General features: G+C 65.9%; 58 protein-coding genes and 1 riboswitch (1 of these 59 cut by a window edge). Of the genes, 26 read left to right on the top strand and 32 right to left on the bottom strand.

Translation table 11 applies throughout. The annotated features are described in order from the left end of the window. The 7 genes from ACF3ND_RS15950 to ACF3ND_RS15920 form a co-directional block, all read left to right on the top strand. A protein-coding gene (locus tag ACF3ND_RS15950; protein WP_394062181.1) for a branched-chain amino acid ABC transporter permease crosses the window boundary here: on the top strand, positions 1-345 show its final stretch. The gene continues 531 nt to the left of window position 1, outside the view; 345 of the gene's 876 nt are visible here — the last part of the coding sequence; its start codon lies beyond the left edge, outside the window; it ends in the stop codon at positions 343-345. Continuing rightward, positions 346-1,305: a branched-chain amino acid ABC transporter permease gene (locus tag ACF3ND_RS15945; RefSeq protein ID WP_394062179.1), complete on the top strand. Its 960-nt coding sequence runs from the start codon at positions 346-348 to the stop codon at positions 1,303-1,305. Then, positions 1,298-2,059: an ABC transporter ATP-binding protein gene (locus ACF3ND_RS15940; RefSeq protein ID WP_394062177.1), complete on the top strand. Its 762-nt coding sequence runs from the start codon at positions 1,298-1,300 to the stop codon at positions 2,057-2,059. Before ACF3ND_RS15945 ends, ACF3ND_RS15940 begins: the two co-directional genes overlap by 8 nt. A 20-nt stretch (positions 2,060-2,079) precedes the next feature. Next, positions 2,080-2,784, top strand: coding sequence for an ABC transporter ATP-binding protein (locus ACF3ND_RS15935; RefSeq protein ID WP_394065854.1), 705 nt, complete (start codon positions 2,080-2,082; stop codon positions 2,782-2,784). Positions 2,785-2,890: 106 nt separating this feature from the next. Further along, positions 2,891-4,105 carry an FAD-dependent monooxygenase gene (locus ACF3ND_RS15930; RefSeq protein WP_394062175.1) on the top strand — a complete coding sequence of 405 codons (1,215 nt, stop codon included), beginning with the start codon at positions 2,891-2,893 and terminating at the stop codon, positions 4,103-4,105. A 17-nt stretch (positions 4,106-4,122) separates the two neighbouring features. Beyond that, on the top strand, positions 4,123-4,998 hold the full coding sequence (locus ACF3ND_RS15925; protein WP_394062173.1) for an oxygenase MpaB family protein: 876 nt from the start codon (positions 4,123-4,125) through the stop codon (positions 4,996-4,998). 48 nt (positions 4,999-5,046) lie between these two features. Next, on the top strand, positions 5,047-5,766 hold the full coding sequence (locus tag ACF3ND_RS15920; protein WP_394062171.1) for a TetR/AcrR family transcriptional regulator: 720 nt from the start codon (positions 5,047-5,049) through the stop codon (positions 5,764-5,766). Between the two features lie 132 nt (positions 5,767-5,898). Here ACF3ND_RS15920 and ACF3ND_RS15915 read toward each other — a convergent pair whose 3' ends face one another. The 8 genes from ACF3ND_RS15915 to rimO all read right to left on the bottom strand — a co-directional run bounded on the left by ACF3ND_RS15915 (position 5,899) and on the right by rimO (position 12,788). After that, positions 5,899-6,303 (bottom strand): PIN domain-containing protein, encoded by a 405-nt coding sequence (locus ACF3ND_RS15915; RefSeq protein ID WP_394062169.1) that lies wholly within the window; start codon positions 6,301-6,303, stop codon positions 5,899-5,901. Continuing rightward, positions 6,300-6,545, bottom strand: coding sequence for an AbrB/MazE/SpoVT family DNA-binding domain-containing protein (locus ACF3ND_RS15910; RefSeq protein ID WP_394062167.1), 246 nt, complete (start codon positions 6,543-6,545; stop codon positions 6,300-6,302). Before ACF3ND_RS15910 ends, ACF3ND_RS15915 begins: the two co-directional genes overlap by 4 nt. A gap of 125 nt (positions 6,546-6,670) precedes the next feature. After that, on the bottom strand, positions 6,671-7,558 hold the full coding sequence (locus ACF3ND_RS15905; RefSeq protein ID WP_394062165.1) for a LysR substrate-binding domain-containing protein: 888 nt from the start codon (positions 7,556-7,558) through the stop codon (positions 6,671-6,673). A 91-nt stretch (positions 7,559-7,649) separates the two neighbouring features. Beyond that, complete coding sequence (locus tag ACF3ND_RS15900; protein ID WP_394062163.1) at positions 7,650-8,414, bottom strand: aspartate/glutamate racemase family protein; 765 nt, start codon at positions 8,412-8,414, stop codon at positions 7,650-7,652. Positions 8,415-8,656: 242 nt separating this feature from the next. Further along, positions 8,657-9,745, bottom strand: coding sequence for a Wzz/FepE/Etk N-terminal domain-containing protein (locus tag ACF3ND_RS15895; RefSeq protein WP_394062161.1), 1,089 nt, complete (start codon positions 9,743-9,745; stop codon positions 8,657-8,659). A 116-nt stretch (positions 9,746-9,861) separates the two neighbouring features. Next, positions 9,862-10,869 (bottom strand): UDP-glucose 4-epimerase GalE, encoded by a 1,008-nt coding sequence (galE, locus tag ACF3ND_RS15890; RefSeq protein ID WP_394062159.1) that lies wholly within the window; start codon positions 10,867-10,869, stop codon positions 9,862-9,864. A 40-nt stretch (positions 10,870-10,909) separates the two neighbouring features. Then, positions 10,910-11,434, bottom strand: coding sequence for a gamma carbonic anhydrase family protein (locus tag ACF3ND_RS15885; protein WP_394062157.1), 525 nt, complete (start codon positions 11,432-11,434; stop codon positions 10,910-10,912). A 34-nt stretch (positions 11,435-11,468) separates the two neighbouring features. Further along, positions 11,469-12,788 (bottom strand): 30S ribosomal protein S12 methylthiotransferase RimO, encoded by a 1,320-nt coding sequence (gene rimO, locus ACF3ND_RS15880; RefSeq protein ID WP_394062155.1) that lies wholly within the window; start codon positions 12,786-12,788, stop codon positions 11,469-11,471. A gap of 158 nt (positions 12,789-12,946) precedes the next feature. Here rimO and rsmB point away from each other — a divergent pair, with 158 nt between their 5' ends. The 5 genes from rsmB to ACF3ND_RS15855 all read left to right on the top strand — a co-directional run bounded on the left by rsmB (position 12,947) and on the right by ACF3ND_RS15855 (position 19,445). After that, entirely contained in the window at positions 12,947-14,296 is a 1,350-nt protein-coding gene (rsmB, locus tag ACF3ND_RS15875) for a 16S rRNA (cytosine(967)-C(5))-methyltransferase RsmB (protein ID WP_394062153.1), read from the top strand. A gap of 48 nt (positions 14,297-14,344) precedes the next feature. Then, positions 14,345-14,929 carry a DUF4390 domain-containing protein gene (locus tag ACF3ND_RS15870; RefSeq protein WP_394062151.1) on the top strand — a complete coding sequence of 195 codons (585 nt, stop codon included), beginning with the start codon at positions 14,345-14,347 and terminating at the stop codon, positions 14,927-14,929. Then, positions 14,929-17,265 carry an ATP-binding protein gene (locus ACF3ND_RS15865; protein WP_394065853.1) on the top strand — a complete coding sequence of 779 codons (2,337 nt, stop codon included), beginning with the start codon at positions 14,929-14,931 and terminating at the stop codon, positions 17,263-17,265. The genes ACF3ND_RS15870 and ACF3ND_RS15865 overlap by 1 nt, the downstream gene beginning before the upstream one ends. A 21-nt stretch (positions 17,266-17,286) precedes the next feature. After that, positions 17,287-17,985 (top strand): response regulator, encoded by a 699-nt coding sequence (locus tag ACF3ND_RS15860; RefSeq protein ID WP_394062149.1) that lies wholly within the window; start codon positions 17,287-17,289, stop codon positions 17,983-17,985. Positions 17,986-18,176: 191 nt separating this feature from the next. Continuing rightward, positions 18,177-19,445 (top strand): FAD/NAD(P)-binding oxidoreductase, encoded by a 1,269-nt coding sequence (locus ACF3ND_RS15855; RefSeq protein WP_394062147.1) that lies wholly within the window; start codon positions 18,177-18,179, stop codon positions 19,443-19,445. A 75-nt stretch (positions 19,446-19,520) separates the two neighbouring features. Here the strand turns inward: ACF3ND_RS15855 and ACF3ND_RS15850 are convergent, their stop codons facing one another. Both ACF3ND_RS15850 and ACF3ND_RS15845 read right to left on the bottom strand, forming a co-directional pair. Beyond that, a complete protein-coding gene (locus tag ACF3ND_RS15850) occupies positions 19,521-20,015 on the bottom strand; it encodes a 6,7-dimethyl-8-ribityllumazine synthase (protein ID WP_394062145.1) in 495 nt (164 codons plus the stop codon). 100 nt (positions 20,016-20,115) lie between these two features. Continuing rightward, positions 20,116-20,295: riboswitch (FMN riboswitch) on the bottom strand. A gap of 72 nt (positions 20,296-20,367) precedes the next feature. Then, a complete protein-coding gene (locus ACF3ND_RS15845; RefSeq protein ID WP_394062143.1) occupies positions 20,368-21,276 on the bottom strand; it encodes a methyltransferase domain-containing protein in 909 nt (302 codons plus the stop codon). A gap of 82 nt (positions 21,277-21,358) precedes the next feature. Here ACF3ND_RS15845 and ACF3ND_RS15840 point away from each other — a divergent pair, with 82 nt between their 5' ends. Both ACF3ND_RS15840 and ACF3ND_RS15835 read left to right on the top strand, forming a co-directional pair. Beyond that, positions 21,359-22,108, top strand: coding sequence for a ComF family protein (locus ACF3ND_RS15840; protein WP_394062141.1), 750 nt, complete (start codon positions 21,359-21,361; stop codon positions 22,106-22,108). Between the two features lie 42 nt (positions 22,109-22,150). After that, positions 22,151-22,621 (top strand): tRNA (cytidine(34)-2'-O)-methyltransferase, encoded by a 471-nt coding sequence (locus ACF3ND_RS15835; RefSeq protein ID WP_394062139.1) that lies wholly within the window; start codon positions 22,151-22,153, stop codon positions 22,619-22,621. Positions 22,622-22,695: 74 nt separating this feature from the next. Here ACF3ND_RS15835 and ACF3ND_RS15830 read toward each other — a convergent pair whose 3' ends face one another. From ACF3ND_RS15830 to ACF3ND_RS15810, 5 genes are all read right to left on the bottom strand, one after another. Continuing rightward, on the bottom strand, positions 22,696-23,694 hold the full coding sequence (locus ACF3ND_RS15830; protein WP_394062137.1) for a Bug family tripartite tricarboxylate transporter substrate binding protein: 999 nt from the start codon (positions 23,692-23,694) through the stop codon (positions 22,696-22,698). Positions 23,695-23,796: 102 nt separating this feature from the next. Continuing rightward, positions 23,797-24,846, bottom strand: a complete 1,050-nt coding sequence (locus ACF3ND_RS15825) for an NAD(P)H-dependent glycerol-3-phosphate dehydrogenase (protein ID WP_394062135.1) — start codon at positions 24,844-24,846, stop codon at positions 23,797-23,799. Between the two features lie 2 nt (positions 24,847-24,848). Then, on the bottom strand, positions 24,849-25,337 hold the full coding sequence (gene secB, locus ACF3ND_RS15820) for a protein-export chaperone SecB (RefSeq protein ID WP_394062133.1): 489 nt from the start codon (positions 25,335-25,337) through the stop codon (positions 24,849-24,851). Positions 25,338-25,376: 39 nt separating this feature from the next. Continuing rightward, a complete protein-coding gene (grxC, locus tag ACF3ND_RS15815; protein WP_394062131.1) occupies positions 25,377-25,634 on the bottom strand; it encodes a glutaredoxin 3 in 258 nt (85 codons plus the stop codon). Between the two features lie 22 nt (positions 25,635-25,656). Next, positions 25,657-26,067 (bottom strand): rhodanese-like domain-containing protein, encoded by a 411-nt coding sequence (locus ACF3ND_RS15810; RefSeq protein ID WP_394062129.1) that lies wholly within the window; start codon positions 26,065-26,067, stop codon positions 25,657-25,659. Positions 26,068-26,164: 97 nt separating this feature from the next. On the opposite strand from ACF3ND_RS15810, the gene gpmA reads away from it, so the two are divergent. The 4 genes from gpmA to ACF3ND_RS15790 all read left to right on the top strand — a co-directional run bounded on the left by gpmA (position 26,165) and on the right by ACF3ND_RS15790 (position 30,941). Next, positions 26,165-26,914, top strand: a complete 750-nt coding sequence (gpmA, locus tag ACF3ND_RS15805; RefSeq protein WP_394062127.1) for a 2,3-diphosphoglycerate-dependent phosphoglycerate mutase — start codon at positions 26,165-26,167, stop codon at positions 26,912-26,914. Next, positions 26,914-28,488: a murein hydrolase activator EnvC family protein gene (locus ACF3ND_RS15800; RefSeq protein ID WP_394062126.1), complete on the top strand. Its 1,575-nt coding sequence runs from the start codon at positions 26,914-26,916 to the stop codon at positions 28,486-28,488. The genes gpmA and ACF3ND_RS15800 overlap by 1 nt, the downstream gene beginning before the upstream one ends. Before the next feature lie 169 nt (positions 28,489-28,657). After that, positions 28,658-30,166 carry a S41 family peptidase gene (locus tag ACF3ND_RS15795; protein WP_394062124.1) on the top strand — a complete coding sequence of 503 codons (1,509 nt, stop codon included), beginning with the start codon at positions 28,658-28,660 and terminating at the stop codon, positions 30,164-30,166. 16 nt (positions 30,167-30,182) lie between these two features. Continuing rightward, the gene (locus ACF3ND_RS15790) at positions 30,183-30,941 is read left to right on the top strand and encodes a HesA/MoeB/ThiF family protein (protein WP_394062122.1); all 759 of its coding nucleotides are present in this window, start codon (positions 30,183-30,185) and stop codon (positions 30,939-30,941) included. Here the strand turns inward: ACF3ND_RS15790 and ACF3ND_RS15785 are convergent. The 6 genes from ACF3ND_RS15785 to ACF3ND_RS15760 form a co-directional block, all read right to left on the bottom strand. Next, entirely contained in the window at positions 30,938-31,690 is a 753-nt protein-coding gene (locus tag ACF3ND_RS15785; RefSeq protein ID WP_394062120.1) for a pyrimidine 5'-nucleotidase, read from the bottom strand. The genes ACF3ND_RS15790 and ACF3ND_RS15785 overlap by 4 nt on opposite strands. A 17-nt stretch (positions 31,691-31,707) precedes the next feature. Continuing rightward, entirely contained in the window at positions 31,708-32,604 is an 897-nt protein-coding gene (gene argB / locus ACF3ND_RS15780; RefSeq protein WP_394062118.1) for an acetylglutamate kinase, read from the bottom strand. 76 nt (positions 32,605-32,680) lie between these two features. Continuing rightward, a complete protein-coding gene (locus tag ACF3ND_RS15775; protein WP_394062116.1) occupies positions 32,681-33,178 on the bottom strand; it encodes a TlpA family protein disulfide reductase in 498 nt (165 codons plus the stop codon). Next, positions 33,175-33,870, bottom strand: a complete 696-nt coding sequence (locus ACF3ND_RS15770; protein WP_394062114.1) for a BON domain-containing protein — start codon at positions 33,868-33,870, stop codon at positions 33,175-33,177. The genes ACF3ND_RS15775 and ACF3ND_RS15770 overlap by 4 nt, the downstream gene beginning before the upstream one ends. Beyond that, on the bottom strand, positions 33,867-34,460 hold the full coding sequence (locus tag ACF3ND_RS15765; RefSeq protein ID WP_394062112.1) for a phosphoheptose isomerase: 594 nt from the start codon (positions 34,458-34,460) through the stop codon (positions 33,867-33,869). The genes ACF3ND_RS15770 and ACF3ND_RS15765 overlap by 4 nt, the downstream gene beginning before the upstream one ends. A gap of 136 nt (positions 34,461-34,596) precedes the next feature. Beyond that, a complete protein-coding gene (locus ACF3ND_RS15760) occupies positions 34,597-35,055 on the bottom strand; it encodes a YraN family protein (RefSeq protein ID WP_394062110.1) in 459 nt (152 codons plus the stop codon). A 38-nt stretch (positions 35,056-35,093) separates the two neighbouring features. Here ACF3ND_RS15760 and rsmI point away from each other — a divergent pair, with 38 nt between their 5' ends. Then, entirely contained in the window at positions 35,094-36,044 is a 951-nt protein-coding gene (gene rsmI, locus ACF3ND_RS15755; RefSeq protein ID WP_394062108.1) for a 16S rRNA (cytidine(1402)-2'-O)-methyltransferase, read from the top strand. A 21-nt stretch (positions 36,045-36,065) separates the two neighbouring features. On the opposite strand, the gene ACF3ND_RS15750 is transcribed toward rsmI, so the two are convergent. From ACF3ND_RS15750 to ACF3ND_RS15705, 10 genes are all read right to left on the bottom strand, one after another. Next, positions 36,066-37,145: a septal ring lytic transglycosylase RlpA family protein gene (locus ACF3ND_RS15750; protein ID WP_394062106.1), complete on the bottom strand. Its 1,080-nt coding sequence runs from the start codon at positions 37,143-37,145 to the stop codon at positions 36,066-36,068. After that, entirely contained in the window at positions 37,142-38,017 is an 876-nt protein-coding gene (gene rapZ / locus ACF3ND_RS15745) for an RNase adapter RapZ (protein WP_394062104.1), read from the bottom strand. The genes ACF3ND_RS15750 and rapZ overlap by 4 nt, the downstream gene beginning before the upstream one ends. Positions 38,018-38,126: 109 nt before the next feature. Beyond that, complete coding sequence (gene hprK / locus ACF3ND_RS15740) at positions 38,127-39,053, bottom strand: HPr(Ser) kinase/phosphatase (RefSeq protein ID WP_394062102.1); 927 nt, start codon at positions 39,051-39,053, stop codon at positions 38,127-38,129. Further along, positions 39,025-39,525: a PTS sugar transporter subunit IIA gene (locus ACF3ND_RS15735; RefSeq protein ID WP_394062100.1), complete on the bottom strand. Its 501-nt coding sequence runs from the start codon at positions 39,523-39,525 to the stop codon at positions 39,025-39,027. Before ACF3ND_RS15735 ends, hprK begins: the two co-directional genes overlap by 29 nt. Before the next feature lie 150 nt (positions 39,526-39,675). Further along, the gene (gene hpf / locus ACF3ND_RS15730; RefSeq protein WP_394062098.1) at positions 39,676-40,002 is read right to left on the bottom strand and encodes a ribosome hibernation-promoting factor, HPF/YfiA family; all 327 of its coding nucleotides are present in this window, start codon (positions 40,000-40,002) and stop codon (positions 39,676-39,678) included. A gap of 202 nt (positions 40,003-40,204) precedes the next feature. Further along, entirely contained in the window at positions 40,205-40,996 is a 792-nt protein-coding gene (lptB, locus tag ACF3ND_RS15725) for an LPS export ABC transporter ATP-binding protein (protein ID WP_394062096.1), read from the bottom strand. An 18-nt stretch (positions 40,997-41,014) separates the two neighbouring features. After that, complete coding sequence (gene lptA, locus ACF3ND_RS15720) at positions 41,015-41,665, bottom strand: lipopolysaccharide transport periplasmic protein LptA (protein ID WP_394062094.1); 651 nt, start codon at positions 41,663-41,665, stop codon at positions 41,015-41,017. Further along, positions 41,662-42,282, bottom strand: coding sequence for an LPS export ABC transporter periplasmic protein LptC (gene lptC / locus ACF3ND_RS15715; protein WP_394062092.1), 621 nt, complete (start codon positions 42,280-42,282; stop codon positions 41,662-41,664). The genes lptA and lptC overlap by 4 nt, the downstream gene beginning before the upstream one ends. A 2-nt stretch (positions 42,283-42,284) precedes the next feature. Further along, positions 42,285-42,890, bottom strand: coding sequence for a KdsC family phosphatase (locus ACF3ND_RS15710; protein ID WP_394062090.1), 606 nt, complete (start codon positions 42,888-42,890; stop codon positions 42,285-42,287). A 2-nt stretch (positions 42,891-42,892) separates the two neighbouring features. After that, entirely contained in the window at positions 42,893-43,882 is a 990-nt protein-coding gene (locus tag ACF3ND_RS15705) for an SIS domain-containing protein (RefSeq protein WP_394062088.1), read from the bottom strand. A 155-nt stretch (positions 43,883-44,037) separates the two neighbouring features. On the opposite strand from ACF3ND_RS15705, the gene ACF3ND_RS15700 reads away from it, so the two are divergent. From ACF3ND_RS15700 to ACF3ND_RS15670, 7 genes are all read left to right on the top strand, one after another. Further along, positions 44,038-44,604 (top strand): GbsR/MarR family transcriptional regulator, encoded by a 567-nt coding sequence (locus ACF3ND_RS15700; RefSeq protein WP_394062086.1) that lies wholly within the window; start codon positions 44,038-44,040, stop codon positions 44,602-44,604. Then, positions 44,597-46,180 carry a cytochrome ubiquinol oxidase subunit I gene (locus ACF3ND_RS15695; RefSeq protein ID WP_394062084.1) on the top strand — a complete coding sequence of 528 codons (1,584 nt, stop codon included), beginning with the start codon at positions 44,597-44,599 and terminating at the stop codon, positions 46,178-46,180. Before ACF3ND_RS15700 ends, ACF3ND_RS15695 begins: the two co-directional genes overlap by 8 nt. A gap of 12 nt (positions 46,181-46,192) precedes the next feature. Then, the gene (gene cydB, locus ACF3ND_RS15690; RefSeq protein ID WP_394062082.1) at positions 46,193-47,344 is read left to right on the top strand and encodes a cytochrome d ubiquinol oxidase subunit II; all 1,152 of its coding nucleotides are present in this window, start codon (positions 46,193-46,195) and stop codon (positions 47,342-47,344) included. Positions 47,345-47,358: 14 nt separating this feature from the next. Continuing rightward, complete coding sequence (gene cydX, locus ACF3ND_RS15685; protein ID WP_394062080.1) at positions 47,359-47,499, top strand: cytochrome bd-I oxidase subunit CydX; 141 nt, start codon at positions 47,359-47,361, stop codon at positions 47,497-47,499. Between the two features lie 6 nt (positions 47,500-47,505). Next, positions 47,506-49,197, top strand: a complete 1,692-nt coding sequence (gene cydD, locus ACF3ND_RS15680; protein WP_394062078.1) for a thiol reductant ABC exporter subunit CydD — start codon at positions 47,506-47,508, stop codon at positions 49,195-49,197. Continuing rightward, positions 49,194-50,873 carry a thiol reductant ABC exporter subunit CydC gene (cydC, locus tag ACF3ND_RS15675; protein ID WP_394062076.1) on the top strand — a complete coding sequence of 560 codons (1,680 nt, stop codon included), beginning with the start codon at positions 49,194-49,196 and terminating at the stop codon, positions 50,871-50,873. The genes cydD and cydC overlap by 4 nt, the downstream gene beginning before the upstream one ends. A 218-nt stretch (positions 50,874-51,091) precedes the next feature. Further along, a complete protein-coding gene (locus ACF3ND_RS15670; RefSeq protein ID WP_394062074.1) occupies positions 51,092-51,643 on the top strand; it encodes an adenine phosphoribosyltransferase in 552 nt (183 codons plus the stop codon). A 92-nt stretch (positions 51,644-51,735) separates the two neighbouring features. Here ACF3ND_RS15670 and ACF3ND_RS15665 read toward each other — a convergent pair whose 3' ends face one another. Beyond that, positions 51,736-54,552 (bottom strand): autotransporter domain-containing protein, encoded by a 2,817-nt coding sequence (locus ACF3ND_RS15665; RefSeq protein ID WP_394062072.1) that lies wholly within the window; start codon positions 54,550-54,552, stop codon positions 51,736-51,738. Between the last annotated feature and the right edge of the window lie 146 nt (positions 54,553-54,698).

Genomic DNA, 54,698 nt, shown 5'->3' with positions numbered 1-54,698 from the left:
GCGGCCAGCCTGGTGGGCATCAAGACCTCCACCATCTATGCGGCGACCTTCGCCATGGGTTCGGCCTTGGCCGCGACCTCGGGCATGCTGCTGGGCTCCATCTACGTCGCCCAGGCGTCCATCGGTGGGCTGATCAGCCTCAAGGCCTTCGTGGTCGTGATCCTGGGCGGCATGGGGAACTTTGCCGGCGCCATTCTGGGCGGCCTGATCCTGGGCGTGGCCGAGGCTCTGTGGGGCGGCTTCGTGCAGACGGGAACCGTGGACATGGTGGGCTTCGCCCTGGTGATCCTGATCCTGCTGTTTCGCCCTTATGGTTTGTTTTCCGTCCGTGCGGAGCGTGCCTGAATGACTATCGAACGACGTTTTCTGATCGGCAGCCTGATCGTGGCCGCCGTGCTGGGGGGCGTGCTGCAAAGCGACTACCTCCTGCACATCCTGGTCCTGATGCTGCTTTACGCCATCCTGGCCAGCAGCCTGAACCTGATCGTGGGCTATGTGGGAGAGTTTCCCCTGGGCCACGTGGCCTTCTTCGGGATCGGCGCCTATGCGGTGGCCATCCTGAGCTCGCCCGCGGTGGGCTGGCCAGTCACCTTGTCGCTTTGCGCGGCCGCCCTGATCGCCGCTATCCTGGGCTGGCTGATCGGGCGCATCACGCTGCGTCTGAACGGCCCCTTCTTCGTCATCGTGACGCTGGCCTTCGCCGAGGTGCTGCGCCTGCTGGCCAACAACTGGATAGGCCTGACCAACGGTCCCATGGGCATTGCCGGCGTCGCCCACCCGGCGATCCTGGACGCGGTGCCTTTGCTGCACGGCAAGCGGGGCTTCGTGGCCATGGGCGTGGTCCTGGCCGCCCTGACTTTCTACGTGTGCTACCGGCTGGTCCATTCCAGCGCGGGGCGCGCCGCCGTCACCTTGCGGGAGAACCGCTACGTGGCGCAGTCCGTGGGCATCAATCCATTCCGCTACGCCCTGTTCGTGTTCGTGGTGGCCGCCTTCCTGGCGGGCCTGGCCGGCGCCTACTACGCCACCTACATCGGCTTCGTGGGGCCGGAGGTCTTCGGCTTCCCGTTCACCGCCACCATGATCATCATCGTGCTGCTGGGCGGCAAGGGCACTCTGATCGGTCCGGTCATCGGCGCGGTCATCGTGACTCTGCTGGAAGAGTACCTGCGCGAATTCAAGGAGCTGCGCCTGTCCCTGTTCGGCCTGGTGGTGATGGGGGTGGTGCTGTTCGCGCCGGACGGGGTCATGGGATATGTGCGGCAGCGTTTCGCGCAGGGATTCAGGAGAGTGCGCCATGCTTGAGGTTCAAGGACTGGGTAAATCATTCGGCGGCATCCATGCCGTGCAGGACATCGATTTCGCGGTGCCCAAGGGACAGATCGTCAGCCTGATCGGTCCGAACGGCGCGGGCAAGACGACCTGCTTCAATCTGATCACCGGCTTCTATCAGCCTTCAAGAGGGCAGGTGCGCTGGGATGGACAGGACGTGACCGGCAGCCGGCCCTACGACATGGCCCAGCGGGGCGTGATCCGCACCTTCCAGAAGACCAATGTGCTGCGCTCGCTGCCGGTCTTCGACAATCTGGTGCACGCCCAGTACATGCAGGACCGGGATCCCTTGTGGCGCACCTTCTGGCCCGGACGCCGGCGTCAGGCGCAGAGCCGGCAGATGGACGAGGCGGCCGGCGCGCTGCTGGAGCTGGTCGGACTGAGCCGCCGCGCGGACGTGCAGGCAGGTTCGCTGTCCTGCGGAGAGCTGCGCCTGCTGGAAGTGGCGGTCGCGCTGGCGGCGCGGCCGCGGCTGCTGATGCTCGATGAGCCGGCAGCCGGGCTGAACACGCGGGAGGCCGAACACCTGGCCGAGCTGCTGCGCAGCCTGCCCGGCCAGTGGGTGGAGTCCGTGCTGGTGGTCGAGCACAACATGAACCTGATCATGCGGGTCTCGGACCACATCGTGGTGATGAATTTCGGCAAGAAGCTGGCCAGCGGCACGCCCGCCCAGATCCAGGCCGATGAACAGGTGCTGGAGGCGTACATGGGGAGGAAAGCCGCATGAAGGTCGTGAATACACCGCCCTTGCTGGAACTGGAGCAGGTCGTGGCCGGCTATGGAAACCTGGTGGCCCTGCACGAGGTCAGCCTGACGGTGCAGCCCGGGGAAGTCGTGGCCCTGCTGGGCGCCAACGGCGCCGGGAAGTCCACGACGCTGCGGGCCATCTCCGGCCTGATCAGGCCCATGGCGGGCGCCATACGCTGGAAGGGCCGGGAAATCCAGGGACGCAGCCCGGAACATATCCTGCGCCTGGGCCTGTCGCACTGCCCCGAAGAGCGCCATGTCTGGCCGGAGATGAGCGTGGAGGAAAACCTGGAGCTGGGCGCGTACCTGATACGGTCGCGCAATGAAGTCGAGCGCCGCAAAGCCATCGCCTTTCATCGTTTCCCGCGCCTCAAGGAACGCGCCCGCCAGTTGGCCGGGACACTGAGCGGCGGCGAGCAGCAGATGCTGGCCATCGCCCGGGCGCTCATGTCCGAACCCGAGCTGCTCATCCTGGACGAGCCGTCCCTGGGCCTCAGCCCCAAGATGGCGCTGGAAGTGTTCGAAGTGGTGCGGGAGATCAGCGAGCACGGCGTGTCCATTCTGGTCGTGGAACAGAACGTGCACAACGCCTTGAGCGTGGCGAGCCGGGCCTATGTGCTGGAGACCGGACAGGTGATTGCCGAGAAGGACAGCTCCAGCTTGCGGGACGATCCGGAATTGCTGAGCGCCTACCTGGGCGGTTGAACGGGAATCTGGGGTGCGCGGCGGCGCGTACTGATCCGGGCTTAAATTATTTATTCGATCAATTAAATTAAAGTTGTTGCCCGCTGGACGGGCGGAGGAAGAGAACATGAGCAAGACCTTGAAAGTGGGAGTGGTGGGCGCGGGCATCGGCGGCGTGACGCTGGCGGCGGCGCTGGCGCAGCGCGGCATCGAGGTGCACCTGTTCGAGCGGGCGGCGGCCTTCGGCGAGGTGGGGGCGGGCATCCAGATGACGCCTAACGCCGTGAAGGTGCTCAATGCCCTGGGCGCCCACGACGCCCTGGCGGCCGTGGGCTTCCTGCCCGAGGCGCTGGTGGGGCGCAACTGGGAAACGGGCGAGGAAAGCTTCCGCATCCCCCTGAAGGCGGACTGCCCGCGCCTGTACGGCGCCGAGTTCTTCCACGTGCATCGCGCCGACCTGCATGAGCTGCTGACTCGTCTGCTGGGCGATGCGCGCGTCACGTTCAATGCCCAGTGCGTGGGCATCAGCCAGGATGCGGACAAGGCCGTGGCGCATTTCGCCGATGGCAGCCGCTTCGAGGCGGACCTGATCGTCGGCGCCGACGGCGTGCGCTCGGAGGTGCGGCGTGCCTTGTTCGGCGCCGAGGCGCCCCACTTCACCGGCAATATGTGCTATCGCGCCGTCGTGCCATTCGAGCAGATGCCCGATTTCGTGGCGCCCGAAGCCTCTTTCTGGTTCGGCCCCAAGAGCCATGTCGTTACCTACTTCGTCAATGGCGGCAAGGCGGTCAACATCGTGGCGGTCAACGAGACCAGCGATTGGGTGGAGGAGTCCTGGAACGTGCGCAGCACGCGGGAGGAGATGCTGGCGGCGTTTGCGGGCTGGCACCCCAACATCCAGCGGCTGTTCGAGCGCGTGCAGGAGGTCTATCGGTGGGGCCTGTTCGACCGCGACCCGATGGCGACCTGGACGCAGGGGCGCGTGACGCTGCTGGGCGACGCCGCCCACCCCATGCTGCCGTTCCTGTCGCAAGGCGCCGCCATGGCGATCGAGGATGCGTATGTGCTGGCCGCCGCCCTGGCGGCCTGGCCCGACAATCTGGCGCTGGCCCTGCAGCGCTACGAACAGGAGCGCCTGCCGCGCACCAGCCGCGTGCAGCTGGAGGCCAGGGAGCGCGGCCGCACCTATCACCTGGCCGACAAGGAGGAGCAGGCGCGACGCGACGCCGCCTACCGCGAGCAGCAGGCCCGCAATCCGCATGCCGGCGGCATCAAGACCGATTGGGTGTATTCGTATAATGCCACTGACTTCCATCCGGAAACCGCGCCGGTTTCGTCCTGAGCTTACGGAGACCCTGATTGCAATTTCTGCGCCAGCGCATCGAAGACCAGATTCACGCCGTCACCGGGCTGGATTCCAGTCCGGTGGACTTTACCGTGCCGCCGGGAGACCCGGGGCTGTTCGGTCCGGATTCGGCGGTATGGATCGTGCATTCGGACTTCACCTCCATGCTGATAGGCGGAGTGGCGGCGTTGTACTTGCAGATGCTGGATCCGCGGGTGTTGGCGGGCGTCTGGGATCACTCCAATTTCCGCCAGGACCTGCATGGCCGCCTGGCGCGCACGGCCCAGTTCATCTCGGCCGTCAGCTATGGCGGACGTGAGCAGGCCGAGCAGTTCATCGCCCGGGTGCGACGCCTGCATGAGCGGGTGCGCGGCCATTTGCCCGACGGCACGTCGTACGACGCCAATGATCCCGAGCTGCTGGCCTGGGTGCATCACAGCCAGGCTTACAGCTTTTTGCGCGCGCACTTGCGCTATCGTCGTCCCGACCTGGCCGGTGAGCTTCAGGATCGCTACATCCGTGAATACCGGGTCGTGGCCCAGGCCCTGGGAGCGGACGCCGGGCTGGCGTGGGACCGGGAGACCTTGCAGCAGTGCATGGACCGGCATCGCGCCCTGGTCGTGGTGGATGAGCGCACTCGCGAGGTCGCCCGCATCCTGAGGCAGTCCGCGGACCAGTTCAAGGGCCCCAAGGCGCTGGCTGGCCGGATCTTCATGGCCTCGGCCCTGGATCTGCTGCCGCCCTGGGCGCAGGCCTGCTTCGGGCATGAGCCTTCCGGGCTGGAGCAGCGCTGGCGCCTGGCCGCTGTATCGACCATGGCGCAGGGCTTGCGCTGGGCGACGCGCAACGGCTCTATGCACAGGGCCCGGCGACGCATGGGGCTGTCGTGAACGGGCCGTTCGGCGGAAAATAAGGAATCATCGAAGGGGAGAATGGGTATGCCATCAGCCGCCGCAGGGCGCTGGGTCAAGCGCGACCGGCCGGGACGGCCGGAAGGGGTGGGCGACAATGCGTCCGAACGCATCCTGGATGCGGCCGAGCAGGAGTTTTCGGAAACCGGCTACGCGGGCACCACGCTGCGCACCATCGCGCAGCGCGCCGCCGTGACGCAGGCCCTGATCAATTATTACTTCGGGTCCAAGTACGGCCTGTACGAGGCCGTCTTCATCCGCCGCGGCCGCCTGATCTCGGACGAGCGCCTGCGGCGCCTGGAACAGATTCGCGCCCAGTCCGGCGCGGCCCGGGTGGAAGAGGTCGTGCGCGCCTTCCTGGCGCCGACCATCGCCTTGCGCGAGACCGAAGGCGGCCGGCGCTTCCTGCGCCTGCAGGCGCGCCTGCATACGGAACCGGCGGAGATCTCCTACAAGCTGCGCAACGAGGCCTACGATGCCTCCACGCGCGCCTATGTGCACCTGCTGGAGGAAATCCTGCCGCAGCTGCCGGCGCGCGATGTGTACTGGCGCATGGTGCTGATGATAGGCGCCTACATGTACGCGTTCTCCGACACGCATCGCCTGGAGGAGCTGGCGCCGGTGGTCTGCGATCCGAACGACACCGGCGAGGTGTTCGAGCAGATCGTGGCCTTCGTGACGGCGGGGCTGCAAGCCGAAGCGGTGCGCCAGGGCGAATCATTGCGAAGCCCTGCAGGGAAATCCTAACCTGTTGAATTTAAATTTTTTTCTATGCCAAACTTTACTTGGACCCGCCCCGATTTACAGCTCGAATTGCCCAAAGGCTCGTAGGCGGCAAGTCGGCGGGTAGATAGAGGTAAAGGAAATCTTGCTATCCGGTCAAAGAGAAATAATCGCTGCGCCGGGCAGCCGGGCAGCATTTTGATCGAATGTAGCCAGGGGACGTGTATTCTGAACCGCATTGGCAATGTGCATGCAATCCGCAAAGTCAGCGCCAGCCCAGTTGCGCCATAGCTTGAGGGCTTCTTCCAGTACGGCAGGCTCTTGCACGACGAGCTCATGTGTCTCCAGGACCGCATTGAAGGCCTGCTGGATCTCCGCCGGCAAAAGCTTGTAGCGGCTGCGCAGCACCCATTCCGTTTCCAGAAGTACACCCGACGAAATCAACACTGGCGTGCCTTCTTCCGCAGCGGCCTGCACGATCCGAACTGCTGCCGCGCACTGTGTTTCATCGTCGCGAGTCAGAAGCCGGACGAGCACGCTTGTGTCTATGGCTATGCTCATGAGACGGAGTCATCGGTTGGTAGGTCAACAGTCATCTCTTTGAGCGGCACAGGTGTTCTACCCGGTTTATGCAGCAGCCCGGCCAAGTCCGACACATGCCGCAGCTTGGGCCGCACAACCAGGGTCCCGTCGCTGAGCAGCGAGAAGGTGATCTTGTCGCCGGGCTTCAGCCCCATTCGCTGTCGTATATCCCTAGGCACGGTCACTTGTCCCTTTGATGTCAGAGTGGTGGCCTCGGTCATAGCGGTCTCCCGGGTGAAAGTATTACGTTATAGGGTATCGTGCTACTTTCATGCCGCAGGGTCAAACCTTGGCGAGCCCGAGGCGCATGCGGGCGCCAAGGCGAGTGAAGCCCGGCTTTTCGGGTTCAGGACGCGGTCTGCAGCAGGAAGTTCAGCAGCGTCTGGGCGCTGGGCTGCAGGTCCCGGCGCCGGCGCACGCCGATCAGGATGTCTCGCCGGCTCCAGTCGTCCTCCAGTTCTATCATGCGCGTCTGGGGCACCTTGTAGATGCGGGCGCTCTCGCGCGGCAGGATGGCGATGCCCATGCCGGCGTTCACGAGCAGGCACATGGCGTCGTAGCCCGACACTTCCGTGCGCACGCGCACCGAACGGTTGGCTTCCATGGCGACCTTGGTGATCTGGTAGTTGATCTGCGTGCCGGGCAGCAGGGTGATCTGCTCGTGTTCCAGGGTCTGTTCGAAGCGCAGGCGTTCGTGCCGGGCCAGGGGGTGGTCCAGGGGTGCGAGCACCACCAGTTCGTCGCTGCGAAACGGATAGGCCTCGATGTCGGCGTCGTAGGGCAGGCGCGTGAACACGCCCAGGTCGGCTTTGCCGTCGGCCAGGGCGCGGATGATGTCCAGGCTGGTCTTTTCTTCCAGCTGCAGCCGTATGCTGGGATGCAGCCGCCCGAATTCGCCCAGCGGCGCGGGCAGGAACTGCGAGATGGCCGAGGTGTTGGCCAGGATGTGGACCAGGCCTTGCTGGCCCTGTGAATAAGCCTGCAGGCGTGATTCGATGTCCTCGACGCTGTTGAGCAGGGCGCGCGAGCGGTACAGCAGCTCCAGCCCCGCCGCGGTGGGGCTGACGCCTTTGTTGGTGCGCACCAGCAAGGTGGTGTTCAGGGCCTGTTCCAGGTCGGCGATGCGGCGGCTGACGGCGGCCGCGGCGATGTGCTCGCGCTCGGCCGCCTGGCTGATCGTGCCTTCTTCCAGTACCCGGACAAACAGTTTGAGGGTCAGGAGGTCCAGTTTCATGCACGCATCATATCGTTTTTTTCTTCATCGACGATATGAAAAAAGCCCTGCCGGCGCAGACCGGCAGGGCTTTGCGCAACGATGCGGGCGATCAGGCCTGCTGGGGCTTGGCGCCGGACAGGATGTGGCCGGCGTTGGGCACGCGGGTTTCCAGGCCCAGGGTCTTGAGCATCTGGTACACGGTGCAGACGGCGGCCGACAGCACGGGCTTGCCGATCAGGTCCTGGGCGCGCTGGATGGCGGGCAGGGAAGGCATCTGCACGCAGGCGGACAGGATCACGGCGTCCACGCCGTCATGGTTCAGGCGCTGCACGTGCTCGAGCAGGTTCTCGGGGTTCAGCAGGCCCACTTCCAGGTTGTCGGACACTTCCAGGCTGATGGAGTCCTGCACTTCGATGCCCTCGGCCGTGATGTAGTCGGCCACGCGCTTGGTCAGCGGCTTCATGTAGGGGGTGATGATGGAGACCTTCTTGTAGCCGAATTCCTTCAGCGTATCGACCAGGGCGCCCGCCGAGCTCAGCACGGGGATCTCCACGCCGTTTTCCTTGACGGTGTTCTGCAGGCGGGCCTGCGAGACGCGGTGGTAGCCGTCGCCCTGGGCCATGATGGCCACCAGGCAGGCGTAGGCCATGACGTTCATGCGGGCGTCGCTCAGTTCGACGGCGCAGCGGTCGCTGGCGATGTCCATGGCCTTCAGTTCCTCGGGGTTCACGTGCATCATGCGCATGCGCGAGGAGTGGAAGGTGAAGCGCTCTTCCGGAAACTCGGCGTAGCGAGCCTGCAGCATGGCAGGAATCTCGGTTTCCATGGTGGTGTTGGAGCTTGGGACGATCTGGCCGATGCGGTAGGTTTTCATAGCGGTCTGTCTCTGAATGAGGTTTTTAGATTGACCACGCTCCAGGCGCAAGCCTAGGCCTTCGAGCCGAGGTCAAGCGAGGCATTATTTGCAATCCGGCGCCATGGGCGCCCCTGAATCGTGGCGGGGAGTTCCGGCCCTCGGGCCGGAGCTCTTCACGGTTTCATTCTAGAGGCCGCCTTCCGCCTTGCAAATCAATCATCTGTCAACGTGCCATCGCCGTTGGCGATGGCACGCGGGCTTCAATTGCGCGCCTGCCGCAGGTAAAGGCCAATGACAGTCGCCGCAGCCCCGGCAAGCAGGCCCGCCAGCACACCCCACAGGGCGAACTGGTAGGCGGGCATGACGGGGAGCTGGGGGACCATGGCAGGTTGGTCCATCGTGGCGGCCTGCAGTTGGATGGCGCGCGTGTCGATCGTCTCCAGCAGGTTGCGCCTGCGCATCACGCTGTCCAGGCGTTCGATGTAGGGATCATTGTCCTGACGGGCCTGCACCTGGCGCAATTCCGCTTTCAGGGCCCTGGAGCCGCGCAGATACATGGTGTCGCCCGTGAAGGAGGTGATGACATTGCCTTGCTGTGCCGGCTGCTCCAGGTTGATCCGACTGGCCAGCTCCAGGGCGTCGCGCAACTGAACGATCCGGGCCTGCTGGTTGGAGGCGGCTGTCGCGCGCATGGCCTGGATCTGCTGGTCGATGACGTGTATGCGGGACTGCACATCGTGGCGCAGCGTCTGCTGGAGCTCCTGCTGGCTTGTCGTCAGGGCAAGGACAACATACTGATTGAGCAAAGAGGCTGCCCTGGACGCATCCTTGTCCCTCAGGTTGAGCATCACGGGCGCGTCCGGCGTATCCTTATGCGGCATGGCGATCAGCAGCGATTGCATGTAGCGAGTCCAGTGGGCGTCGCGTTCCACGAGAGGGAGGCTGGCGGCGTCCAGGCCGTTTGCCGGAAGATAGAACTCTTCGAAAAACTGGACCCGATTATGGGTGGAGTTCAGGTGGCGCAGAAAAATGGCATAAGCCTCCTTGGGTGTAAGGTCCTTGAGAGGCGTCATCTGCACCCAGTCCGATTTCGGGTCCGAAGTCAGCATGATTTCGTCGAGGGCCTGCCCGGCCGTTTGCACGCCAACGTTGTAGCTGTTCAGATCGACGGGCGTCGTCATGGCCGCGATGGCGGTGGCTTTGTAAGTCGGGCCCGCGTAGAGCGCGTAACCCAAGGAAATACAGGCGAACAGCAGGGCGCCGCCCAGAAGAAACCATTTTTTACGGGAAAGAGCCTGAAGAATGTCCGGGAACCCGAGATCCTGTGTAGAAGGTGGAAGCGAATTCATAATTGTTATTTGAAAGAAAATGAAAGCAGGGCGCTAGATTACGCCTTTGGTGCCGTGCTGTCGTTCTTGCCAGGAAAGGGGACCGGCGTCCAGCCTACCCGTTTCCCATTGCCGTTCTATGACTGCCTGGCCTGCCAGCGCCAGGCGTCGTCGCACATTTCCTGTATGTCCCTGACTGCGGTCCAGCCCAGCTTTTCGCGCGCCAGGCGCGTATCGGCCCAGCAGGCGGCGATGTCGCCTGGACGGCGCGGCGCGATGGTGTAGGGAATGTCCCGGCCGCTGCTGCGCGCGAAGGCCTGGATCATCTCCAGCACGGAATAGCCGCGGCCTGTGCCCAGGTTCACGGCCAGCAGTTCGGGCTCGTTGTCCTGCAGGTAGCGCAGGGCGGCGACGTGGCCCTGGGCCAGGTCCATGACGTGGATGTAGTCGCGCACGCCGGTGCCGTCCGGGGTGTCGTAGTCCTGGCCGAAGACCTGCACCCGTTCGCGCTGGCCGCTGGCGACCTGCGCCACATAGGGCATCAGGTTGTTGGGTACGCCTTGCGGGGCTTCGCCGATCAGGCCCGAGGGATGCGCGCCCACGGGGTTGAAGTAGCGCAGCAGGGCGATGCGCCAGCCCGGCTCGCTCCTGGACAGCTGGCCCATGATTTCTTCCAGGACCAGCTTGGTGTGGCCGTATGGGTTGGTGGCCGACAAGGGGTGGTCCTCGGGAATGGGAAGCTGCTGCGGGTCGCCGTAGACGGTGGCGGACGAGGAGAACACCAAGCTGCGCACGCCGGCCTGCTGCATGGCCTGCAGCAGGGTGACGGTGCCGGCGACATTGTTGTCATGGTAGTCCAGCGGCCTGGCGACCGATTCGCCGACCGCCTTCAAGCCGGCGAAATGGATGACGGCGCCGATGTCGTGCTGCTTGAAGATCGAGTCCAGCAGGGCGCGGTCGCGGATGTCGCCGCGGATGAACCCGGGCCGCGCGCCGCTGATCTGTTCGATGGCGTCCAGGACGGTTTCCCGGCTGTTGGACAGATTGTCCAGGACCAGGACCTGATAGCCGCCGGCGATCAGTTCAACGCAGGTGTGGGAACCAATGAAACCGGTTCCGCCGGTCACGAGAATCTTGCGGGTCATCGGGTGAATCTCCAGTAGATGACGAGGCGAGGGAATAAGCTCAGTCCAGGCGCTTGAGGGCCGTCTTGTAGTGGGCGGCGCGCTCGGCGTAGACCTTGGCATTGTGGCGCAGCCTGGCCACCTCTTCATCGCTCAGGGTGCGCACCGCCTTGGCGGGCGAGCCGATGATCAGGCTGCGCTCGGGAAAGACCTTGCCTTCGGTGACCAGGGCGCCGGCCCCGACCAGGCAGTCGCGCCCGATGACGGCGCCGTTCAGCACCACGGCCTGGATGCCGATCAGGGCGCCCGCGCCTATGGTGCAGCCGTGCAGCATGGCCTGGTGGCCGATGGTGACGTGTTCGGCGATGTCCAGCGGGAAGCCCGGGTCGGTGTGCAGCACCGCGCCTTCCTGCACATTGGAGCCGCGGCCCACGGTGATGGTCTCGTTGTCGCCGCGTATGACCGCGCCGGGCCATACGCTGCTGTTTTCTTCCAGCACGACCTTGCCGATCAGGGTGGCTTCCCTGGCCACGAAGGCGCTGTCGTCGATCCGGGGGCGGTGTTCGTCCAGTTGATAGATGCTCATGGCTTGTGCGGGGCCGGAGCGCCGGCCCATGGGGTTACAGGGCCTGCGCGAACAGGTCGTACTCGCTGGAGTCGGTGATGCGCACGCGCACCATCTGGCCGGGCTGGAGGGGCTGCTCGCTGGTGACGAACACGTTGCCGTCGATCTCCGGCGCGTCGGCGCTGGAGCGGGCGACAGCGTCGCCGTCCTCGTCGATCTCATCGACCAGCACGTCCATCTCGCGGCCTACCTTGGCGGCCAGGCGGGCGGTGGAGATGGCCTGCTGGTGCTCCATGAAGCGTTCCCAGCGCTCCTGCTTGACTTCGTCGGGCACCGCGCCGTCCAGCTGGTTGGCGGGCGCGCCTTCCACGGGCGAATACTGGAAACAGCCCACGCGGTCCAGCTGGGCCTCGCTCATCCAGTCCAGCAGGTACTGGAAGTCGTCCTCGGTCTCGCCGGGAAAGCCCACGATGAAGGTGGAGCGTATGGTCAGGTCCGGACAGTCCTGGCGCCACTGCTTGATGCGCGAGAGCGTGCGGTCTTCGAAGGCGGGGCGCTTCATGGCGCGCAGCACGGAGGGGCTGGCGTGCTGGAAGGGAATGTCCAGGTAGGGCAGGACCTTGCCTTCGGCCATCAGGGGGATGATGTTGTCCACGTGCGGGTAGGGATACACATAGTGCAGCCGCACCCAGGCGCCCAGCTCGGACAGGGCGGCGCTCAGGTCCACCATGCTGCTCTTGACGGGACGGCCGTTCCAGAAGCCGGTGCGCTGGCGGATGTCCACGCCGTAGGCGCTGGTGTCCTGGGAGATGACCAGCAGTTCCTTGACGCCGGCCTTGACCAGGCGTTCGGCCTCGCCCAGCACATCGCCCACGGGGCGGCTGACCAGCTTGCCGCGCATGGACGGGATGATACAGAAGGAGCAGCTGTGATTGCAGCCCTCGGAGATCTTCAGGTAAGCGTAGTGGCGCGGGGTCAGCTTGACGCCCTGCGGCGGCACCAGGTCCACGTAGGGGTTGTGCTCGAGCGAGGGCGGGGCGGCTTCGTGCACCGCGCGCACCACCTGTTCATACTGCTGGGGGCCGGTGACCGACAGCACCGAGGGATGCACGTCGCGGATGACGCTTTCTTCCACGCCCATGCAGCCGGTGACGATCACCCGGCCGTTCTCGGCCAGGGCCTCGCCGATGGCCTCCAGCGACTCCGCCTTGGCGCTGTCGATGAAGCCGCAGGTGTTGACCACCACCACGTCGGCGTTGTCGTAGCTGGAGGTGATCTGGTAGCCGTCGGTGCGCAGCTGGGTAAGAATGCGTTCGGAGTCCACCAGGGCCTTGGGGCATCCCAGGCTCACGAATCCGACTTTGGGGGCGGTCATAGAGGGTCCTTCTGGAGCCGGATGGCTCGAAATTGGCAAATAGGGTTGATTTTAACGTCCTGCGTGTTCAAGCGCGCCGGTCTTTGGTTTGCGGGCCGGCCAATGCGTCAAATAGTGCTAAAGTCGCAGACATATTTTTCTTTACTACCGGTTTTCCAGTGTCCGACACGCACCTTTCCCCATCCCTGCCCTTGTCCGAAGTCCTGCTGCTCAGCGCCCGCCATGTGGAGGGCGTGCTGGCGGGCAAATCGCTGTCCGACAGCCTGGCGGCCACGCCGGCGCCTGCGCGGGCGGCGGTGCAGTCCGTCAGCTTCCATGTGCTGCGCCGCCTGGGCCATGCGCGCCAGATACGTATCACGCTGGTGCCGCGCCAGCCGGGTAATCCCTGGCTGGACGCCTTGCTGATGGTGTCGCTGGCGCTGCTGGATACGGCCATGCGCGTGCAGGCCGACGCGCAAGCCTTCGCCGACCGGCCCGACGTGCCGGTATACGCGGTGCATACGGTGGTGGACCAGGCGGTGCGCGCCGCCGACAGCCAGGCCGCGCTGCGCCAGTCCAAGGGGCTGGTCAATGGCGTGCTGCGCCGCTTCACGCGCGAGCGCGAAGCCATTTTAACGCAGGTCGAGTCCCGCCCAGAAGCCCGCTGGAATCATCCGGGCTGGTGGGTCAAGGAATTGCGCCGCGCCTATCCGCGAGACTGGGAAGCACTGTTGCAGGCCGCCAACCGCCCCGGTCCGCTGACGCTGCGCGTGAACCAGCGCCGCTGCACGGTGGAACGGCTGCGCGCCGTGCTGCAGGAGGCCGGCATCGCGTCCAGCTCGCCCGGCCAGGGCGCGGTGACCCTGGACAAGGCCTTGCCGGTGCATGCCATTCCGGGCTTTGACCTGGGCTGGTGGTCGGTGCAGGACTGGTCCGCCCAGCAGGCCGGCCTGCTGCTGCCGCTGCGCGACGGCATGCGCGTGCTCGACGCCTGCGCGGCGCCCGGCGGCAAGACCGCCCATCTGCTGGAGCAGGCGGACCTGTCCCTGCTCGCCCTGGATTCGGACGCCGAGCGCCTGCAGCGTGTCTCGCAGAACCTGCGCCGGCTGGGGCTGGACGGCGAGCATGTGAGGGTGGCGCAGGGCAACGCCGGCCGTCCCGCGCAATGGTGGGACGGCCGGCCTTTCGACGCCATCCTGGCGGACGTGCCCTGCACGGCCTCGGGCATCGTGCGCCGCCATCCGGACATACGCTGGCTGCGGCGCGAGTCCGATGTGGCCGACACCGCCCGTCTGCAGAGCACCATTCTGGACGCTTTGTGGTCCACCCTGCGAGTGGGCGGCCACCTGCTGTATTCGACCTGCTCGATCTTTCCGGCCGAAGGCCAGCAGCAGGTGGAAGCCTTCCTCGCCCGCCACGGGGAAGCCGAGCTGCTGCCGTCTCCGGGCCAGATCCTGCCCGGCGTACCGGGCAGGTCCCTGGCCGATGGCGACGGCTTTTTCTATGCTTTATTTACGCGTCGCGCTTGAGCCGTCACAATAAGGGTTCCGACTTTGTTCTTCTTGCGGTTGATCCCGATGTGGCGCGTTCTTCTGTCCTTCCTGCTGCTTTTCCACTGCGCGCTGACGTCTGCCGAAGACATCGTGCCGGTCGCGGCATCGGGAGAGCGGGTGGTCAAAGTGGAACCCCACATCCGGGACGAGAAGCTCTACATCGACGCCGACATCGAATTCGAGCTCAGCGACGAATTGCGCAACGCCGCCGAGAAAGGCGTGCCGCTGTATTTCACGGCTGAAGTCGAAGTGGCCCGACCGCGCTGGTGGTGGTTCGACAAGAACGTTGTCAAGGAGCAACAGACCTGGCGGGTCGTGTACAACGCCCTGACCCGGCAATGGCGCGTGGGCACCGGGGACCTGTCCCTGCCGGAATCAACCATGAACGACGCGCTGGACATGCTGCGCCACATCCGCGGCTGGGCCGTGGCCTACGTGGCCGACCTGGACCATGACCTGGAATATCACGGCCGCCTGCGCCTGCGGCTGGATACCTCCCTGCTGGCCCGTCCTTTCCAGGTGGATGCCATCAACAGTTCTGCATGGTCGCTTGCTACTCCATGGAAAACCTTTTCTTTTTCCGTCTCCGTCGCCGAGCCCCGGCCTTGATCCGCTGGGTTCTGCGCACCGCCCTGGCCGGGGCGGCGGTCAGCGCCCTGGCGCTGTTCTCCCTGCTGGTCTGGTCCACGGGCAACGCTTCGCGCTACGCGCAGCAGTACGACCTGCTGCTGGTGCTCAACGGCGTGCTGGCCGCCACCCTGATCTCCTGGGTGCTGCTGCTGACCGCCCGCCTGGTGCGGCAGATACGCCGACGCCAGTTCGGCGCGCGCATGACGGCGCGCTTCGCATTCTATTTCACCCTGATCGGCATCATCCCCGGCGTGCTCATCTACATCCTGTCGGTGCAGTTCATGTCGCGCTCGATCGAATCCTGGTTCAACGTGCGCGTGGACACGGCGCTCGAGTCGGGCTTGAGTCTGGGGCGCGCCGCGCTCGACTCCCAACTGAACGAGCTGGAGGGCAGGGCGTACGAGATGGTGGCCGCGCTGAACAAGTCCGATGGCGCGCAGTACAGCAACCTGCTGACCACCCTGCGCGAGAACAACGGCGTGTCCGAGGCCATGATTTTTTCCAGCAACGGTCGTCTGCTGGCGTTCTCCTCTTCCCGATACGATACCTTGCTGCCGGACATGCCGCCTTCCAGCGTCATGAACCAGTTGCGCATCTCCCGCCAGTATTCGGCGGCCGAGGTGGACGACGACCAGCCCGTGTCCGACGGAGCCGTCGACGAAAGCGGAACGCCGGTGGAATCCACCGGCCTGCGCCTGCGTACGGTGCTGCCGCTGGGCGAGGCCAACCGGTTCACCGCTTCGCTGGGCGGCAACGCCGACGCCCGCTGGCTGCAGGTGATCCAGCCGGTGCCGGACAAGATCGCTCGCAATGCCAATCAGGTGCAGCAGGGCTTTCGCGACTACCAGGAGCTGGCCTTGTCGCGCCAGGGCCTGCGCAAGCTGTACGGCATCACTCTGACCCTGGCGCTGATCCTGGCCGTGTTCACGGCCGTGGCCGCCGCCCTGGCCCTGTCGCGTCGCCTGACTCGTCCCTTGCTGACGCTGGCGGCGGGCACCCAGGCCGTGGGCGTGGGGGACTACCGGCCCCTGCCAGAACCCCCCGCCAAGGACGAAGTGGGCCAGTTGACCCGCTCCTTCAACGCCATGACCCGGCAACTGGACGAAGCGCGCCGCATGGTGGAGAAGAACCGGCTGCAGCTGGAACGTTCCAACGTCTATCTGGAATCGGTGCTGAGCAATCTGTCCAGCGGGGTGCTGGCCTTTGACGAGATGTTCCGCGTCACCATGTTCAACCAGGGCGCGCAACGCATCCTGCACGTGGACCTGCGGGCCATCAAGGGTCGGCCGCTGGAGACGCTGGACGGCGCCCTGAAGTTCGCCACCGTGATCCGCGAGGCCTTCGCCGCGCATCAGGCCATGGGATCCGAGCATCCCTACTGGCAGCAGCAGTTCGAACTGGAGATGGGCGAGGCCAACGAGGCGCGCGACACCATCGTCACCGTGCTGGCGCGCGGCACACTGCTGCGCGTGGACGGGCAGGCCACGGGCTACCTGGTGGTCTTCGACGACATCACCGACGTGATCTCGGCCAGCCGCCTGGTGGCCTGGAGCGAGGTGGCGCGCCGGCTGGCGCACGAGATCAAGAACCCGCTCACGCCCATCCAGCTCTCGGCCGAGCGCCTGGCCATGAAGCTGGAGTCGCAGCTGGACGAGACGCACGCGGCCATGCTGCTGCGCTACACCAATACCATCGTGAACCAGGTGGGTTCGCTCAAGAAGATGGTGGAAGATTTCCGCGAGTACGCGCGCAAACCCGCCACCCAGATGCAGGACATCAACATCAATTCGCTCATCACGGAAGTCCTGACGCTGTACGGCTGGGATCCGGTGGATGGGATGGTGCGCGACGACGGCTACAGCGTGGCCATCGATGTGGAACTGGATCCGGATCTGCCTCCGATACAGGGCGATCCCACGCAGTTGCGCCAGGTCATCCACAACCTGCTGGCCAACGCCCGCGAGGCCGCCGCCCATGATCAGTCGCTTGACCAGGCGCGGGTATTTGTTAAAACCATGATGGCGGGCGTGGAAGGGTCGGATTCACCGGCCGCGGTGCGCTTCGTGGTCTCGGACAACGGACCGGGCTTCGATCCCCAGATGCTGGCGCGGGTTTTTGAACCCTATGTAACCACCAAGCCCACCGGCACCGGACTGGGACTTGCTATAGTTAAGAAAATCATCGAGGAGCACGGCGGCAGGATCGATGTCTCCAACCGCCGTGAGGGGGGCGCACGCATTTCCATCCTCTTAACCCGGCTTGCCGGCCAGCATATTCGTCTGGACTCTGGGCGGCAAGCAAACGATAATGCGTAAAAAGTACGTAGGTGACGCTATATGGCCAGAATTCTGGTAGTTGATGACGAAATCGGCATTCGCGAACTCTTGTCGGAAATTCTCTACGACGAGGGGCACACCGTTCAGCTGGCGGAAAATGCCGCCCAGGCTCGCGAGGCCCGCCTGCGCGGCCGTCCCGATCTGGTCCTGCTGGACATCTGGATGCCCGATACCGATGGCGTCAGCCTGCTCAAGGAATGGGCTTCCCAGGGGCTGCTGGACATGCCGGTCGTCATGATGAGCGGTCACGCCACCGTGGACACGGCTGTGGAAGCCACGCGCATCGGCGCCGTGGATTTCCTGGAAAAACCCATCACCATGCAGCGCCTGCTCAAGACCGTGTCCGCCGGCCTGGAACGCACCGTCGCGCCCAAGGCCCTGGCCGCCGCCCGTCCGGCCGCCAACGGCAACGAGCGCCGGCCCGACGCCCCGGCCGCGCCTGCCGCTCCCGGCCAGCCGCCGGCGGTGGCCGCGCCCGAGCCTGAAGTGGACGAATCCCAGCTGGGCAGCATTTCCCTGGACCTGCCCCTGCGCGAAGCGCGCGATGAATTCGAGCGCATCTACTTCGAATACCATCTGCGCCGCGAGAATCACAGCATGACCCGGGTGTCCGAGCGCACCGGCCTGGAGCGCACTCACCTGTACCGCAAGCTCAAGCAGCTGGGCATCGACTCGTCCCGCAAACGCAATCAGTCCTGATCCAGTGGCAACACGAAGAAAAGCCCGCGCTTCGCGGGCTTTTCTTCTTTGGCGGCAGCGGCGCCGGCGCGCTTAGAGGCCGTGGGCATAAAGACATAACCTCTGCTTCGTTTTCCCCTTGATAGCGGGTGCTTAGAATGGTCCGGCGCCCCGAGCCGGCGCCCCATCGCCTGCGCTTTTCCCGAGGATCCATGAGCAATACATCGACAACCATCCGCAAACATACCGTAGCAGTCATCGGCGCCGGCGCCGGCGGCGCGGCCGTGGCGGCCCGCCTGCGGCGCCAGCAGGCCGACCTGGACATCGCCGTGATCGATCCGTCCGAGCATCACGATTATCAGCCTGCCTGGACGCTGGTCGGCGGCGGCGCCTGCCGCGCCCAGGACACGCGCCGGACTCTGCGCGACTGCCTGCCCGCCACGGTGAGCCACATTGCCCGGCGCGTGGTCCGGCTGCTGCCCGAGGAAAACCGGGTCGAGCTCGATGACGGTACGAGCGTCGCCTACGACTATCTGGTCGTGGCGGCCGGCATCCAGATCAACTGGGATGCCATCGAAGGCCTGGCCGAATCGCTGGGCAAGAACGGCGTCACCAGCAATTACCGATATGACCTGGCTCCCTACACCTGGGAGCTGGTCCGGCAGTTCACGGGCGGCACGGCGATCTTCACGCAGCCGGCCGGCGCGGTGAAATGCCCGGGGGCGCCGCAAAAAGCCCTGTATCTGGCTGCCGATCATTTTCGGAGCCAGGGCGTACGGCCGCACAGTCTGCAGTTCCGCAGCGCCGGTCCCACGGTGTTCGGGGTGCCGTTCTATGCGCAGGCCCTGGAAAAGGTCATGGCGGCGTATGACGCCGACACCCGGTTCGGGCAGAACCTGGTGCAGGTGCGCGGCCAGGACAAGATAGCCGTGTTCGAGTCCGTGGTGGACGGACAGCCCGTACGGGAAGAAGTTGCCTATGACCTCCTGCACGTGGTGCCGCCGCAGTGCGCGCCGGACTTCATCCGCCAGAGCGCGCTGGCCGACGCCAACGGCTGGCTGGAGGTCGACAAGAATACGCTGCGCCATCCGCGCTACCCGAACGTGTTCGGCCTGGGAGACTGCACATCCACGCCGAACAGCAAGACGGCTGCCGCCATCAAGAGCCAGGCCCCGGTGCTGGTCGGCAATCTGTTGAGCGCCCTGCGCGGCGGCGGGCAGGTGCATTCCTACGACGGCTACGCCGCCTGTCCCCTGACCACGTCCAGAGGCAAGGTGCTGCTGGCGGAGTTCACCTATGGCGGCACGGTCGCCCCGAGCCTGCCCCTGGATCCGCGTGTGCCCCGGCGCCTGTATTGGGGCCTGAAGCGCTCCTTCCTGCCCTGGTTTTATTGGAACGTCCTGATCAAGGGACGCAGCCTGCCTGTCATCGCTCACAAGCCGCGCCAATTCCAGGCCGGCGTGCCGACCGTCCAGCCCTGAGCCCGCATCTTGCGGATCCAGAAAAAAGGAACCCCCTGGAGCAGGGCGGTTCCTTTTTTGTTCAGTAGCGCTGTCTCAGAGAGCGGGCGCGGCCAGCGGCATGGGCAGGGCCTGCAGCTTGGCCACGGTGTCCAGGCAGGTGCGGGCGGCTTCCTGGCCCTTGATCACGAAGTGGCGATGGAAATAGTCGTGGTGCTCACGGCCATCATGGAAGTGGTGCGGCGTCAGCACCACCGAGAACACGGGCACGCCGGTTTCCAGTTGCACCTGCATCAGGCCCTGGATGACGGCCGTGGCCACGAAGTCGTGGCGGTAGATGCCGCCATCGACGACCAGGCCGGCCGCCACCACGGCGGCGTATTGGCCCGATTGCGCCAGACGCTTGGCATGCAGGGGGATTTCAAACGCGCCGCCGACCTCGAAGAAGTCGATCTGCGCGGGATCCTGGCCCAGCGCGCGCACTTCGTCGACGAAGCCCTGGCGGGCCTGGTCCACGATGTCCTTGTGCCAGCATGCCTGGATGAAAGCGATACGGGGAGCCAGCTGGCTGGCGGGGGTGAAGCTGTTCATGGTGATTTCCTGTTTCAAGACAGCAAACAGGGCTTGCAGGAAGCAGGATAGGCAATCGGCCGACGTCGGACGCAGGCCCGGCGTGGTGGAGAGATCTGTATCCCGTTCTCTCTTCATCCGGACTGTTACCGTCGGCTCCGGAATCGCACCGGATCTGCTGTCCCTGGCCATGGGCCAGGCGCTCGCGGGCTAGGTCAGGAACCTGTTCATGCATTTGCCATGAACAGGTTCCAGGGCCATTACCGCCGGTGGGGACTTGCACCCCGCCCTGAGAACGCAGCCGGCCATGGGGCCGGCCGAACAAGTTTACCTCTAAACAGATGGTTTGTCAGAGAGGGCCTGGCGCGGCGCCTCAGGGCTTGGGACGGCGGCCTATGGTGGAGATGGGCACGCTGACTTCGCCCTGCATGCCGCGCTGGCTGCGGGCGCGCCAGGCGTGGCCATAGGCCACTTCCAGGGTGAGGTGCAGCGTGCCGTCCATGTGGCGCTGTTTTTCCAGCGCCTGCAGCAGGCGCTGACGCCACTGCAGGCTGCTCAGGCCTGGCCTGCGGCCGATGTGCGGGTTGCCGCCCAGGATGCGCAGGTCGTCCAGCAGCTTTTCCGCAGTGCGATAGGTAAGGGTGATGATCTCCTGGTCCATCACGGGATCGGCGAAGCCGTTTTCCAGCAGCAGGTCGCCGAAGTCGTGCATGTCCACGAATTCCATGCTGTGCGTCCCCAGGTCGGCCTGGGTCATGGCGCTGCGCAGCTCGGCCAGAGAGCCGGGGCCCAGGCACGAGAACATGACCAGGGTCTCGGGCTTGAGCAGGCGCCGCCATTCGGCCAGCACTCGATGCGGCTCGGGATGCCAGTGCAAAGCCATGTTGGACCAGATCAGCTCCTGGCTTTCGGCGGGCAGGCCGCTCTGGGCCAGATCCGCCTGCACCCAGCTGGCGGCCGGCGTGGGCTGGTTGCGCAAGCGTTGCCACAGACTGGGCTTGGATTGGTAGCGTTCGCGTGCGGTCTCCAGCAATCTGGCGCTGCGGTCCAATCCGACGTAGTTCATGTCTGGATAGCGGGAGCGCAGCGGCTCGAGCGCGTGGCTGGCGCCGCAGCCGGCATCCAGGATGTGGGCCGGCTGCAGGCGTATCAGGGCCAGCCGGGAGAGCATGCGCTGGGCGACTTCCCCGTACAGGAACTGGGCCTGGTCCAGGGGCGCGCGACGGTCGAACTGCTGTTCGACGTGGACGGGATTGATGGGCAGCGAGGGTAACTGGGACATGTTTGCGCAAGTGGCGCTGGCGCGGATCCCGGTCTCGTGGTGTGATCAGGCCAGCGTATTTCCGTAAGGACAACAAGTTATTATGGCGCATCCCCCGCCGCCGCGCGACCTGCAACCCCTGGCCTTGTGGCGTCATTTTCCGGCCAGGCCCTGCCTGTTGTGCGGCTTGCGCTCGACGTCAGGCGCCTTGTGCGGGCTGTGCCGGCAGGCGCTGGGACCTCGTCCGGGCTGCGTGCGGTGCCCGCGCTGCGCGCTGGCCCTGCCGCCCCTGGCGCTGCTGGCCTGTCCTGATTGCGGCGCCGGGCAGGTATCGCTGTGCTCCACGGTGGCGGCTTTCGATTACGAACATCCTGGCGACATGCTTATCCATGGGCTTAAAATTTCGCATCAGCTGGAGGTCGCACCGGCCTTGGCCGAACTGATGGTCGATCAGTGGCGGCGCTGCGGCCCCGGCCTGGGCCCCGATGCCTGGGTGATCCCCGTTCCGCCCAGGCCGCAGGCCTTGCGCCGCCGCGGCTTCAGCCCCAGCGCCGTGCTGGCGCGGCGGGTTGCTCGCCTGCTGGGCCTGCGGATGCGGCCCGGCGTCGTGCGCTGGGCGGGAGCCCGGGACCTCGTTCAGAAGCGGCTGGGCAGGCAGGCGCGCCGCGCCGCCATGCGCGCCGCTTTCGTGGCCGCAGACGGGCTGCGGGGCCGGGAGCTGCTGCTGGTGGACGATGTCCTTACCACGGGCGCTACGCTCGATGCATTGGCCCGGGCCTGCCGGACTGCGGGAGCGCGGTCGGTCCACGCCCTGGTGGCGGCCCGCGCTCCCTGGACCGTGGCTGTACCTTAAATCATGCCTGGCCGCTTTGGCGGCGTTTTTTCTGGATGCTTCATGTTTCATATCGTGCTGGTCTCACCCGAAATCCCGCCCAATACGGGCAATGTCATCCGCCTGGCCGCCAATACCGGCAGCGCGCTGCATCTGGTGCGGCCCCTGGGTTTCGAGCTGGAGGACAGCAAGCTGCGGCGCGCCGGCCTGGACTACCATGAATGGGCGCAGGTGCGCGTGCACGATGACCTGCAAGAAGCCCTGCAGGCCACGGGCGCGGCGCCGGGCCGCTGTTTCGCCCTGACCACGCGGGGCAGCCGCCTGATCGGCGGCTCATCTTTCCGGCCCGGCGACGCCTTCGTGTTCGGCCGCGAAACCGCGGGACTGTCCGCCGAGCAACTGGACCTGTTCGCGCCGGAGCAGCGCATCCGCCTGCCCATGAGGGCCGGCCAGCGCAGCCTGAACCTGTCCAATGCCGTGGCGGTCTGCGTCTTCGAAGCCTGGCGCCAGGCCGGCTATGACGGAGGCGTATGAACGGCGATCCTGACCGGCGTCCATGAAAAAAGCCGCTTCCCGGGAAGCGGCTTTTTCTTCTGAGGGACCGGCGATTATTCCAGCGACAGTTTCAGGCGCTCGATCACGGCGTCCCAGCGGGCCTTGTCGGCGATGATCTTGTCGGTCATTTCCTGGGGCGTGGACGGTTCGGACGAAAAATAGAAGGCGTTGAGCTTGGCCTTGATGTCCTCGCGCTGCAGGATGGCGGTGACTTCCTTGTTCAGGCGGGCCACCACGTCGTCGGGCGTATTGCTGGGCACGAAGAAGGCGTCCCAGGAGATGGCCTCGAAATTGTCCAGTCCGGCCTCGACCATGGTTTCCAGGCCGGGCAGCAGTTCGCTGGGCTGCAGCGAGGTGATGGCCAGAGCCTTGACCTTGCCGGCCTGCACCTGCGGCATGGCGATGCCCGGCACCATGAAGGCGGCGTCGATGTCGCCGGCGATGATGGCGGTCAGGATCTGCGGAAATCCCGAGTAGGGGATCTGCTCCAGCTTGATGCCGGCGGCGTGCTCGAGCATGGCCATGGCCAGGTGGGCGGAGCTGCCAGGCCCTACCGTGCCGTAGTTGAGCGCGCCGGGGCGGGACTTGGCCAGTTCGATGAATTCCTGGACGCTGTTGGCCGGCGAGTCGGCCGGAACCACCAGCACGTTCGGGCTGGTGCCTATCATGGAGATGGCTTGCAGGTCCTTGAGCGGATCGTAGCCCAGCGTGGTCTTGTACAGCGTGGGGGCGGTCACCATGGGGCCGTTGATGGTCAGCAGCATCGTGTAGCCGTCCGGCTTGGCGTGCGCCACGAAACGGGTGCCGATGTTGCCGCCCGCGCCGGGGCGGTTGTCCACGATGACGGGCTGGCCCAGAGCCTGGGCCAGAGGCTCGGAGATGGCGCGCGCCAGCGCATCCGGAGAGGAGCCGGCCGGGAAGGGCACGATCATCTGGATGGGGCGCTCGGGCCAGCTGGACTGGGCCGATGCCGAGGCGGCCGTCAGGCCGGCGCAGGCCAGGCCCAGCAGTGATTGGGATATCAAGCGGCGAAAGCTTGCTAGCAATGACATGGTTCGGTCTTCAAAAATAAGTACGAATTCGCTCTTGGGCGCAAGGGATGGGCTCGCGTCCGTGTCGGCGCAGCCTTGGACGGGCGGCGCCCCGACGGGTGTTCAACTGCTTTCCTGCTTGGCCCCGCGCGCCAGCAGTTCGCTGACTGCCTGGCGGGGCGAGAGTTGGTGAAAGAGGATCTGGCAAACTGCTTCGGTGATGGGCAGGTCGACGTGATGGGCGCGGCCCATGGCCAGCGCCGCGCTGGCGCAGCGCACGCCTTCGGCGGTGATGCCGGTGGCCAGGATGCTGTCCAGGCTTTGGCCGGCGCCCAGCGCCAGTCCGACCTGGCGGTTGCGCGACAGCTCGCCGGTGGCGGTCAGGACCAGGTCGCCCAGGCCGGCCAGGCCGAAGAAGGTTTCGGCCTGGCCGCCCAGGGCCACGCCCAGACGTTGCATCTCGGCCAGGCCGCGCGTGATCAGGGCCGCGCGGGCATTGTGTCCCAGGCCCAGCGCATCGGCGATGCCGCAGGCGATGGCCATGATGTTCTTCAGGGCGCCGCCCACTTCCACGCCTATGATGTCGCTGCTGGTGTAGAGCCGCGCCTGGGTGCCGTGCAGCGCGTCCAGGGCCACATGGGCCATGGCGGCGGGCTCGCTGGCCAGCGTCAGGGCCACGGGCAGTCCCTTGGCCACTTCCAGTGCGAACGAGGGACCCGAGAGCACGGCGCGCCCCAGCCAGGCATGATCCGGCAGGTTCTGCTGCGCGATCTGGTGCGGCAGCAGCCCGCTTTCATGCTGGAAGCCCTTGCAGGTCCAGACCACCAGCACGGGCTGGCGGCGTCCGGCGGGCAGGTGGCGCGCCAGGTCCAGGCAGGTCTGGGCCAGGCCGCGCACCGGTACGCCCAGGATGATCAGCGCAGGCGCGGAATCGTCGCCCAGCGCGAAGGCCATGGCCTGCGAAAGCTGGTCGGCGGCCTGCAGGTTTTGTGGCAGGGCGAGCCCGGGCAGATAGTGTTCGTTGCGGTGCCGGGTGTTGATCTCCTGCGCCGTGGCAGGGTTGCGCGCCCACACCAGGGTGGGGGCCTGGGCGCAGGCCAGGGCGGCCAGCGCCGTTCCCCAACTGCCCGCGCCCAGGACGGCGACGCGAGGGGTGGTGCGCGCTTGCGGCACGATCAGGCCTGCAGGGGCTGGTTGCCGGACTGTTCAGCGCCTTGCGCCAGACGCTGCTCGTACAGGGACTGGAAGTTCACTTCCGTCAGATGCAGCGGGGGCAGGGACGTGCGGTTGATGGCATCGGCCACGGCGGCGCGCAGGTAAGGGTAGAGCATGGTCGGGCACACGATGCCCAGCAGCGGGTCGAGCTGTTCGGCGGGGATGTTGGCGGCTTCGAAGATGCCGGCCTGGGTGGTCTCCACCAGGTACATGACCTTGTCGCCGATACGGGTGGTCACGGTGGCGGTCACCGTGCTTTCGTAGACGGTGTCGGCCAGGCGCTGGCCGCCGACATTGATGGACACTTCAACGGTGGGGGCCTCCTGCTCCAGGAAGATCTGGGGAGCATTGGGCATTTCGATGGACATGTCCTTGATGTAGGTGCGCTGCAGGCTGAAGCTGGGTTGCGCTTCCTGGTCGGCGGCGGTCTGGGTGTTCTGGTCGGCCATGGTGGGTCCTATGGGGTGAGAGAGTGGTAAGTAAAAGAATCAGGCGGAAAGCAGCGGCAGCAGGCCGCCTTCGCGGTCCAGGGCGGCCAGGTCGTCGTAACCGCCGACGTGAGTGTCGCCGATATAGATCTGGGGTACGGTGCGTCGGCCGGTGCGTTCCATCATGATGGCGCGCTGCTCGGGCTCGCGGTCGATCAGGATCTTGTCGATCTCGGTCACGCCGCGCTGCTTGAGCAGCATTTCGGCGCGCACGCAGTATGGGCACACCATCGTGGAGTACATCGTTACTTTTGCCATGAGTACCTCGTGGAGCGTTGGCTTACGATTTTTTGACGGGCAGGCTGGCCTGCATCCAGGCCTGGATGCCGCCTTCCAGCGTGTAGACTTCCTGCAGGCCGTGCTTGCGCAGCACGGCCACGCTGCGCGGCGCGCTGCGGCCGGTGTCGCACACCAGGATGACGGGCTTGTCCTTGGGCAGGCTGGCGGCCTTGGCGTCCAGGTCGGCGGCGGGGATGTTGCGGGACTGCGCAATGGAGGCGGCCTTGAACTGGTCGGCGCCGCGCAGGTCGATCAGCACGGCCTCTTTCTGGTTTACCATTTGTACCGCTTCGGCGGTTGAAACAGCCCGTCCGGCACGGCCTTTGAAAAAGCTGGGCATTAACAGCATAATGCCGGCAACCAGCGCAATTGCTAAAATTAGAAGATTATTCTGACTTAATATGAAGTCCACGTTAAATCCTGTTGAGTGCCAAGAAAAACAAGAAAAAGGGCGGGATCACACGATTATAGAGTGGCGCCGATTTTTCAACCTCGAGGCTGTTTTTACCATGTATAAACTTGTACTGATGCGACACGGCGAAAGCCAATGGAACCGGGAAAACCGGTTCACCGGCTGGACCGACGTCGATCTTACCGAAACCGGGCGCCAACAGGCAAAGCAGGCAGGTGAGCTGCTCAAGGAAAACGGCTATGAGTTCGACCTGGCTTTCGCGTCGGTACTCAAGCGCGCCATCCGTACGCTGTGGATCGCCCTGGATTCCATGGACGCCATGCACACGCCCGTAGGACTGAGCTGGCGCCTGAACGAACGCCATTATGGTGCTTTGCAGGGCTTAAATAAAGCCGAAACCGCACAAAAATACGGCGAGGACCAGGTGCTGGTCTGGCGCCGCGCCTACGCCATCGCTCCCGATCCGGTGGGCGAGGACGATCCGCGCAATCCGCGGTTCGACCGCCGCTACGCGCGCGTGCCGGCCGAACAGCTGCCGCGCACAGAATGCCTGAAGGACACGGTCGCCCGCGTGGTGCCGTTCTGGGAGGAGTCCATCGCGCCAGCCATCCGCTCGGGCCGCCGCGTGCTGGTCACGGCTCATGGCAACAGCCTGCGCGCCCTGATCAAGCACCTGGACGGCATCTCGGACGAGGACATCGTCCACCTGAACATCCCCACCGGTCAGCCGCTGGTTTATGAACTGGACGAGAACCTGCGTCCCATCCGTCATTACTACCTGGGCGACCAGGAAGCCATCCAGGCCCAGATGCAGGCCGTGGCCAACCAGGGCAAGGCCCATCAGTAATGCGGCGCGCCGGCTTCTGCCTGCTGCTGGCTGCCTGGGCCCTGCCGGCCCTGGCCGCCGACCCTGACCTGACCGCGCGCCAGGCCCAGGCACAGAAGCAGCAGGCGGAGCTGCGCCAGAAGATCGACGCGCTGCGCAAGTCCATCGACAGCAGCGAGGGGTCGCGCCGGGACGCCGCAGGCGCCCTGCGCGAATCCGAACAGGCCATCTCCGACATAGACCGCCGCCTGGCGCAGCTGGAGCGGCGCCAGGAGGAACTGCACGGGCAGCTCCAGGTCCTGGGCCGGCAGATCGCCGAGCAGCAGGCCCTCAAGGCCCGGCGCCAGCAGGAGCTGGCCGAGCAGCTGCGCACGCAATATGCGAACGGCGTCTCGCCCTGGGCCGCCCTGTTGTCGGGCGACGACCCCAACGCCATCAATCGCGAGCTGTATTACCTGGGCTATGTGTCGCGCCAGCAGACCGAACAGGTCCACAAGGTGCGGCGCACCGTCGAACGGCTGGACCGCCTCCAGCAGCAGGTTGCGGCGCGCGAGAAAGAACAGCAGCAACTGGCCGCCGAAGCCGTGGAGCAGAGGGCGGCCCTGGAAGAACAGAAGGACAAGCGCGCCAAGGTGCTGGCGGACATCAGCGCCGAGCTGGATCGCCAGCGCGGCGAGGCTTCGCGCTTGCAGCAGAACGACAGACGCCTGGGCGAGCTGATTTCCGGCCTGGAGGTGGAGATCGCCCGCCAGGCGGAACTGGCGCGCAAGGCCGAGGAACAGCGCCGGCGTGAAGCCGCCCGGCGCGCCGAGGAGGCCCGCCGCGCCGAGCTGGCGCGCCAGGAGGCGCTGCGGCGCAAGGCGCGCGAGGAGCAGGCCGCCCGCGAACAGGCGCGTCTGGAACGGGAACGCGAATTGCTGGAGCGCGCCCGCGCCACCCAGCCCGCGCCGCCTCCCGCGCCGCCGCGCAGTCCATCCGCGGCGCCGGAGCCGGAAGCGCCGCCAGCGGCACCTCCGCCAGCGGCACCTCCGCCATCCACTTATCGGCCGCCCGCCGAGCACGAGCGCTTGCTGTCCGACAGCCTGGATGCGCCGTCCGAGCCCAGTCCGGCCATCAGCAGGCCGGAGCGGCCGGCGGTGCGCGAAGTGGAAGCCGTGCAGGAGGAGCCGGCGCAGGCCCGGCCCGCCGTGGAGCCCGAAGGCGGGTTCCGGGGGCTGGCCCGGGGCCTGCCGTATCCGGTGCGCGGCCAGGTGCAGGGCAAGTTCGGCGCCGCGCGTCCCGACGGCGGCATCTGGCGCGGCATCGTGCTGCGCGCCAACGCCGGCACGACGGTGCGCGCCGTGGCTCCCGGCCGGGTGGTGTTCGCCAACTGGATGTCGGGCTTCGGCAACCTGCTCATCATCGACCATGGCCGCGACTACCTGAGCGTCTACGCCTACAACCAGAGCACGCTCAAGCAGGTGGGCGACATCGTGGGGCGCGGCGAGGCGGTGGCCCGCGTGGGCGCGACCGGCGGGCAGGTGGAGCCCGGCCTGTATTTCGAATTGCGCCACCAGGGCAAGCCCATCAATCCGCAAGTCTGGCTCGGCCAGTAAGATCGTAAACAGCTTCCAAGCGCCGCGCACCCGTCTGCGTATCGGTAAATTTGCATTGGTTATCAACGGACAGGCTGCTAGTATGGCTTTTTGGGCTACTCTATAATGCTTGGGCGGGCCGACAGGAACATCCCGGCCCAGTCTTGAATCTGAATTAATGGGAATGTGCATGGGCACTCGAAGGTTTGGCAGCATCGGTCTGGTGGCAGCAGGCGCCGTGGGCGGCATTTTGATCAGCCTGGGCATTACCGCAGCCGCCCAGCGTGGCGAGCCCTTGCCGTTGCGCGAACTGCAGCAGTTCGCCAATGTGTTTGCCGCCATCAAGAATACATACGTGGAGCCCCTGTCCGACCAGGCCCTGATCAACAATGCGATCAAGGGCATGTTCAACGATCTGGATCCGCACTCGGCCTACCTGGACGCCGACGCCTTCAAGGAAATGGAAGCCATGACCCAGGGCGGCTTCGGCGGCCTGGGCATCGAAATCGGCAGCGAGGACGGCATGCCCAAGGTGATCTCCCCCATCGAGGACACTCCGGCCGCGCGCGCCGGCATCCTGGCGGGCGACATCATCACGCACATCAATGGCAAGCCCACCAAGGACATGACGCTGAACGACGCCATCAAGCAGATGCGCGGCGAACCCAAGACGTCCATCAAGCTGACCATCCGCCGTGCCGGACGCGAAAAACCCATTGAATTCCAGCTCGTGCGCGACCTGATCAAGGTGCGCAGCGTGCGCTCCAAGATGCTGCCCGGCGATGTGGCCTACGTACGCATCGCCCAGTTCCAGGAACGCACCGCGGCCGACCTGATCAAGCAGCTGGCCACCGTCAACAAGGGCGCCGGCGCGCCCAAGGGGCTGGTCATCGACCTGCGCAACGACCCGGGCGGCCTGCTCGAGAGCGCCATCGGCGTGTCTTCGGCCTTCCTGGAGCCCGGCGCCCTGGTGGTGTCCACCAAGGGCCGCATCCCCTCGTCCAACCGCGAGTACTACGTCAAGCCCATGCAGTCCGTTCTGGGCGAGCTGGATGCCGACGCCGACATCCTCAAGCAGGTCGACTGGCTCAAGAAGGTGCCCGTGGTGGTGCTGGTGAACGTGGGTTCGGCTTCGGCGTCCGAGATCGTGGCCGGCGCCCTGCAGGACCACAAGCGCGCCACCATCATCGGCAATCGCACTTTCGGCAAGGGCTCCGTGCAGAGCGTGGTGCCGCTGTCCGACGACGCCGGCCTGAAGCTGACCACCGCCCTGTACTACACGCCCAGCGGCCGCTCCATCCAGGTGACCGGGGTGGAACCGGACGTGGTGGTGGACGACACCGCCCAGGGCAACCTGTTCCGCCTGCCGCGTGAAGTGGACCTGAAGCGCCACCTGCTCAACAGCAAGGTGGACGAGGAGGCCGACGGCGCCAAGGCCGAAGAAGGCTTGAATCCCGACCTCAAGATGTTCGAGTTCGGCGGGGACGACGACTTCCAGCTGCAGCAGGCGCTCAATCAGCTGGCGGGCCGCCCCGTCAAGAAGAACGACCCCGCCAAGGTGGCGGCCGCCAAGCAGGCGGCCCAGGACGCCAAGGCCGGGGAAGAGGCCGCCGCTGAAAAAAAAAGTCCGCTGAATGATCAACCGCGCATCGAGCGCTTCCGCATCACGCCCAAGGGCGTGGAGCCGGTGACGCCCTGATCGCGAGCGTGCAGACGTGGAAGATCAGCAACTACTGCGCTATGCGCGGCATATCCTGCTCGACGAGTTCGGCGTGGAAGCCCAGGAACGCATCCTGGCTTCCCACATCCTGGTCGTAGGCGCCGGCGGCCTGGGCTCGCCGGTGGTGGCCTACCTGGCGGCCTCGGGGGTGGGCAGGATGACCCTGGTCGACGACGACCAGGTGGAACTGAGCAACCTGCAGCGCCAGATCGCCCATACCACCGACAGGCTGGGATGGGACAAGGTGGAGTCCGCCAGGGTCCACATCCATCAGCTCAATCCGGAAGTCCAGGTGCAGCCGGTGGTGCAGCGTCTGGACGATGCGGCCTTGATGCACTGGGTCGGGCAGGTGGACCTGGTGCTGGACTGCTGCGACAACTTCGCCACGCGCCATGCCATCAATCGGGCCTGCGTGGCCCATCACAAGCCGCTGGTCTCGGGCGCCGCCATCCGCTTTTCCGGGCAGGTCAGCACCTATGACCTGCGTCAGCCGCAGGCTCCGTGCTACCACTGCCTGTTTCCTGAAGCCGACGATGTGGAAGAGCTGCGCTGCGCCACGACGGGCGTGCTCTCGCCCTTGCTGGGCATGGTGGGCAGCGTGCAGGCCGCCGAGGCCCTGAAGGTGCTGGGCGGCTTTGGCGAGCCCCTGGTGGGCCGCCTGCTCAGCGTGGACGCCTTCAACATGAACTGGCACACCGTGCGCTTTCGCAAGGATCCGGGCTGCCCGGTCTGCAGCGCGGCCGAGTCGCTTTAAGACATCCCCCTATTTTCGGGAGCAGAGCCGCCGTGCCGGTGATTGCCCAGCTGGGCGATCCGGCTGATGCGGCTGTCCACGTACTGGTTGCGCCCTCGATGCAGGGCGCTGAAGGGCGTGCCCGCGTTGTAGATGTGTATGGTGCGCATGCCCAGCTGACGGGCGCTTTTCAGGTTGCGCAAGGTGTCTTCGACCAGGATGATGTCGCGCGCCTGGGCCTGCAGCACGGCCAGAGTCTGGCGCATGAGCGCGCGCGAGGGCTTGGGCCGGTAGCGGCCCTGCAATTGCATGTGCTCGATGGCCCAGATGCCGTCGAAGACGGGCAGCAGGTTCAAGGCCTTGAGCACCCGGCGGGCATATTCCAGCGGTGCGTTGGTCAGCAGCAGCTTGTAGCCCGGCAGGCGACGCACTTGCGCCGGCAGGCCTTTCTCCGCACTGAGCAGGGCCGGCACGTCGAAATCGTGGGCGTGCTTCAGGAAGGCCGCCGGATCGGCGCCGTGATGGCGGTGCAGGCCTATCATGGTGGCGCCGTAGCGCTGCCAGTATTCCATGCGCAGCCGGTCCGCCGTGTCCATGTCCACACCCAGGGTCTGGGCCACGCCGATGCGCATGCGCTGGTCTATGGCCTGGAAGATGCCGCCGGAGGCATTGTGCAGGGTGTTGTCCAGGTCGAACAGCCAGATGGGGCCGCCCTGGCGGCAGGCCGTGAGGGGCCGCGCCCAGGGATGGGCGCGGATTGGGTCGCGCATATCGGTGTCGGCAGGCTTTAGTGCGAGCTGATCATGGTGCCCACGCCGCGATCGGTCAGGATCTCCAGCAGCAGGCAGTGCGGCACGCGGCCGTCGATGACGTGCACGGAATTGACCCCGTTGCGCGCAGCGTCCAGGGCCGAGGATATCTTGGGCAGCATGCCGCCGGAGATCGTGCCGTCGGCGAACAGTTCGTCGATGGTCTGGGCCGACAGGCGGCGCAGCAACTGACCGCTCTTGTCGAGCACGCCGGGCGTGTTGGTCAGCATGACCAGTTTTTCAGCGCCCAGTACTTCAGCCATCTTGCCGGCGACCACGTCGGCGTTGATGTTGTAAGCCTGTCCGTCCTCGCCGTAGCCGATGGAGGAAATCACGGGGATGAACTGGTCGTCCTGCAGCGCCTTGACCACCTCGGGCTGAATGCGCTGGATGTCGCCCACGAAGCCGATGTCCAGGAGCTCCCCGGGGTGCTCGGCGTCGGGCAGCATCTTCTTGGTGACCTGGATCATGCCGCCGTCCTTGCCGGTCAGGCCCACGGCCTTGCCGCCGGCCTCGTTGATCATCATGACGATGTCCTGCTGCACCTGGCCGCCCAGCACCCATTCGACCACTTCCATGGTCTCCGCGTCCGTGACGCGCATGCCCTGGATGAAGGTGCCTTCCTTGCCGATGCGCTTGAGCGCGTCGTTGATCTGGGGGCCGCCGCCGTGCACCACGACGGGGTTCAGGCCCACCAGCTTCAGGAGCACGACGTCATGGGCGAAGCTGCGCTGCAGGGCTTCTTCGGTCATGGCGTTGCCGCCGTATTTGATGACCACCGTCTTGCCGTGGAAGCGGCGGATGTAGGGCAGGGCCTCGGACAGGACCTCCGCTTTGACGGTGGACGAGTAATTCTGCGAATCTGTGGTGCTCATTGACGCGCTCACTTGAAGAAAACCCGGGTCCACTGCTGGCACCCGGGGTTGTATGTGGCTGGGGCGAAAGTAAAGATCAGCTGCTGGACAGGGCTTTCTCGACCGTGGCGATGAATTCCTGCTTGTCGTAATTGCCCAGGTATCGCTTGATGATGTGGCCCTGCTTGTCCAGCAGGAAGGCGGTAGGGGTCAGGCGCACGTCGCCGAAGGCCTTGGCGATCTCGCCCGTGTCGTCGTGGGCGACCGTGAACGGCAACTGGCGCGACTGGGTGAAGTTGCGCACGTAGTTGATGGGGTCGTGCTTCATGGCCACGGCCACGATGTCGAAGCCCTTGCCGGACAGGGCGTTGAAATTGGCGATGTTGTCGGGCATCTGCGCCACGCAGGTGGTGCAGTCGGTGGCCCAGAACTTGACCAGCACCACCTTGCCGCGCAGGTCTTCGGTGTGGAAGGTCTTGCCGTTCAGGTCGGTGAAGGCCACGTTGGGAGCGCTGGGCTTGGAGTCGGACATGGTCCAGACTCCCAGGCCCACGGCTGCCGCCACGGCGACGGCGATGATCAGTACTTTTTTCATTGCACAGGCATGACTTCGACGGAGGTGGCGGCGGGGGCTGGCTCAGCAGCCGGCGCCGGAGACGGAGTCGTCTTTTGCGTGTTGCTGGACAGCGGCTGCGCCAGGCTTTCGGCGCTGACGTATTCGAACAGCTTGACGACCTTGTTCACGCCAGGCACGCCTGCGGCCGCAATGGCGGCGCGTTCGCCTTCGTCCTGGGTGACGCGTCCCTGGAGATAGACCACGCCGCGCTCGGTGGTGACCGAGATGGTGCGGCTGGGGACTTCCTTGGTGTTGATGAGCGCGGTGCTGACCCGGGTGGAAATCCAGGAGTCGTTGGAGCGTACGCTCAGCGGGGTGGGTTCGCCCACGCGCAATTCGTTGACCACGCGGGTGACTTTCTCGACCTGCGATACCAGGCGGCCGGCCTCGGCCTTGTCGGCTTCGGTGGGCACGTCGCCCGTCAGCAGGGCCACGCCTGCGTAGGAAGACGTGTTGATGCGGCCTTCCTTGTTTTCCAGCAGGCGGCGCGTTTCCGAGCCGGCCTTCATGACGATGGCCCTGTCCTCGACCTGTTCGCCGGTGGTGCGCCGGTCCGTGGCGACCGCGGCGGTGGTGGCGGCGGCGCCGCCCACGACCAGCAGGCCGCAGCCCGACAGGGACAGCAGGGATCCGGCCAGTAGGCCGGCGATGATCAGACGGTTGTTCTTCATAGGGGGTCTCCGAGCAGCAGGGCGTCGATGCCGTCGCACATGGCGTGCAGCAGGACGATGTGGACTTCCTGGATGCGCATGGTCCGATCGTGGGGCACGCACAGGTGGATGTCGGTGTCGGAGAGCAATTCGGCGATCTTGCCGCCGCCCTTGCCGGTCAGGGCGATGATGACCATGTCGCGCTCGCGCGCCGCTTCGATGGCGCGGATGACGTTGGGCGAGTTGCCGCTGGTGGAGATGGCCACCAGGATGTCGCCGGTCTGGCCCAGGGCGCTGACCTGGCGTTCGAACACGCTGTCAAAGCCGTAGTCGTTGCCGACGGCGGTCATGATGGAGGTGTCGGTGTTGAGGGCGATGCCCGCCAGCGGCAGGCGGTCGCGTTCGAAGCGACCGACCAGTTCGGCGATGAAGTGCTGGGCGTCCGCCGCCGAGCCGCCGTTGCCGCAGGCCAGAATCTTGCCGTCGTTGGCCAGGGTGGCGAACAGCAGCTCCACGGCCGCGGCCAGGGGTTCGGCCAGTTCGCGGGTGCTGGCTTTGAGGGTGTCGACGGAATCGTCGAAATGCGATGTCATTAAGGCGATAAGGTCCATAGCGCGCATTATCGCATGGAGAATTTCGCCGTGGGGCAGGCAGATCGTGTCATGTTGAAAAAAACGCAGCCGTATTGAAAAGACTATGACAGGCCCGTTTCCGGAAGGTTCCCGGGGCAGGGGATCGAGAGCGTTTTCACTGGTCGGCGAAGGCGTTGCGTATCCAGCGCAGCGACTCGCCTTCGATGGCGATCACATCGAAGCGGCACGGCGGCAGCCGCCCCTGGAAATGGCGCCGGGCCAGGGCCGGCAGCCATTGGCGGGCGGCCAGGATCAGACGGCGCTGCTTGTCCCGGTTTACACTGGCAAGCGCCCCGCCGAAACGATGCGAATTGCGCTGGCGCACTTCCAGGAAGACCAGATGCTCTTCGTGCCACAGCAGCAGGTCGATCTCGCCGCCGCGGGCGCGCAGCTGGCGCGCCAGGATGCGCGCGCCATGCCGCTGCACGTGGTCGGCGGCGCGCTGTTCCGCCCGGTCGCCGCGTTGCTGGCTGGGGGAACGGCGCTCCGAAGGGGCTGCAGGAGCGGGGCGAGCGCGCCGCAGGCGGCGCAGCGCGCGTTCCTGGGCCCGGCGGGCCTGTTCGAAAGGATTCATGGGCACTCAATGACAACGATGTTTAGACAGGATTTAGCATGAGCGACACAGAGGGCCGCATACCGTCGGCCGGGGCCTGGCAGGGCATGATGGACAAGGTCAGGGGCCAGGTCTGGCCCGAGGCCTGCCTGTATGTGGTGGCCACGCCCATCGGCAATCTTGGAGACCTTACCCTGCGCGGCTGGCAGGCGCTGGAACAGTGCGACATTATTGCGGCGGAGGACACGCGCGCAACGCGCCCCTTCCTGCAGGCCTGGGGCATACAGACGCCGCTCATGGCTGCGCATCGGCACAACGAGGCCCAGGCGGCCTCGGCCATCATCGAGCGACTGGCGCAGGGCCAGAGAGTGGCGCTGGTCTCGGATGCGGGCGCGCCCGCCGTCAGCGACCCGGGCGCGCGCGTGGTGCGCGAAGTGCGGCAAGCCGGCTACCGGGTCGTGCCGCTGCCGGGGGCCTCGGCTGTGATCGCGGCGCTGATGGGCAGCGGAGCGACCAGCGACGAAAATCCGGCCTTTGCCTTTGCGGGCTTCATGCCGTCCAAGGCAGTGGCGCGCCGCAAGTGGCTGCAGCAGTGGGCAGGCCTGGACATGCCGGTGCTGATGTTCGAGTCGCCGCATCGCCTGCGGGCGGCCGTGCGCGACATGGAACAGGTCTGCGGGCCGCAGCGCCGCCTGACCTTCGCGCGCGAGCTGAGCAAGCGTTTCGAGCAGATCCATACCGTGCCCCTGGGGCAGGCCGAGCAATGGCTGGCCGAGGACGGCCATCGGGAGCAGGGCGAGTTCGTGCTGATCCTGCACGAGGCCCCGCGCCAGGAGCATGATGCGCCGGAGCTGGATGCGGCCACGGAGCGCTGGATGTCGGCCTTGCTGGAGCAGGTGTCGCTGCGCGATGCGGCGCGCATCGGCAGCCAGGCCAGCGGCGTGCCGCGGGATGTGCTGTACGCCTGGGGCCTGGCGCGCCAGGCCCGGGAGGACCGGTCCGGCGATTGAGCCGGCGCTTGCGCCGTTTCGTCAGCGCACCGCCACGGCGGGGTTCAGGCCCGTCTCCTGGCGGATGCGCAAGGCCGCATTGATGGCTTCCGTGCGGCTCTGGTAGGGGCCTATCTGCACCCGGAACAATTCGTTGTGCGCTTCGACCTCGGCATTGCGGTACTCCACCTGCGCGATCTGGCGGTTCAGTTGCTGCGCCAGGGCGGAAGCGTTCTGGCGTGCGGAGAAGGCGCCGAACTGCAGGTAGACGCGAGTCTCGCCGGATGCGGCGTTGCGGCGCGGCTGGGCTGGCGCGGCGGACTGGACGATCAATTGCTGGTCGCTTGCATCGCTGCTCCAGCTGGGCGATTCGTCCAGTTCCAGGTCCAGTTCTTCCTGCGCCAGCGCCTCCAGCGCGTCCGGAGTCGGCTGCTGCTCCTCCTTGACCACCAGGCTGGGCTTGGGAGCCGGAGCGGGCGCGGCCTGCGTGTCGGCCCGGGCGATCCGGGTTTCGTCGTCGTCGAAGCGGCCTGCGCGGATTTCATCCTCGGTGATGGCCTCCACCAGTACGGTGCCGCTGCCGGGCGCGATCAGGTCCAGCTTGGCGGCGGCCACATAGGACAGGTCGATGATGCGAGAACTATGAAATGGACCCCGGTCGTTGATGCGCACGATGACGGATTTGCCGGTGCTGGGCCGGGTCACGCGCGCATAACTGGGAATCGGCAGCGTGGGATGGGCTGCCGTCATGGCGTACATATCGTAGGTTTCGCCGTTGGCGGTTTTCTTGCCGTGGAACTTGCGGCCGTACCAGGACGCGGTGCCGGTCTGGGAGAAGGGCTTGTGGCTGGTGTGGGGGACGAAGCTCTTGCCGAGCACCGTGTAGGGACGGGTATTGCTGCGGGCAATGGGTTCGAGGCGGGGGGTGGCGTTGGGAGTGGAGAGCAGATTGGCGGGGATGCGGGCGTCGGGCCCGTCATCTTTGTAGTAGCCTCCGCCGCGAGGGGCGGAGACGGTGGCGCCGGGCTTGGGCTTGGAGCGCTTGGGGCTGGAGGAGCAGCCCGCCAGCAGCGCCAGGGCCGCCAGCATGGCTCCCAGCGCGCGCAGGGAGGATGTATTCATGGGACTGGATTGATGGGTGGCTGGTTGCGGTGGCGCACCAGCAGGGGCGCGTGGTCGGCGAAGCGCAGCGCCAGCTGCTCGGTGACGTAGACGGAACGATGCTGGCCGCCGGTGCAGCCGATGGCCACGGTCAGATAGTTGCGGGTGTCCTGCATGTACAGCGGCAGCCAGCGGCGCACGAAGCTGGCGATGTCGTCGACCATGTTTTCCACCGAGCCGAACTGGGCCAGCCATCTGGCCACGGGCTCGTCGCGTCCGGTCATGGGGCGCAGCTCGGGATCGTAGTGGGGGTTGGGCAGGCAGCGCACGTCAAAGACCAGGTCGGCATCGCCCGGCACGCCGCGCTTGTAGGCGAAGGACTCGAAAGTCAGCACCACGCTGGCGCGGTCGGCCTGCACCAGGTCGCGCACCCAGGCGCGCAGCTGGCCGGGCGTGGTGTCGCTGGTGTCGATGACATGCTCCAGTTCGCGCAGCGGCGCGGTCAGCTCGCGCTCCACGGCGATGCACTCCTCCAGCGACGGCGAGCGGCCGTCCTGGCGCAGGCGGTCGGTGAGCGGGTGCCGGCGGCGCGATTCGGAGTAGCGCTGCAGCAGGGTATGGTCGCTGGCGTTCAGGAAGATGACGCGCAATGCGTAGCCATCTTCGCGCAGCTTGCGGATGACCTCGGGCAAGGTGTCCAGATCGCCGGAGCCGCGCACGTCGATGGCCACGGCCAGGCGCTCCAGCCCCTGCTGGGCCGAGCGTTCGACGAATTCGGCCAGGAAGCGGGCGGGCAGATTGTCCACGCAGGTATAGCCGGTATCTTCCAGCAGGCGCAGCGCAACCGATTTTCCCGATCCGGATATGCCGGTGATCAATACAACTTTCAGCATTGTGGTTAGGGCCTGTTAACACGATGCGATGATTCGCATTCGAATCAGTTCGCCGGCAGGCTTGGCCTGGCCGACGATTCGTCAGAAACGGGGCAGCCGCAAAGGCTGCCTAGTCTTCACGGCTGTTCATGATGGCCAGGGCCTGGCGCTCGATGAAGTCGCCCATGGTGTCTATGCCGCGGAAGGCGAGTATGGTGTTGCGAACCGCCGCTTCCACCAGCACGGCCAGGTTGCGGCCGGCGGCCACCTGCAGCATGACGCGCTTGATGCCGATGCCCAGCACGTCCTGGACCTGGTCCTGGGTGGGCAGGCGCTCGAAGTTGTCGGGGTTGGAGCGGACGAGATGCACGATCAGCTTGAGCTTCATTTTACGACGAACCGAGGTTTCGCCAAAAATGGTGCGTATGTCCAGCAATCCCAGGCCGCGCACTTCCAGCAGGTTCTGCAGCAGCGGCGGGCATTGGCCGTCGATGATGTTGGGCGCGGTGCGCGACAGTTCGACCGCGTCGTCCGCGACCAGGCCGTGGCCGCGCGAGATCAGCTCCAGCGCCAGCTCGCTCTTGCCCAGGCCCGATTCGCCGGTGATCAGCACCCCCAGGCCCAGCACGTCCATGAATACGCCGTGCATGGTGGTCTTGGGGGCCAGGCGCTTGCCCAGGTAGATGCGCAGCAGGTCGATGAGCTGGGCGGCGTCGATGGGCGTGTAGAGCAGCGGCACCCCTTGGGTTTCGCAGAACTCCAGCAGGTCGGCCGGCGCGGCGGCGTTGTTGGCGATGAAGATGGCCGGCACGCCGCCCTGCACCAGGTCTTCCAGGTGATGCTGGCGCCGCTTGACGTCGAAGCGGTTGTAATAGGAAAGCTCTTCCGGCCCGAAGACCTGGATGCGGGAGGGATGGATCAGGTTCAGGTGGCCGACCAGGTCGGCGGCCGCCATGCCAAGATCGGGGATAGGCCGGCTGGCGGCGTGCTTGCCGGCGGCCCAGCTGACCGCGATCTTGTCGTTGTTGTCATTGACCAGCTCTTGGACTGTCAGCATCGGGGTCTTCCGCTTGAAGGGCTGCGGGCTGGGTCAGGATGTGGTGGATCCGGGCCGGATCGGTTTCCTGCGCCAGGGCCTGGCGCACGTCCGGATCGGCCATCAGACGGGCGATCTCGGCCAGCAGGTCCAGGTGCGTCTGGGTGGCGGTCTCGGGCACCAGCAGGAAGAACAGCAGGCTGGCGGTGCGTCCGTCGCTGGCGTCAAAGCGCACGGGTTCGGCCAGGCGCATGAAGACGGCGCAGGGCTCCTTCAGGTCTTTGATGCGACCGTGGGGCACGGCCACGCCGTGGCCAAGCGCTGTGGAGCCCAGCCGCTCGCGAGCGATCAGGCTGTGGAACACGGCTGTCCGGGCGATGCCGTGATGGTTCTCGAAGATCAGTCCGGCTTGTTCGAAAGCGCGTTTCTTGCTGGTGGCAGCAAGATCCAGAACCACATTGGACAGAGGCAAAATGCGCGACAAGAGATTCATGACGGCCATTATAGGGGGGAATGTTTTTTAGCTGAACACTTTTTGCACAGCGTGGAACAGAGCGGCAGTGTGCCATAAAACACAAAACCCCGAACCGGATGGTGCGGGGTCTGTCGGCAGGTCGGGCCTGCTGATGAGAGTCCTGCGCGATCAGGCGGCCGGGACCTCGAGCCGCTTGGCGGGCTCATGTGCGTGGCTGTTCGCCTTTTCCTTGTATTTGACCACCTGGCGGTCGATCTTGTCGGCCAGCAGGTCGATGGCGGCGTACAGGTTTTCGTCGGAAGCGGCGCAGTGGATGTCCTTGCCGGGCACGCGGACGGTGACTTCGGCAGTGTGCTTCAGACGTTCGATGGAAAGCATGACCTGGGAGTCGACCACATTGTCGAAATGCTTGTCGATCCGACCGATCTTGTTCTTGACGTAGTCGCGGATAGCAGGGGTGATGTCGAGATTACGGCCACTGATGTTAAGGCTCATATAGGCTCTCCGTAGTAGTGATGCTGGTGCGTCCAAGACGCGGGAGGGTTCGTTCTGAAGGCTCCTTACTATCGAGGTTGGAGATTCCAGTATACCTATATGTCAGCGGGATTACATGACTTGGATCAAGGGAAAATGTCAGGAAAACCCTAGGGTGGACGCGCTTTCGAAAGCCCCGGCGCAGGGGCCGGGGCAGGGGGGACTACATGCGGAAATTCGAGCCCAGGTAGACTTTGCGCACGGCCTCGTTGTCGATGATCTCGGAGGGGTGCCCGCTGGTCAGCACCGTGCCTTCGCTGATGATGTAGGCGCGGTCGCAGATGCCCAGGGTCTCGCGCACGTTGTGGTCCGTGATGAGCACGCCGATGTTGCGACCCTTCAGGAACTGCACGATGCGCTGGATCTCGATGACGGCGATCGGGTCCACGCCGGCGAAGGGTTCGTCCAGCAGGATGAAGCGCGGATTGCTGGCCAGGGCGCGGGCGATCTCCACCCGCCGGCGCTCCCCGCCGGACAATGACACGGCGGTGTTGCGGCGGATGTGGCTGATCTGCAGTTCGGAAATCAGGGTCTCCAGGCGCTCGCCGATCTCGCGCGAACTGATGGCACGGCCCTTGTCGTCCTGCTGCAGCTCCAGCACGGCGCGGATGTTTTCCTCGACCGTCAGGCGGCGGAACACGGAGGCGTCCTGGGGCAGGTAGGACAGGCCCAGGCGGGCGCGCTTGTGCATGGGCATGCCGGTGATGGGGGTGCCGTCGATCTCGATGCGGCCGGCGTCGGCGTGCACGATGCCCACGATCATGTAGAAGCTGGTGGTCTTGCCGGCCCCGTTGGGGCCGAGCAGGCCGACGACCTCGCCGCTTTCCACGTTCAGGGATACGTCCTGCACCACGGTGCGCTTGCCATAGGTCTTGCGCAGGCCCTGGGCGATCAGGCTGCCTTTGACGGAATTGTCGGCTCGGGTTGGAGTGGATGGGCTGGGGGATGCAACCATGTTAGAGCGGAATCCGGGCTATTTGCGGGGAGAGGACTTGCGCTGGCATTCGGCCAGGGCGGCGTCGGCGCTGGCGCGCGAACGCGCCACCGAGCGTACCCGGCCGTCGCGCGTGGCCGATTCGGCGCCGCCGAAGGCCTGGTAGGTGCCGCTTTTCTGGCGGTAGATGATGCGCTGGCCCTGGATGGTGTCCTGCAATTTGCCGCAGACGTAGCGGTTGACGATGGCCTTGCCGATGAGTTCGATTTCCTCGGTCTTGCCGTTGTAGACGGCCTTGACGCCCTCGGCGGTCAGCAGCTCGAACTTGGCCGGCTCTTCCTGGCGTATGGTGACGCGCGGGCGCTCGGTGACCGTGGCGGTGCCGTGCTGGTAGCCTTCGGCGTCCTGTTCGATGGCGAGCTGGTCGGCCATGAGAGTCAGGGCGCCGCGCGTGAGCACGATATTGCCCTTGTAGATGGTCTGCTTGGTGACGTCGTCGTAGGTCAGGGTGTCGGACAATACGGAGGTGTCTGGCTCCTGGGCCGCTTCCGCGCCCGCCTGGGCCTGCGCGGGCGCGTTCGGCAGCAGGACGAGGGCGGCCGAAGCCATGGCCAGGCCCAGGGCGCTGCGCAGGAGGCGGGTGAGGAGCTCGGGCCGGAGGCTGGAGCTGGCGCTGTGACGCGTGGTCATGGTGGGGAATCCTTAGAGCTGTTGGAGGATCGCGCTTTCTGTGTCTGCTGGCCCGAGATTTTAACGTCGGATTCCGACATGACGTTCAGTTGGCGAACGCGATTGTCGTAGCGCATGCCCGTGCCGCGCATGGTGGACTGGCCATTGACCACCAGGGCCGGTTCGTTGGTGTAGACCACGTCTTCGTCGGGCAGGATGATGAGCACGCTGCTGCGCACGTCCAGGGCCTCGTCCTCGGCCGTGGCCTGGCGGTGGATGTGGGCGTTGCCCTTCATGGTGATCGTGTCGCCGCCGGCGCTCATGTGGGCGGTGTCCGAGGTGGCGACGGTCATGGGCGACTGGGCGCGATTGCTGACGGCGCGCGGTTTTTCGATTTCGTAGGAATCGTCGTCGGGAAAGTGATAGGCTAGTTCGCCGTCCAGGCGATTGGTGGCCATGCCGGTGGCGTCGGTGCTGACCATGGTGAAGTTGCGCGCCCAGGAATCGGGTTCGTGGGTGACGCGGCGCGGCGGGTCGATGGCCACTGAGCGCTGGGTGTAGTCGACCGCCCACCAGGTGGCCAGCACCAGCAGGGCCAGAAGCAGCAGGGAAATGACGGTGGGCAGGCGATCGCGCATGGTTACTGGATGACTCCGGTGGTTTTCAGCAGGCCGCCGGTGATGAAGGTCGCCAGGCGGCCCTGGGCGGCCAGGATGGCGTCGCAGCATTCGCGCACGGCGCCCTGGCCGGCGGGCAGGGTGGAGACCCAGCTGGCCATCTGGGAGACGTAGAAGGGCGCATTGGGCACGCTGGCGGAAAAGCCCACGCGCTGCATGGCGGCCAGGTCGATGAGGTCATCGCCCATGTAGCCGAGCTCGTTCAGGGCCAGGCCGTTCTCCTGGGCGATCTGCGACAGGATGGCGACCTTGTCGCCCACCCCCTGGTGCACGAAGCGTATGCCCAGCTCGGCGGCGCGGCGCGCCACGATGCCGCTTTCGCGGCCGGTGATGATGGCCACCGAGATGCCGCTCTCGCCCAGCATGCGCAGGCCGTGACCGTCCAGGGCGTGGAAGCCCTTGAAGACTTCTCCTTGTTCGCTGTACCACAGGCGGCCGTCGGTCAGGACGCCGTCCACGTCAAAGACCATCATGCGCAGGGCGCGCAGACGTTCACGGGTGGTCTCGGGCAGCTTGGCGAGGATTTGCGCTTCGGCGGGGTGCAGCGGGGCGGTTGGATTGTTCAACATGGTCAGATTACCTTTGCGGCCAACAGGTCGTGCATGTGCAGAGCCCCTAATAGTAGCCCGTTTGCGTCCAGTACCAGCATCTGGTTGATGCGCAGTTTGTCCATCTGGCGGGCCGCCTCGATGGCCAGGGCGTCCGCGGAAATGTTGCGTGGCTGGCGCGTCATGCCTTCCGAGACGGGCAGGCCGCGGATGTCGCCTCTGCGGGCGATCAGGCGGCGCAGGTCGCCGTCGGTGAACAGGCCCACCGGATGACCCGGCGGGTCGGCCACGATGGTCATGCCCATGCCTTTGGCGGACATTTCGGCCAGCGCGTCGGGGACCGGCGTGTCGGGCGTCACGACGGGCAGCTGCTCGCCGCGGCGCATGATGTCGCGCACGAACGTCAGCAGCTGGCGTCCCAGGGCCCCGCCGGGATGCGAGCGGGCGAAGTCCTCGCGGCTGAAGCCCTTGGCCTCCAGGCAGGCCACCGCCAGCGCGTCGCCCAGCGCCAGCGCGGCCGTGGTGCTGGCGGTGGGCGCCAGGTTCAGCGGGCAGGCCTCGTGCTCCACGTGGGCGTCCAGGTGCAGGTCGGCGTTCAGGGCCAGTTCGGACTGGGCGTTGCCGGTGATGGCGATCAGCTGGGCGCCCATGCGGCGCAGCACCGTCAGCACGGTCATCAGTTCCTGCGCCTGGCCGGAGTAGGAGATGGCGACCACCACGTCCTGGCTGGTGATCATGCCCAGATCGCCATGCAGGGCCTCGGCCGCGTGCATGAAGAAGGCCGGCGTGCCGGTGGAGGCCAGGGTGGCGGCGATCTTGCGGGCGATGTGGCCGGATTTGCCGATGCCGGTGACCACCACGCGGCCCTGGCAGTGCATGAGCATCTGCGTGGCCTTGACGAAATGTTCGTCCAGCCGGGCGCTGAGCGACTGCAGGCCCTCGATTTCGGTGGCGAAGGTGCGACGCGCCGAAGCCAGTATCTGGTCGGGGTCGGGAAGGTCCGGTTTATTCATTGAGAAATTGTAAACGCGAAGCGCATGCTTGGCATGTCGGTTTGCAGGGTCTTATTTTAAGGCTCCTGGCGTGAATCCAGTAGCCGCATAAATACTTTAGGGTTAAGATACGGTCTGTTTCGTTATTTCAGTAATTACTGAAAATTCAAAATACCATGAACCTAGGACCACAGGCGGAACGATTCGTTCTGCACTTCGGGGAAATGGGCGGACGCTGGGGGGTCAACCGTACCGTCGGCCAGATCTACGCCCTGCTCTTCATTTCCCCCGAACCCCTGCACGCCGATGAAATCGCCGAAACGCTGGGCATCTCGCGCTCGAACGTCAGCATGAGCCTGCGCGAGCTGCAATCCTGGCGGCTCGTCAGCATGACTCACAAGATCGGCGAGCGCCGCGAGTATTTCGAATCCCCCAAGGACGTGTGGGAGATCTTCCGCACTCTTGTGGAGGAGAAGCGCAAGCGCGAGATCGACCCCACGCTGACGCTGTTGCGAAGTATCCTTATGGAAGCGCCCGTGAACGAGGAAGAGGCGTACGGCCAGCAGCGCATCACCGAGATGCTGGAATTGATCGAGTTGGCGTGTGGCTGGTTTGACGAAGTGCATCATTTGCCGCCCGAGACTTTGCAGAACCTGATGCGCCTGGGCAGCAAGGTTCAGAAAGTCCTGGGTTTTGCCGGAAAAATTCGCAAGGCTGATCAAACTGGGGGTCGTCATGATTGATCTGGATGTCGTTACCTTGTCGCGGCTGCAGTTCGCATCCACCGCGATGTTTCACTTCTTGTTCGTGCCGCTGACGCTGGGCCTGTCCTTCCTGCTGGCCATCATGGAAAGCGTCTACGTCATGACGGGCCGAGAGATCTGGCGCCGCATGACCAAGTTCTGGGGCGTGCTCTTCGGCATCAACTTCGCGCTGGGCGTGGCCACCGGCATCGTGATGGAGTTCCAGTTCGGCATGAACTGGGCCTATTACAGCCACTACGTGGGCGACATCTTCGGCGCGCCCCTGGCCATCGAGGGGCTGATGGCCTTCTTCCTGGAAGCCACCTTCGTCGGCTTGTTCTTCTTCGGCTGGGACCGCCTCTCCAAACTGGGCCACCTGGTCGTCACCTGGCTGGTGGCGCTGGGCACCAATCTGTCCGCCCTGTGGATCCTGGTGGCCAACGGCTGGATGCAGAATCCGGTGGGCGCCGTCTTCAATCCGCAGACCATGCGCATGGAGATGACGGACTTCGCCGAGGTGATCTTCAACCCGGTCGCGCAGGCCAAGTTCGTGCACACGGTCAGCGCCGGCTACGTGCTGGGCGCCATGTTCATCATGGGCATCAGCGCCTGGTACCTGCTGCGCGGGCGTCACATCGACCTGGCCAAGCGCTCCATGACCGTGGCCGCCAGCTTCGGCCTGGCCTCGGCCCTGTCGGTCGTGGTGCTGGGCGACGAGAGCGGCTACCTGACGACCGAGCACCAGCAGATGAAGATCGCGGCCATGGAAGCCATGTGGGAGACCGAGGAGGCGCCGGCCAATTTCAACCTGATCGCCATCCCGAACCAGGAGGCGCGCGAGAACAGCTTCGCCATCGAGATCCCCTGGGTCATGGGCCTGATCGGCACCCGTTCGCTGACCACGCCCATGCTGGGCATCAATGAACTGGTCGAGCACGCCAAGGTCCGCATCGCCAACGGGCTGCGCGCCTACCAGGCCTTGCAGGCCGTGCGCGCCGACGCCTCCGACATAGAGGCGCGCCGCCTGTTCGACGCCAACTGGCGCGACCTGGGCTACGCCTTGCTGCTCAAGCGCTACATGCAGGACATCACCCAGGCGAGCCCCGAGGACATCGCCAAGGCGGCCTGGGACACGGTGCCGCAGGTGGCGCCGCTGTTCTGGACGTTCCGCGTCATGGTGGGGCTGGGGCTGTATTTCATCCTGTTCTTCGCCGTGGCCTTCTTCCTGGCCTCGCGCGACCGGCTGCAGCGTCATCCGCGCCTGCTCAAGCTGGCCGTCTGGAGCATCCCGCTGCCCTGGATCGCCATCGAATGCGGCTGGTTCGTGGCCGAGTTCGGCCGCCAGCCCTGGGCCATCGAGGGCGTGCTGCCCACATATTACGCCGCCTCGGGGCTGTCCTTCACGGACCTGATGATCAGCATGAGCATCTTCCTGCTGCTGTACGGCACATTGGCGGTCATCGGCGTGAAAGTCATGCTGCATGCGATCCGCAAGGGACCCGACGAGCATGGCGCGCCGCTCGCGCCGTCGGCCCTGTCCTATGGCTCGCGCAATGCGCCCTTGCTGCGCGGTTAAGGGGGAAACACCATGGAAAAACTGATTCTTCTCGATTACGACACGCTGCGCGTGATCTGGTGGCTGCTGCTGGGCGTGCTGCTGGCCGCCTTCGCCATCATGGACGGGGCCGACCTGGGCGTGGCGATGGCCTTGCCGCTGGTGGCCCGCACGGACGACGAGCGGCGCATGCTCTACAACGTCATCGGCCCCGTGTGGGAGGGCAACCAGGTCTGGCTGATCGTGGCCGGGGGCGTGGCCTTCGCGGCCTGGCCCCTGCTGTATGCCATGGCCTTCTCCGGTTTCTACCTGGCCATGATGCTGCTGCTGGTGGCGCTGATCGTGCGGCCGGTGGCCATCAAGTACCGCAGCAAGCTGGCCTCGCGCCGCTGGCGCCGAAACTGGGACGCCATCTGGACCGTGGCCGGGCTGGTGTCCGCGCTGGTGTTCGGCGTGGCCATCGGCAATGTGATGCTGGGCGTGCCCTTCGGTTTCGATTCCACCACGCTGCGCCCCATGTACGAAGGCAGTTTCTTCGGCCTGTTCCAGCCCTTCGCCATCCTGTGCGGCCTGCTCAGCGTGCTGATGCTGGCTTTCCAGGGCGTGGTGGTGCTGGCCTGGAAGGCCTCGGACCAGGTGGCGCGCCGCGCCCGAGCCTGGGCCATTCCTCTGGGCCTGCTGTCCATCCTGGCTTTTGCCGCGGGCGGCTGGTGGATCACCCACCTGAACGGCTACGCCATGAGCTGGCCCGAAGTCGGCCATGCCATGTCCAACCCCATCGGCAAGGCGGTGGACGTGGTGCAGGGCGGCTGGCTGGCCAATTACCGCCAATGGCCGCTGCTCTGGCTGGCGCCGGCCGCCGGCTTCGCGGGACTGCTGCTGGGCGCCTTTCTTGCCGGGCGCGGGCGCGGGCTGCTGGCGGTGCTGTTCTCCTCCCTGGCACTGGCGGGCATCATCCTGACCTTCGGCTTCGCCGTCTTCCCCTTCCTGCTGCCTTCGTCGCTGACGCCGGGATCCAGCCTGACGCTGTTCGATGCCTCGGCCAGCCACCTGACGCTCTGGCTGATGCTGCTCATCACCCTGGTGTTCCTGCCCATCATCGTGCTCTACACCTCCTGGGTGTATCGCGTGATGCGCGGCAAGGTGACGGTGGCCGGCATGAACGACGCCCCCCATTCCTACTAAGGAGGCCTGAGACTATGTGGTATTTTTCCTGGATTCTGGGCCTGGGCCTGGCCTGCGCCTTCGCCATCCTCAACGCGATGTGGTTCGAACTGCGCCAGACCACGACGGGGCTGGACGATGTGCAGCGCGCGTCCCGCGCGGACACCGAGGCCTGATTGGAGGTGCAGGCGCCATCGGCGCAGCAGTGGCTGGGGGAGTTCTCCGCCCGCGCCCGCGCAGCCCTGCGCTGGTCCATGGCCGCCCCGGTGCTGGCGGGCGCCTTGCTGATTCCCCAGGCCTGGCTGCTGGCCGGCGTGGTGCAGGCCCTGGTCGTGGACGGCTTGGCCTGGGCCGGCCAATGGGCGGCCATCGGCCTGGTGCTGGTCCTGCTGCTGGCGCGCGCCGCCCTGCTGGCCAGCGGCGAGCGCCGCGCCCAGCAGGTGTCGGAGCAGATCAAGCAGGAGCTGCGCACCGAGCTGTTCGCCCGCCTGTTCCACAGCACCGTGCCGCGCCTGCGCGCCAGCAGCAGCGGGGAGCTGTCCTCCAGCCTGGTCAGCCAGGTGGAGGCGCTGGATGGATTCCTGACCCGCTACCTGCCGTCCATGGCGACAGCCGCGCTGGTGCCCCTGGCCCTGATGCTGGCCGTGCTGCCCGTGGACGGCGTCGTGACCCTGATCCTGCTGTTCAGCACGCCCTTGATTCCCTTGTTCATGGCGCTGGTGGGTTGGGGCGCTGAAGCCGCCAGCCGCGACCAGCAGCAGGCCACCCTGCGCCTGTCCGGCTTCTTCGCCGACCGCCTGCGCGGCATCTTCACCTTGAGCCTGCTGGGGCAGAGCCGAGACGAAATCGATAGTGTCGAGATGGCCAGCCAGGAGTTGCGCACGCGCACCATGAAGGTGCTGCGCATCGCCTTTCTGTCCTCCGCCGTGCTGGAGTTCTTCGCCGCGCTGGGCGTGGCGGGCATTGCGGTCTACATAGGCCTAGGCTACCTGGGCTACCTGGGCGACTCCTTTTCCGGGCTTAGCCTTCAGCAAGGCTTGTTCTGCCTGCTGCTGGCGCCCGAGGCCTATCAGCCCTTGCGCCAGTTGGCGGCCAATTATCACGACCGGGCGGCCGCCCGGGCCGCGGCGGCGGAACTGGACCGGGTCTGGGCCGGCCTGGGGCGGGACCTGATCCCGGCCGGGTCGCCGGCCGAGACGGGCTCGGTTTTTTCCGCATTGCCCATGCTGGTGCTCAGTCATCTGCGACTGCCGCAATTGGGCGGCGCTGGAACACTGCTGCAAGTTCCGGGCCTGCAGCTCTACATCGACCAGTCCTATGCTTTGCTCGGCGCCAGCGGCACGGGCAAGACCAGCCTGCTGGAGACCCTGGTCGGCCTGCGGCCGCTGGAAGACGGGCGGGTGATGCTGCGCGGCAACGATACGACCGGCCGCCTGTTGACGCGCCACGACGGCGTGGTGCTGGTGTCCCAGCAGGCGTTCCTGTCCATGGAGTCGATCCGCGCCTGCCTGCGCCTGGCCGATCCGCACGCCAGCGATGCACAGCTCTGGCGCGCGCTCGAGCTGGCCTGCGCGGATGATTTCGTGCGTGCGCTGCCGCAGGGCCTGGGCAGCGCATTGGGGGAAGGCGGCTTCGGCTTGTCCGGCGGGCAGATCCAGCGTCTGGCCCTGGCCCGCCTGTTCCTGACCGATCCGCATCTGGTGCTGCTGGACGAGCCGACTTCCCGGCTGGATGCGGCGACGCGGGACCGGGTCATGGACAACATCCTGGACTTCTGTCGCGGCCGCTGTCTGGTACTGGCCACCCATGATGAACATCTGGCTTCCCGTTGCTCGGCGCGCTTGCGCATTGCTCAAGGGGTGCTGTCGGCATGAAGGCCTGGTTCCGTCTGTTGGCCGGCAGCCTGCGCGCCCGACGCGGCGCGCTCCTGCTGACCATTCTGTTGGCCTCGAGCACCGTGGCCGCCGGAGTGGGGTTGCTGGGGGTCGCCGGCTGGTTCCTCAGCAGCGCGTTCCTGGCGACGCTGGGCATTGTTTTCAACCTGTTCGGGCCCTCCGCCCTGATACGCGGCCTGTCCTTCTGGCGCATCGCCTCGCGTTATCTGGAGCGCGTCGTGGGCCATGCGCTGACCCTGGATCTTCAAGTAAGCATCCGTACCCGGGTATTCGGGCGCCTGGCCCGTTTCAGCCAGGCCAGGCTGGCGCAGTTCCGCGATGGCGAACTGGCCGCCAGCCTGACCGCCGATGTGGCCGTTCTGGACCTGGTGCTTCTGCTGCTGGTGGCGCCCCTGACGACATCCGTGCTGGCGGGTCTGGCCTTCAGCCTGATTCTCGGCATCTGGCTGGCAGGGTGGGCCTGGCTGGTGCTGGCCTGCATCCTGCTGGCGGCGTGCCTAGTGCCCTACCTGTGCGCCCGCGGCGCGGCGCATGCCGCCCGGCGCGTGCATGGATTGGAGAACCGCCTGCGCACCTTGACGCATCATGCGGTGCGCGCCTATGTGGACATCCAGATTTTCGCCGCCCAGCAGGCCGTGCAGGAGCAGGTCGAGGCGCTCAGCAGCGACCTGGGCCGCGCCCGCTTGCACAGCAGCGCCTGGGGCGTGGCGGGGCAGTTGCTGCAACAGATCCTGATGGGCTTGGCTCTGCTGACTTGCCTGTTGGCCGGGGCGCGGCAGGTTGACCTGGCTGCCTTGAGCGGTCCTGTCTGGGTGGGCCTGGTACTGGCCCTGCTGGGGCTGTTCGAGATCATGGCACCCATGATGCGCGGCGCCGCGCGCCTGGGCGAGGTCGAAGCGGCCAGCCGTCGCCTGCTTCAGGTCATGGACGAACCGCTGGACGAGGGAGCGGACCAGGGGCGCGAGCTGCCGATTGATCGGCCGGCCTTGCTGGAGCTGAGGAAGCTGGATTTTGCCTACGGCGATCAGCCGATCCTGAGCGGCGTGGACTTGCGGGTGGATCCCGGTGAACATCTGGCCCTGTTCGGGGCCAGCGGTTCGGGCAAGTCCACCTTGCTGGGCGTGCTGATGCGGCTGCTGCCGGCTCTTCCGGAAAGCTATTGCATTGAAGGCGAACCCGCTGCAGCGTGGTCGCGGTCCGGCTGGTTTCGGCATTGCGCCTTGCTGGCGCAGGATTCGCCCTTGTTCCTGGGCTCCGTGCGCGACAATCTGCTGTTGGCCGATCCCGCCGCCACCGATCAGCGTGTGTGGCAGGCCTTGCGCGACGCCCAGTTGGAATCCGTGGTGCGGGCCTTGCCGCAGGGGCTGGATACCTGGCTGGGGGAAGGCGGACAGCAATTGTCGCTGGGGCAGCAGCGTCGTCTGTGCCTGGCCCGCGTCCTGCTGTCGCCGGCGCGCATCTGGTTCCTGGACGAGCCCACCGCCAGCCTGGACGGCGCCACCAGCCAGGCTCTGATGCGCGACATCCTGAACGCCGGCCAAGGCAGGACGGTGATCATGGCCACGCATGACACGCGTCTTTTGCCGCTGGCCGATCGCGTCTTCCAACTGGAAGGCGGGGCCCTGGTGGAGGTGTCCGCTCAAGAGCGGGATTGATCGAGAACCTTCGCCCGCCTGCGACAAGGCTCGACAAGATCGGACCGACGCGGCGCCGGACTGGCTTGTGCATCGTGGCGGTCAAGTGCGTCGTATTAGCACAACGTCTTGCAACAAGTCGGCCCGGCCCTTGTTGCCCCGGCCCAATTGTGTACACTTGCGGCGTATCCATGGACGCTTTTCGCGTCAGGATTTTTCTTGTTGTAGAAGCCTTAGCCATGCAAACTGATCCAGCCCAATACATACGTCAAACGATCCGCAATGTGCCGGACTGGCCCAAACCGGGCGTGACGTTCCGTGACATCACTCCTGTGCTGCAGGATCCGCGCTCCTTCCGGGTGCTGATCGATTTGTTCGTGTACCGTTACATGGGCCAGAAGCTGGATCTGGTGGCGGGCGTGGATGCGCGCGGCTTCATTGTGGGCTCGGTGCTGGCCTACGAGTTGAATCTGGGGTTTGTACCCGTGCGCAAGAAGGGCAAGCTGCCTTTCAACACCGTGGCCGAAGAATATTCGCTGGAATACGGCAACGCCAGCGTCGAGATGCATACCGATTCGGTGCGTCCCGGCCAGCGCGTCCTGCTGATCGACGACCTGATCGCCACGGGCGGCACCTTGCTGGCGGCGGCGCGCCTGCTGCAGCGCCTGGGCGCCAATGTGGTCGAGGCGGCCGCCATCATCGACCTGCCCGAGCTGGGCGGCTCCAAGGCCGTCATCGATTCAGGCCTGCCGGTCTATACCGTCTGCAGTTTCAAGGAAACGGATTGTTGATGTGAAAAGCCCGCTGCGAAGCGGGCTTTTTTCTTGTAATCGCATCCCTGCCATGCCCGAGCATCGCAGGGATTGTTGCCTTGGGGCGGACGTTAGAACTTCACTTTCAGGAACAGAGACCCGGCGTGGTCCTGGTTGCGGCCGAACTGGCCCTGATAGTTCAAGCCGAAGGAGGTGCGTTCGCTGGCCAGCAGCTCGGCGCCGAGCTCGGCCACCGCGGCGTTCTTGGCGATCGGCGCGCCGCTGATGCGGAAGTCGCTGCCGGGCAGGGCGGCAAAGGCCAGGCGACGCTCGGGCGTGGTGTCGCCCATGGCGTGCCGCCAGCCCAGTCCGGCCGTCAGGGCCAGGCTGGCGCTCTTGATCTCCAGCGTGGTCTTGCCGCGCAGGCCCAGCGTCATGGTGCTCAGGTCCTGGCGCTGCGCGTCGGCGCGCAGCGCGGCCTGGCCGCCATGCTCGGTGAAGGAGCCCTGGCGCAGCTGATGCCAGTTCACGCTGGCGTAGGGCTCGATCTGGGAGCGCTCGCCCACCGGCATGCCGTAGCCGAGCTGGGCGAAGGCCTGCACGCTGCGCGCCCGATAGTCGGCTTTCAGGGTCTGGGGTGAACCCAGTTCGAGCTGGCGGCGGCTGTCCAGACTGTGGCGGGTGTAGGCGCCGCCGGCCATCAGGTTCAGGCTGCCGGGGCCGGCCTGCCAGCTCTGGGTGCCGTACAGCGCGGCGCTGTAGCTGTTGCTGCGTGCAGACTGGTCGCGCTCGTCCAGCTTGATGCGGTTCTCCAGGTAGCCCAGCGCGGCGCCCAGGCGCCAGCCCTGGCTGCCCAGGGCGGTGTCGCCGCCCAGGAACAGGCCGCCGACATCGTGGCGCACGTCGCGGCTGTTGCCGTCGCCGTCCAGGTCGCGGCGCTGCTGGATCACGTCGACCCACAGCATCGTGTCCTGGCCGGTGGCCCGGCGGGCGGCGCCGGCTTGGCGCACCAGCGTGCGCGGCAGCAGGTCGCCGTTGCCCAGCAGGGCGGAGACGGCGCCGGCATGAACCTGGCCCTGCAATTGCTCCATATAGCCGGCCACCTGGCCGGCCTCGGCGTTCAGCACGGTGTTGTAGACCTCCGTCATGGCGGCCGGAGGCTGCGCGGAGGCCGGATCCAGGGCATGGGCGACGGCCCGCTGGTTGGCGGTGGCGGCAAAGCGGGCGAACGGCACGTCATTGCGCTGGATCAGCAGGGACAGATCATGGCCGTGCAGCAGCGTGGGCGACAGGAACGCCATGCTGTAGGTGATATGGGAGAATTCGCCGGTCACGCCCTGGCCGGCTTGCAGGAAGGAGTAAGGCACATTCTGGCGGTAGGGGCCGCCGGCCAGCTTGAGGGTGCCGGCAAGGTGGGCCTTGCCGCCCACGACCAGGCGGTCGGTGGCGCCGGCCGGGCCGACTTCCAGCTCGTGCACGGAGCCTTCGTGGGCGGTGTAGTCGCCGCTCACGGTCAGGGTGCCGACCGAATTGCCGGGCGCCAGGGTGCCGTAGTTCTCGACCTGGCTGACCACGCCCGAGCCGCCCAGCGTGCCGCCGGGCTCGACGGTCACGGCCGAGGCCAGGGTGCCGTTGACGGCCAGGCGCCCGCCGCTGACGGTAGTCGGTCCGGTGTAGGTGTTGTGGCCCGTCAGTTGCAGCGAGCCCTGGCCGCGCTTGCTCAGCCCGCCGTTGCCGCTGATGTCGTTGGAGAAGGTGGAATCAAAGCCCAGGGTGTCCACGTCGAACAGGCGGGTGAACTGGGCGGGACCGCGCACGGCCTTGCCCGCGTTCAGCAGGCCCCAGCCGTAGATCTCCGGATCACCCATGCTGGTGGCGGTGGTCAGCAGGGTCTGCTGCAGGTGATAGGCCGTGAAGTAGGGAAAGGCCTCCTTGACCAGGGCGGCGGCGCCGGCGACATGCGGGGCGGCCATGGAGGTGCCGTTCAAGTAGGTGTAGCCACCCTTGGAGTCGACGGAATAGATGCCGGGGTTGTTCCCGCCAGGCGCCGCCAGGCACCATTCGCTTGCTACGCCGCAGCGGTTGGCATACCAAGCCAGGTTTCCATCTTCGTTCAGGGCCGTGACCGCCAACCAATTATCTTTGAGCTCTGGGAACCAATAGGGGGCGCCGGCCAACAGGTCGGGGTGGGGCTGGCTTTCATTGCCTGTGGAAACGACCATTAGCGAGCCGGCTGCTGTGCTGTTTCGAAATGCCTCGATGGTCAGGGGGTGGGTCTCCAGCGCCGCCTGCGCCGAGCCGTAGTCAGCAACATTGCAAGGCGGCGGGTCCGATGCATTGTTGCAGTCGTTCACGCCCAGACTGCTGTTGATGACGGGGAGTTTGAAGCCAGCCAGGTAATTCCAGCCCTGGGAAAGAGAACGGTCGGAAAAAGCGATGGCTTCGGCACGCTCCTCAGGCGTGGGGGGCGTGTCATCATCGTCGTCCTCGTCGTCCTCGTCTTGGGGAGGCACCTGCGAAGCCACCGCGACGAGCTTGCTGTTGAAGGCGACGCCATGCATGCCCACGCCGTCCCGGCGGGCTGCGATGATGCCGGCCACATGGCTGCCGTGGCCGCCATCCTTCGCGGCATCAGGATCCTGGTCGATACCCGAGCCGGGTGCATAGGGTGTGCCTGCATTGAAGTCGAAACCGCCCGCGATGGCGCTGGACAGTTCGGGATGGCTGGCGGCGATGCCTGTATCCAGATAGCCGACCGTGACGCCCTTTCCGGTGTAGCCCAGGGCATAGGCTTCGGCGGCCCGTATCATCTTCAGGCCGGGCTGGCGCCTGTATTCCATGGTTTTCCAGTCCTGGACCGAGGCGGCCTGAGCGGCGGACAGGGCGGCCAGACTCAGAAGGCAGGCCTGCAGCAGCAGGTCTGTTTTGCTTATTTTGTACGACATCATTGCTCGCTGTGATTCTTTCATGTTCGTTGCGGCGCCGCATTCCTGGCGGGCGGCGGTGGCCGCGGCCTTTGCAGTTGACGGCAGGGAGCCTGCATCTTATAGCCTGGTTGGACCTCGATTCTACGTGCCAGGCGTTTGAAACGTAG

Origin of the sequence: Alcaligenes sp. WGS1538 (genome assembly GCF_043187505.1) — a bacterium.
In the GTDB taxonomy this organism is placed as follows: domain Bacteria; phylum Pseudomonadota; class Gammaproteobacteria; order Burkholderiales; family Burkholderiaceae_B; genus Alcaligenes.
Note: the sequence above shows the minus strand (reverse complement) of the source record. Positions and strands in the feature narration are given on the sequence as shown.

Coding starts and splice junctions, on each gene's coding strand:
- ACF3ND_RS15945 (WP_394062179.1), top strand. CDS start 346: ATGACTATCGAACGACGTTTTCTGATCGGCAGCCTGATCGTGGCCGCC.
- ACF3ND_RS15940 (WP_394062177.1), top strand. CDS start 1,298: ATGCTTGAGGTTCAAGGACTGGGTAAATCATTCGGCGGCATCCATGCC.
- ACF3ND_RS15930 (WP_394062175.1), top strand. CDS start 2,891: ATGAGCAAGACCTTGAAAGTGGGAGTGGTGGGCGCGGGCATCGGCGGC.
- ACF3ND_RS15920 (WP_394062171.1), top strand. CDS start 5,047: ATGCCATCAGCCGCCGCAGGGCGCTGGGTCAAGCGCGACCGGCCGGGA.
- ACF3ND_RS15915 (WP_394062169.1), bottom strand. CDS start 6,303: ATGAGCATAGCCATAGACACAAGCGTGCTCGTCCGGCTTCTGACTCGC.
- ACF3ND_RS15910 (WP_394062167.1), bottom strand. CDS start 6,545: ATGACCGAGGCCACCACTCTGACATCAAAGGGACAAGTGACCGTGCCT.
- ACF3ND_RS15905 (WP_394062165.1), bottom strand. CDS start 7,558: ATGAAACTGGACCTCCTGACCCTCAAACTGTTTGTCCGGGTACTGGAA.
- ACF3ND_RS15900 (WP_394062163.1), bottom strand. CDS start 8,414: ATGAAAACCTACCGCATCGGCCAGATCGTCCCAAGCTCCAACACCACC.
- ACF3ND_RS15895 (WP_394062161.1), bottom strand. CDS start 9,745: ATGAATTCGCTTCCACCTTCTACACAGGATCTCGGGTTCCCGGACATT.
- galE (WP_394062159.1), bottom strand. CDS start 10,869: ATGACCCGCAAGATTCTCGTGACCGGCGGAACCGGTTTCATTGGTTCC.
- ACF3ND_RS15885 (WP_394062157.1), bottom strand. CDS start 11,434: ATGAGCATCTATCAACTGGACGAACACCGCCCCCGGATCGACGACAGC.
- rimO (WP_394062155.1), bottom strand. CDS start 12,788: ATGACCGCCCCCAAAGTCGGATTCGTGAGCCTGGGATGCCCCAAGGCC.
- ACF3ND_RS15870 (WP_394062151.1), top strand. CDS start 14,345: ATGTGGCGCGTTCTTCTGTCCTTCCTGCTGCTTTTCCACTGCGCGCTG.
- ACF3ND_RS15860 (WP_394062149.1), top strand. CDS start 17,287: ATGGCCAGAATTCTGGTAGTTGATGACGAAATCGGCATTCGCGAACTC.
- ACF3ND_RS15855 (WP_394062147.1), top strand. CDS start 18,177: ATGAGCAATACATCGACAACCATCCGCAAACATACCGTAGCAGTCATC.
- ACF3ND_RS15850 (WP_394062145.1), bottom strand. CDS start 20,015: ATGAACAGCTTCACCCCCGCCAGCCAGCTGGCTCCCCGTATCGCTTTC.
- ACF3ND_RS15845 (WP_394062143.1), bottom strand. CDS start 21,276: ATGTCCCAGTTACCCTCGCTGCCCATCAATCCCGTCCACGTCGAACAG.
- ACF3ND_RS15840 (WP_394062141.1), top strand. CDS start 21,359: ATGGCGCATCCCCCGCCGCCGCGCGACCTGCAACCCCTGGCCTTGTGG.
- ACF3ND_RS15835 (WP_394062139.1), top strand. CDS start 22,151: ATGTTTCATATCGTGCTGGTCTCACCCGAAATCCCGCCCAATACGGGC.
- ACF3ND_RS15830 (WP_394062137.1), bottom strand. CDS start 23,694: ATGTCATTGCTAGCAAGCTTTCGCCGCTTGATATCCCAATCACTGCTG.
- secB (WP_394062133.1), bottom strand. CDS start 25,337: ATGGCCGACCAGAACACCCAGACCGCCGCCGACCAGGAAGCGCAACCC.
- grxC (WP_394062131.1), bottom strand. CDS start 25,634: ATGGCAAAAGTAACGATGTACTCCACGATGGTGTGCCCATACTGCGTG.
- gpmA (WP_394062127.1), top strand. CDS start 26,165: ATGTATAAACTTGTACTGATGCGACACGGCGAAAGCCAATGGAACCGG.
- ACF3ND_RS15800 (WP_394062126.1), top strand. CDS start 26,914: ATGCGGCGCGCCGGCTTCTGCCTGCTGCTGGCTGCCTGGGCCCTGCCG.
- ACF3ND_RS15795 (WP_394062124.1), top strand. CDS start 28,658: ATGGGCACTCGAAGGTTTGGCAGCATCGGTCTGGTGGCAGCAGGCGCC.
- ACF3ND_RS15785 (WP_394062120.1), bottom strand. CDS start 31,690: ATGCGCGACCCAATCCGCGCCCATCCCTGGGCGCGGCCCCTCACGGCC.
- argB (WP_394062118.1), bottom strand. CDS start 32,604: ATGAGCACCACAGATTCGCAGAATTACTCGTCCACCGTCAAAGCGGAG.
- ACF3ND_RS15775 (WP_394062116.1), bottom strand. CDS start 33,178: ATGAAAAAAGTACTGATCATCGCCGTCGCCGTGGCGGCAGCCGTGGGC.
- ACF3ND_RS15770 (WP_394062114.1), bottom strand. CDS start 33,870: ATGAAGAACAACCGTCTGATCATCGCCGGCCTACTGGCCGGATCCCTG.
- ACF3ND_RS15765 (WP_394062112.1), bottom strand. CDS start 34,460: ATGGACCTTATCGCCTTAATGACATCGCATTTCGACGATTCCGTCGAC.
- ACF3ND_RS15760 (WP_394062110.1), bottom strand. CDS start 35,055: ATGAATCCTTTCGAACAGGCCCGCCGGGCCCAGGAACGCGCGCTGCGC.
- rsmI (WP_394062108.1), top strand. CDS start 35,094: ATGAGCGACACAGAGGGCCGCATACCGTCGGCCGGGGCCTGGCAGGGC.
- ACF3ND_RS15750 (WP_394062106.1), bottom strand. CDS start 37,145: ATGAATACATCCTCCCTGCGCGCGCTGGGAGCCATGCTGGCGGCCCTG.
- rapZ (WP_394062104.1), bottom strand. CDS start 38,017: ATGCTGAAAGTTGTATTGATCACCGGCATATCCGGATCGGGAAAATCG.
- hprK (WP_394062102.1), bottom strand. CDS start 39,053: ATGCTGACAGTCCAAGAGCTGGTCAATGACAACAACGACAAGATCGCG.
- ACF3ND_RS15735 (WP_394062100.1), bottom strand. CDS start 39,525: ATGAATCTCTTGTCGCGCATTTTGCCTCTGTCCAATGTGGTTCTGGAT.
- hpf (WP_394062098.1), bottom strand. CDS start 40,002: ATGAGCCTTAACATCAGTGGCCGTAATCTCGACATCACCCCTGCTATC.
- lptB (WP_394062096.1), bottom strand. CDS start 40,996: ATGGTTGCATCCCCCAGCCCATCCACTCCAACCCGAGCCGACAATTCC.
- lptA (WP_394062094.1), bottom strand. CDS start 41,665: ATGACCACGCGTCACAGCGCCAGCTCCAGCCTCCGGCCCGAGCTCCTC.
- lptC (WP_394062092.1), bottom strand. CDS start 42,282: ATGCGCGATCGCCTGCCCACCGTCATTTCCCTGCTGCTTCTGGCCCTG.
- ACF3ND_RS15710 (WP_394062090.1), bottom strand. CDS start 42,890: ATGTTGAACAATCCAACCGCCCCGCTGCACCCCGCCGAAGCGCAAATC.
- ACF3ND_RS15705 (WP_394062088.1), bottom strand. CDS start 43,882: ATGAATAAACCGGACCTTCCCGACCCCGACCAGATACTGGCTTCGGCG.
- ACF3ND_RS15700 (WP_394062086.1), top strand. CDS start 44,038: ATGAACCTAGGACCACAGGCGGAACGATTCGTTCTGCACTTCGGGGAA.
- ACF3ND_RS15695 (WP_394062084.1), top strand. CDS start 44,597: ATGATTGATCTGGATGTCGTTACCTTGTCGCGGCTGCAGTTCGCATCC.
- cydB (WP_394062082.1), top strand. CDS start 46,193: ATGGAAAAACTGATTCTTCTCGATTACGACACGCTGCGCGTGATCTGG.
- cydX (WP_394062080.1), top strand. CDS start 47,359: ATGTGGTATTTTTCCTGGATTCTGGGCCTGGGCCTGGCCTGCGCCTTC.
- cydC (WP_394062076.1), top strand. CDS start 49,194: ATGAAGGCCTGGTTCCGTCTGTTGGCCGGCAGCCTGCGCGCCCGACGC.
- ACF3ND_RS15670 (WP_394062074.1), top strand. CDS start 51,092: ATGCAAACTGATCCAGCCCAATACATACGTCAAACGATCCGCAATGTG.
- ACF3ND_RS15665 (WP_394062072.1), bottom strand. CDS start 54,552: ATGATGTCGTACAAAATAAGCAAAACAGACCTGCTGCTGCAGGCCTGC.